This is a genomic window from Frankia torreyi (assembly GCF_000948395.1).
GTDB lineage: Bacteria > Actinomycetota > Actinomycetes > Frankiales > Frankiaceae > Frankia > Frankia torreyi.
Window position 1 is genome coordinate 1 of the sequence record NZ_JYFN01000048.1, and the last position, 53,839, is coordinate 53,839.

General features: G+C 72.7%; 47 protein-coding genes and 3 pseudogenes. 20 read left to right on the top strand and 30 right to left on the bottom strand.

From position 1 onward, the window contains the following. Nucleotides 1-220 (bottom strand): annotated as a pseudogene (locus FF36_RS23210) (SDR family mycofactocin-dependent oxidoreductase); the annotation flags it as partial. A gap of 548 nt (nt 221-768) precedes the next feature. Here FF36_RS23210 and FF36_RS23215 point away from each other — a divergent pair. From FF36_RS23215 to FF36_RS41110, 3 genes are all read left to right on the top strand, one after another. Beyond that, nucleotides 769-2,211 (top strand): TetR/AcrR family transcriptional regulator, encoded by a 1,443-nt coding sequence (locus tag FF36_RS23215; protein ID WP_277912979.1) that lies wholly within the window; start codon nt 769-771, stop codon nt 2,209-2,211. 339 nt (nt 2,212-2,550) lie between these two features. After that, nucleotides 2,551-3,327 (top strand): SDR family NAD(P)-dependent oxidoreductase, encoded by a 777-nt coding sequence (locus tag FF36_RS23220; protein ID WP_044887279.1) that lies wholly within the window; start codon nt 2,551-2,553, stop codon nt 3,325-3,327. A 17-nt stretch (nt 3,328-3,344) separates the two neighbouring features. Then, on the top strand, nt 3,345-3,614 hold the full coding sequence (locus tag FF36_RS41110) for a hypothetical protein (RefSeq protein ID WP_173667305.1): 270 nt from the start codon (nt 3,345-3,347) through the stop codon (nt 3,612-3,614). A gap of 6 nt (nt 3,615-3,620) precedes the next feature. Here the strand turns inward: FF36_RS41110 and FF36_RS23230 are convergent, their stop codons facing one another. Beyond that, the gene (locus tag FF36_RS23230; RefSeq protein ID WP_236706023.1) at nt 3,621-4,526 is read right to left on the bottom strand and encodes an enoyl-CoA hydratase/isomerase family protein; all 906 of its coding nucleotides are present in this window, start codon (nt 4,524-4,526) and stop codon (nt 3,621-3,623) included. A gap of 29 nt (nt 4,527-4,555) precedes the next feature. Between FF36_RS23230 and FF36_RS23235 the strand changes: the two genes are divergently transcribed. Beyond that, entirely contained in the window at nt 4,556-4,915 is a 360-nt protein-coding gene (locus tag FF36_RS23235; RefSeq protein ID WP_011604684.1) for a winged helix-turn-helix transcriptional regulator, read from the top strand. Between the two features lie 33 nt (nt 4,916-4,948). On the opposite strand, the gene FF36_RS23240 is transcribed toward FF36_RS23235, so the two are convergent. From FF36_RS23240 to FF36_RS23260, 5 genes are read right to left on the bottom strand one after another with little or no spacing between them, the layout of a single operon-like run. Further along, nucleotides 4,949-5,992 (bottom strand): SDR family NAD(P)-dependent oxidoreductase, encoded by a 1,044-nt coding sequence (locus FF36_RS23240; RefSeq protein WP_236706022.1) that lies wholly within the window; start codon nt 5,990-5,992, stop codon nt 4,949-4,951. Then, a complete protein-coding gene (locus FF36_RS23245) occupies nt 5,989-6,870 on the bottom strand; it encodes an LLM class F420-dependent oxidoreductase (RefSeq protein WP_044887281.1) in 882 nt (293 codons plus the stop codon). Before FF36_RS23245 ends, FF36_RS23240 begins: the two co-directional genes overlap by 4 nt. A gap of 46 nt (nt 6,871-6,916) precedes the next feature. Beyond that, nucleotides 6,917-7,822, bottom strand: a complete 906-nt coding sequence (locus FF36_RS23250) for an SDR family NAD(P)-dependent oxidoreductase (protein ID WP_242422773.1) — start codon at nt 7,820-7,822, stop codon at nt 6,917-6,919. Further along, complete coding sequence (locus FF36_RS23255; protein ID WP_011604680.1) at nt 7,806-8,558, bottom strand: SDR family NAD(P)-dependent oxidoreductase; 753 nt, start codon at nt 8,556-8,558, stop codon at nt 7,806-7,808. Before FF36_RS23255 ends, FF36_RS23250 begins: the two co-directional genes overlap by 17 nt. Then, nucleotides 8,555-9,184: a nuclear transport factor 2 family protein gene (locus FF36_RS23260; RefSeq protein WP_044887282.1), complete on the bottom strand. Its 630-nt coding sequence runs from the start codon at nt 9,182-9,184 to the stop codon at nt 8,555-8,557. Before FF36_RS23260 ends, FF36_RS23255 begins: the two co-directional genes overlap by 4 nt. A gap of 435 nt (nt 9,185-9,619) precedes the next feature. Between FF36_RS23260 and FF36_RS23265 the strand changes: the two genes are divergently transcribed. From FF36_RS23265 to FF36_RS23275, 3 genes are all read left to right on the top strand, one after another. Continuing rightward, nucleotides 9,620-10,834 (top strand): CaiB/BaiF CoA transferase family protein, encoded by a 1,215-nt coding sequence (locus FF36_RS23265; RefSeq protein WP_044887310.1) that lies wholly within the window; start codon nt 9,620-9,622, stop codon nt 10,832-10,834. A gap of 119 nt (nt 10,835-10,953) precedes the next feature. Continuing rightward, entirely contained in the window at nt 10,954-13,236 is a 2,283-nt protein-coding gene (locus FF36_RS23270; RefSeq protein WP_044887283.1) for an acyl-CoA dehydrogenase family protein, read from the top strand. A 114-nt stretch (nt 13,237-13,350) separates the two neighbouring features. Continuing rightward, a complete protein-coding gene (locus FF36_RS23275; RefSeq protein ID WP_339325620.1) occupies nt 13,351-14,205 on the top strand; it encodes a FadR/GntR family transcriptional regulator in 855 nt (284 codons plus the stop codon). A gap of 60 nt (nt 14,206-14,265) precedes the next feature. On the opposite strand, the gene FF36_RS23280 is transcribed toward FF36_RS23275, so the two are convergent. From FF36_RS23280 to FF36_RS23295, 4 genes are all read right to left on the bottom strand, one after another. Continuing rightward, nucleotides 14,266-15,570, bottom strand: coding sequence for an ABC transporter substrate-binding protein (locus FF36_RS23280; protein ID WP_044887284.1), 1,305 nt, complete (start codon nt 15,568-15,570; stop codon nt 14,266-14,268). Between the two features lie 111 nt (nt 15,571-15,681). Further along, entirely contained in the window at nt 15,682-16,392 is a 711-nt protein-coding gene (locus tag FF36_RS23285; protein ID WP_236706046.1) for an ABC transporter ATP-binding protein, read from the bottom strand. A gap of 389 nt (nt 16,393-16,781) precedes the next feature. Beyond that, nucleotides 16,782-19,574, bottom strand: a complete 2,793-nt coding sequence (locus FF36_RS23290) for a branched-chain amino acid ABC transporter permease/ATP-binding protein (RefSeq protein ID WP_044887285.1) — start codon at nt 19,572-19,574, stop codon at nt 16,782-16,784. 283 nt (nt 19,575-19,857) lie between these two features. Beyond that, nucleotides 19,858-20,655, bottom strand: a complete 798-nt coding sequence (locus FF36_RS23295) for an SDR family oxidoreductase (RefSeq protein WP_044887286.1) — start codon at nt 20,653-20,655, stop codon at nt 19,858-19,860. Nucleotides 20,656-20,967: 312 nt separating this feature from the next. Between FF36_RS23295 and FF36_RS23300 the strand changes: the two genes are divergently transcribed. Then, nucleotides 20,968-22,332 carry an ABC transporter substrate-binding protein gene (locus FF36_RS23300; protein ID WP_044887287.1) on the top strand — a complete coding sequence of 455 codons (1,365 nt, stop codon included), beginning with the start codon at nt 20,968-20,970 and terminating at the stop codon, nt 22,330-22,332. A gap of 80 nt (nt 22,333-22,412) precedes the next feature. Here the strand turns inward: FF36_RS23300 and FF36_RS23305 are convergent. Together FF36_RS23305 and FF36_RS38830 are read right to left on the bottom strand one after the other, a co-directional pair. Further along, nucleotides 22,413-22,874 (bottom strand): transcriptional regulator (locus FF36_RS23305; protein WP_242422774.1); only part of this gene is annotated, 462 nt, incomplete at its 5' end. Nucleotide 22,875: 1 nt separating this feature from the next. After that, nucleotides 22,876-23,024: pseudogene (locus tag FF36_RS38830) on the bottom strand (TetR family transcriptional regulator); the annotation flags it as partial. 375 nt (nt 23,025-23,399) lie between these two features. Between FF36_RS38830 and FF36_RS23310 the strand changes: the two are divergent. Then, nucleotides 23,400-24,569: an amidohydrolase family protein gene (locus tag FF36_RS23310; RefSeq protein ID WP_044887289.1), complete on the top strand. Its 1,170-nt coding sequence runs from the start codon at nt 23,400-23,402 to the stop codon at nt 24,567-24,569. A 43-nt stretch (nt 24,570-24,612) separates the two neighbouring features. Here FF36_RS23310 and FF36_RS23315 read toward each other — a convergent pair whose 3' ends face one another. Beyond that, entirely contained in the window at nt 24,613-25,245 is a 633-nt protein-coding gene (locus tag FF36_RS23315) for a TetR/AcrR family transcriptional regulator (RefSeq protein WP_044887313.1), read from the bottom strand. Between the two features lie 65 nt (nt 25,246-25,310). On the opposite strand from FF36_RS23315, the gene FF36_RS23320 reads away from it, so the two are divergent. Next, complete coding sequence (locus FF36_RS23320; RefSeq protein ID WP_236706020.1) at nt 25,311-25,760, top strand: nuclear transport factor 2 family protein; 450 nt, start codon at nt 25,311-25,313, stop codon at nt 25,758-25,760. On the opposite strand, the gene FF36_RS23325 is transcribed toward FF36_RS23320, so the two are convergent. The 8 genes from FF36_RS23325 to FF36_RS23360 form a co-directional block, all read right to left on the bottom strand. After that, nucleotides 25,761-28,175, bottom strand: coding sequence for a CoA transferase (locus FF36_RS23325; RefSeq protein ID WP_044887290.1), 2,415 nt, complete (start codon nt 28,173-28,175; stop codon nt 25,761-25,763). Nucleotides 28,176-28,566: 391 nt separating this feature from the next. Then, nucleotides 28,567-30,192, bottom strand: a complete 1,626-nt coding sequence (locus FF36_RS23330) for a class I adenylate-forming enzyme family protein (RefSeq protein ID WP_082122162.1) — start codon at nt 30,190-30,192, stop codon at nt 28,567-28,569. Between the two features lie 193 nt (nt 30,193-30,385). Then, nucleotides 30,386-31,225 carry a hotdog family protein gene (locus FF36_RS23335; protein ID WP_044887291.1) on the bottom strand — a complete coding sequence of 280 codons (840 nt, stop codon included), beginning with the start codon at nt 31,223-31,225 and terminating at the stop codon, nt 30,386-30,388. 12 nt (nt 31,226-31,237) lie between these two features. Next, nucleotides 31,238-32,257 carry a DUF2889 domain-containing protein gene (locus FF36_RS23340; RefSeq protein ID WP_044887316.1) on the bottom strand — a complete coding sequence of 340 codons (1,020 nt, stop codon included), beginning with the start codon at nt 32,255-32,257 and terminating at the stop codon, nt 31,238-31,240. Between the two features lie 118 nt (nt 32,258-32,375). Next, complete coding sequence (locus tag FF36_RS23345) at nt 32,376-33,146, bottom strand: SDR family NAD(P)-dependent oxidoreductase (RefSeq protein ID WP_044887292.1); 771 nt, start codon at nt 33,144-33,146, stop codon at nt 32,376-32,378. A gap of 61 nt (nt 33,147-33,207) precedes the next feature. Further along, nucleotides 33,208-34,368 (bottom strand): thiolase C-terminal domain-containing protein, encoded by a 1,161-nt coding sequence (locus FF36_RS23350; RefSeq protein ID WP_044887293.1) that lies wholly within the window; start codon nt 34,366-34,368, stop codon nt 33,208-33,210. Next, a complete protein-coding gene (locus FF36_RS23355) occupies nt 34,365-35,606 on the bottom strand; it encodes a Zn-ribbon domain-containing OB-fold protein (RefSeq protein WP_044887294.1) in 1,242 nt (413 codons plus the stop codon). Before FF36_RS23355 ends, FF36_RS23350 begins: the two co-directional genes overlap by 4 nt. Nucleotides 35,607-35,681: 75 nt before the next feature. Then, nucleotides 35,682-36,608 (bottom strand): SDR family NAD(P)-dependent oxidoreductase, encoded by a 927-nt coding sequence (locus tag FF36_RS23360; RefSeq protein ID WP_173667304.1) that lies wholly within the window; start codon nt 36,606-36,608, stop codon nt 35,682-35,684. A 176-nt stretch (nt 36,609-36,784) separates the two neighbouring features. On the opposite strand from FF36_RS23360, the gene FF36_RS23365 reads away from it, so the two are divergent. From FF36_RS23365 to FF36_RS23375, 3 genes are read left to right on the top strand one after another with little or no spacing between them, the layout of a single operon-like run. Further along, the gene (locus tag FF36_RS23365) at nt 36,785-38,071 is read left to right on the top strand and encodes an acyl-CoA dehydrogenase family protein (protein WP_044887295.1); all 1,287 of its coding nucleotides are present in this window, start codon (nt 36,785-36,787) and stop codon (nt 38,069-38,071) included. Then, complete coding sequence (locus FF36_RS23370) at nt 38,068-39,210, top strand: acyl-CoA dehydrogenase family protein (RefSeq protein ID WP_044887296.1); 1,143 nt, start codon at nt 38,068-38,070, stop codon at nt 39,208-39,210. Before FF36_RS23365 ends, FF36_RS23370 begins: the two co-directional genes overlap by 4 nt. Further along, entirely contained in the window at nt 39,207-40,703 is a 1,497-nt protein-coding gene (locus tag FF36_RS23375) for a class I adenylate-forming enzyme family protein (protein WP_044887297.1), read from the top strand. Before FF36_RS23370 ends, FF36_RS23375 begins: the two co-directional genes overlap by 4 nt. 23 nt (nt 40,704-40,726) lie before the next feature. Here the strand turns inward: FF36_RS23375 and FF36_RS23380 are convergent, their stop codons facing one another. Continuing rightward, complete coding sequence (locus tag FF36_RS23380; protein WP_044887298.1) at nt 40,727-41,446, bottom strand: SDR family oxidoreductase; 720 nt, start codon at nt 41,444-41,446, stop codon at nt 40,727-40,729. Nucleotides 41,447-41,495: 49 nt separating this feature from the next. On the opposite strand from FF36_RS23380, the gene FF36_RS23385 reads away from it, so the two are divergent. Further along, a complete protein-coding gene (locus FF36_RS23385) occupies nt 41,496-42,092 on the top strand; it encodes a TetR/AcrR family transcriptional regulator (protein ID WP_199865478.1) in 597 nt (198 codons plus the stop codon). 110 nt (nt 42,093-42,202) lie between these two features. Here the strand turns inward: FF36_RS23385 and FF36_RS23390 are convergent, their stop codons facing one another. Continuing rightward, nucleotides 42,203-43,252, bottom strand: coding sequence for an LLM class flavin-dependent oxidoreductase (locus tag FF36_RS23390; protein ID WP_044887299.1), 1,050 nt, complete (start codon nt 43,250-43,252; stop codon nt 42,203-42,205). A 60-nt stretch (nt 43,253-43,312) separates the two neighbouring features. On the opposite strand from FF36_RS23390, the gene FF36_RS23395 reads away from it, so the two are divergent. Then, nucleotides 43,313-43,990 carry a TetR/AcrR family transcriptional regulator gene (locus tag FF36_RS23395; RefSeq protein WP_044887300.1) on the top strand — a complete coding sequence of 226 codons (678 nt, stop codon included), beginning with the start codon at nt 43,313-43,315 and terminating at the stop codon, nt 43,988-43,990. A gap of 4 nt (nt 43,991-43,994) precedes the next feature. Here the strand turns inward: FF36_RS23395 and FF36_RS23400 are convergent, their stop codons facing one another. Together FF36_RS23400 and FF36_RS23405 are read right to left on the bottom strand one after the other, a co-directional pair. Continuing rightward, the gene (locus tag FF36_RS23400) at nt 43,995-45,614 is read right to left on the bottom strand and encodes an ABC-F family ATP-binding cassette domain-containing protein (protein ID WP_044887301.1); all 1,620 of its coding nucleotides are present in this window, start codon (nt 45,612-45,614) and stop codon (nt 43,995-43,997) included. A gap of 145 nt (nt 45,615-45,759) precedes the next feature. Further along, nucleotides 45,760-46,026, bottom strand: a complete 267-nt coding sequence (locus FF36_RS23405) for a hypothetical protein (protein WP_044887302.1) — start codon at nt 46,024-46,026, stop codon at nt 45,760-45,762. Nucleotides 46,027-46,110: 84 nt separating this feature from the next. Here FF36_RS23405 and FF36_RS23410 point away from each other — a divergent pair, with 84 nt between their 5' ends. Both FF36_RS23410 and FF36_RS23415 read left to right on the top strand, forming a co-directional pair. Beyond that, nucleotides 46,111-47,499, top strand: coding sequence for a recombinase family protein (locus tag FF36_RS23410; protein ID WP_242422775.1), 1,389 nt, complete (start codon nt 46,111-46,113; stop codon nt 47,497-47,499). A 134-nt stretch (nt 47,500-47,633) separates the two neighbouring features. Next, nucleotides 47,634-47,927, top strand: a complete 294-nt coding sequence (locus FF36_RS23415; protein ID WP_044887320.1) for a hypothetical protein — start codon at nt 47,634-47,636, stop codon at nt 47,925-47,927. A 1,032-nt stretch (nt 47,928-48,959) separates the two neighbouring features. On the opposite strand, the gene FF36_RS23420 is transcribed toward FF36_RS23415, so the two are convergent. Both FF36_RS23420 and FF36_RS23425 read right to left on the bottom strand, forming a co-directional pair. Continuing rightward, nucleotides 48,960-49,619 carry a YdcF family protein gene (locus tag FF36_RS23420; protein WP_044887303.1) on the bottom strand — a complete coding sequence of 220 codons (660 nt, stop codon included), beginning with the start codon at nt 49,617-49,619 and terminating at the stop codon, nt 48,960-48,962. Then, on the bottom strand, nt 49,616-50,407 hold the full coding sequence (locus FF36_RS23425) for a GntR family transcriptional regulator (protein ID WP_044887304.1): 792 nt from the start codon (nt 50,405-50,407) through the stop codon (nt 49,616-49,618). Before FF36_RS23425 ends, FF36_RS23420 begins: the two co-directional genes overlap by 4 nt. 192 nt (nt 50,408-50,599) lie before the next feature. On the opposite strand from FF36_RS23425, the gene FF36_RS23430 reads away from it, so the two are divergent. The 3 genes from FF36_RS23430 (at nt 50,600) to FF36_RS23440 (ending at nt 51,683) form a co-directional block, all read left to right on the top strand. Further along, nucleotides 50,600-50,818 carry a hypothetical protein gene (locus tag FF36_RS23430; RefSeq protein WP_044887305.1) on the top strand — a complete coding sequence of 73 codons (219 nt, stop codon included), beginning with the start codon at nt 50,600-50,602 and terminating at the stop codon, nt 50,816-50,818. Further along, entirely contained in the window at nt 50,815-51,318 is a 504-nt protein-coding gene (locus FF36_RS23435) for a hypothetical protein (RefSeq protein WP_044887306.1), read from the top strand. The genes FF36_RS23430 and FF36_RS23435 overlap by 4 nt, the downstream gene beginning before the upstream one ends. Before the next feature lie 68 nt (nt 51,319-51,386). Further along, complete coding sequence (locus FF36_RS23440; RefSeq protein WP_242422779.1) at nt 51,387-51,683, top strand: hypothetical protein; 297 nt, start codon at nt 51,387-51,389, stop codon at nt 51,681-51,683. 652 nt (nt 51,684-52,335) lie between these two features. Here FF36_RS23440 and FF36_RS38835 read toward each other — a convergent pair. Next, a partial coding sequence (locus tag FF36_RS38835; RefSeq protein WP_242422776.1) for an HNH endonuclease occupies nt 52,336-53,682 on the bottom strand: 1,347 nt, incomplete at its 5' end. Nucleotide 53,683: 1 nt separating this feature from the next. Then, a pseudogene (locus FF36_RS38840) lies at nt 53,684-53,839 on the bottom strand (HNH endonuclease); the annotation flags it as partial.

The following is a 53,839-nucleotide window of genomic DNA, read 5'->3' on the forward strand; positions in this document are numbered from 1 at the left end:
CCTCGGCGGTGAGTATCTGCCCGCCGGCCTTCTCCACCAGCTGGGCCGTCTCGGCCAGGTCCTCGGCGGTGCCCAGTTTGTAGGGCACGGCTTCGAGGTCGCGACAGATGTCGACGCCGACGATGTTCGCCCCCTGCTCGGCGAACGTCACCGCGTGCGAGCGGCCCTGCCCGCGCGCCGCCCCGGTGATGAACACGACCCGGTCGTCCAACAAGCCCATGGATGCTCTTCTCTCGCCTCTGTCGGCCGCGGACCGGTGGCCCGCAGGGGCGGGGTCCGGTCGGACGGCACGGATGGTGCGGCCGGTGGTCCGGCCGGCGGGGCCGCGCGCNCCCCCCGAGCGCNGGCCGCCTGTGAGCCACCACACTAGTAAGACACCTGTCATATTGGAACCCCGGGGTGGGCCCCGATCGCCGCAGGCCGCCACGGACACCTCTTCACCTGGTGCAATGCCCGTCCGCATACACTCGTTGCACACGCAACGCGATGCCGGGATCACCGTCCGGGAACCGCTCGTTGCGACGAGGCCCGAGGGAGGCCGGGTTGCCGACGCCCGATCCGCTTCCCACGCCCGATCCGCTTCCCACGCTCGGCCCGCGCCAGGACGCCACGGACGCCGACTCCCCCACCCCCGACAGGGACNCGCNCCCCGCCGAAAGGGTCACGCTCGCTCCTGGCGGGGACGCGTGGCTGCCGCAGCGCCGGCGTGCCCCGTATCCGGCCAGCCAGGCGATCGGCGCGGAGGGCGCCCGCGCCTGCCAGGAGATCATCGCCGCGGCGCGGCGACTGTTCGTCGAACGCGGCTACCACGGCACGAGCGTCCAGGCGGTGGCCGAGGCCACCGGCCGTTCCGACGCCGCCTTCTACCAGTACTTCCGCGGCAAGCTGGAGGTCTTCCGGATCTTCTTCGAGGAGCTCGGCGTCGACCTGGTCGACCACTTCCAGCGGCTGCCGGTGCTCAGCGCGGGACCAGCGGGGTTCGTGGTGTTCCGGGCCTGGCTGGGCGAGCTCGGCGCCGTGCTGCGCCGCCACTCACCGGTGTTCGCCGAATGGCCGCTGTCCACCGCGGAGGCCGCCCTCGTCGACAACGCGTCCGTCGACAACCCGTCCGAGGAGTACCTGCAGGTGCTCGCCGCGAGCCTGCCGCCGCGGCTGGCCCGCGCCGACACCGGCGGGGTGGACACCCGGGTGCTCTCCGTCGCCGTGATCTGCATCGTCGAGTGGACGCACATCGTCTCCGACGCCCGCGGCAAGATCGCACGGCACCCCGACGAGGACGAGGCGCTGCACGACGCCCTCGCGGGCATGATCCACCGCTCGTTCTTCCCCGCCCCCGAACCGGCCCCCCGCTCCTGCGGGCCAACCCCGCGCTCCCCCGGCCCGTCCCCCGCCGGCCTCGTCCCCCGGCCGGATCTCGCCGCGCTGGCCCGCGCCGCCGGCGTCGTCGGTCCCACCGGCACGGCTCGCACCGCCGGCCCGTCATCCGGCGAGGTCCCCGCGCAGCGGGACGCGCCGCTGCCGCCGGGGCTGCGCAGATCCGTCACCGGTCGGGGGCGCTCCACCGTAGAGACGATCACTGAGGCGGCGGTCGCGGCCTTCGAGCAGCGCGGGCTCGCCGGCACCAGCGTCAACGACATCATCGCCCGCTCCGGCGTCGCGCACGGAACCTTCTACCGCTACTGGGCGGACCGCACGGCCATCTTCACGACGCTGGCGCACCGCGCCGCAGTGCACATCTGCGACCACTTCGACGCGCTGCTCGCCGTGGGCACCGTCGACGAGCTGACCCGCTGGCTCGACGACTGGCTGCGCATCGTCGAACGGCACGGCACCGTGTTCCACATCTGGACCTGCGAGATCCTGGACAACCCGCCGCTGTGGCCGCTGGCCCGCGCGGTGCGCCTTCACCTCGAGGACGTCGCCGCCCGCCTGCCGACCCCCTGGCCCACCGCGACGACGCCGACCGCGGCACCACCGACCACCGCACCACCGACCACAGCGACGCCGGCCACCGCGACGCCCGCCACCATGACGATCGTGTTGTGGACGGTGCTCACCGAGTTCCCCTACAACGCCTGGCTGCGCCATCCGGTGCTCACCCGCGAGCAGGTGCTGCACTGCCTGACCCTGCTGATGGCCCGCGGCGTCCTCGGCCTGCGGGACGCGACGGTTACCAGCGGACGGGCGGAACACCCCAGGACCGGCAGGTGACCCGAGTAATCCATAGCATCGGGTCCTGACCACTGACTGGATCACCCGGCGGCCGGACGTCCCAGCGGTCGGCGAACGCCCTCCTGAAGGGATCATTTCAGCTACGGCTGGTGGCTTCAGCGGCCCAGCGCGGCGGCTGCCTCGTACGGCGAAGGCGTCCGGACGGCGACGGCCGCCCTCGACCACGTTGCAGATCACCCATCCCACGCATCGCCTCATCAGTGAATTGACAAAAATGGCCGATAGCGTGGCGATACTCTGCCTGCTCCCGGGTGAGTGACGCCGCTAGTCTGTAAAGGCTTGTTCGGAATTGCCGCCGCAGAGTGGAAGACCTGTCAGATGACGATCAAGGAAACACGCGTCGCCGTGGTGACTGGTGCAGGCCGCGGAATCGGTCTTGCCATCGTGCAGGCCCTGGTCAGGGAGGGCTATGCCGTCGTCGCGGCGAGCCGCACGATCACCAGCGCACTGAAGGAGTTGGCGCCAGACGCCCTCGAAATGGACCTTGGTGCTCCCGAGGCGCCGGAACAGCTGGTTCGTCACGCTCTGGACCGACACGGCAGAATTGATCTGCTTGTCAACAACGTCGCGGGTACCTCGACGCCTCCGGGCGGCTTCCTGCAACTCGACGACGACGCGTGGCAGCACACGTTCACCATGACGCTCATGCCGACGGTCCGAACCACACGCGCGGCGCTCCCGAGCCTGCTGGAGCACCGCGGCGCGGTGGTGAACATCAGCTCGGTCAACGCCAGACTGCCGCAGCCGCGGCTCGTGGCACAGTCAGCGCTCAAGGCGGCGGTGTCGAACCTGGGCAAGGCGCTGGCGGAGGAGTTCGGCGGCCGCGGGCTGCGGGTGAACACGATCTCTCCCGGTCCGGTGCTGACGGACCTGTGGACAGCGCCGGGCGGCCCGGGCGACATGTTCGCGCGCCGGGCCGGCGTCGCACTGGAGGACTACATCGACCAGATCCCGTCGTCCATCGGTGTATCGACAGGCCAGTTCACCCGCCCGGAGGAGATCGCCGACCTGGTGGTCTTTCTGGCCTCAGGACGGGTCGCCAACATGAGCGGCACGGAACTTGTGATCGACGGTGGCATGCTGAAATCCGTCTGACGCAGAACCGTCCGACCATGGAACCGCGGACGGGGCCCGGCGGCTCCAACCACGACAAGTACCTCCGCCTGATCCTGGACCTCGGCGTCAAACCCCTGATCGCCCGTCCGGCACCGAGAACGGCTCCGGGCTCGGTACCCAACGCCGGGTGGCGGAGCTCGTTCGCCCACCTGCACGGGTTCCGCCGCCTGCACATCCGCTGGGAGATACGCGACGACATCCACGAGACCTTCCTCACCCTCGGATGCGCACTCATCTGCCGGCGACGCCTGAAGGCATCTCGGTAGGAGTTCTCACGTGATGTCGTCGACAAGAGCCTCGAGGCGGCGCTCTCCGTCGCGGGTGTGCGCGCCGGCGGCCAGGGCAGCCCTGGCGAGACGGGTTGCGGCGGGTTCGTCGAACAGTCCCTTGAGGAGCTCGTTGGCCTTCCGCAGGCCGTGCGTGGTCGATTCGACCGCGGTGTCGACCGCTTCGGTCGCGGCGCGGGCGACGCCGGGAGGAAGAGCGGCGATGCGGGCGGCGAGGGTGTCGACGACGTGGTCGAGCTCGGTGTCCGGCACGGCCCGGTTCACCCATCCAATCCGTTCCGCGGTCGCGGCATCGACCAGCTGCCCGCCGAGGATGATCTCCAGGGTGCGTGCGCGCCCCACGAGACCGGGCAGGTAGGCAGTGCCTCCCGCGCCCGGGATGATTCCCAGCCGACACTCCATCTGGGCCATTGCGGCGCGTTCGAGCGAGGCGAACCGCAGGTCCATCGCGGACAGCAGTTCCGCACCGCCGCCGCGGGCCAGTCCGCGCAGCTTGCCGATGGTGATCTGCGGCAGCGACCGGATGCGTTCGTGCAGGCGCATCATCGGGTTGAGGGACTGGTCTTGTTCGGGCGCGAGGGGGAGCGCAACGAACGCCGCGGGGTCGTCGGCGGCCGTCATGTCGCCGTGCGCGACGAAGAAGTCCGGATCCGCGCTGTCGAAAACGATCACCCGGATGTCGTGGGCGCCGGACATGGCGTCCGCAAACCGGTCCAGGTCCGTCATCAGGGCCGCGTCGAGCAGATTGATGGGAGGGTTGTCGATCACGACGTACGCCACGCCGCCGGCGAGAGAGATCTTGAGGGTCGAGTATGCGTCAGTCATGATTCCCGTTTCGCCGTCAGACTGGTAGGTATCTGAGGTATATCTAGTAGTACGGATATACTTCAACGAAATCAGGTATCGCGAGGGAGACCGACGTGCCCGACGTGACGCTCGACGGCGACGGCCGACATCTGCTCGACCAACTCTTCGACAAGTGGTCCCTGCTGGTACTGGCCGCACTGTGCGACCGTCCCCGACGCTTCAACGAACTCCGGCAGGACATGCCCGCCGTCACCCCGAAGTCACTGACCGCCTGCCTGCGACGACTGGAGCGCAACGGCATGGTCGAACGAGCGGTGGTGTCCACGGATCCGGTGGCGATCGAATACCGCATCACCCCCCTGGGCCGGACCCTTCGGTCCCCTGTGCACGCCATCCTGGAATGGGCCGTCGGTCATCTCGACGCAGTCGAGGCCGCCCGCTGTCACTACGACGAGCGACGTGCGGACACGTGACATCCCGGCCTGTCTCGCGCAGGACGGCGCCGTTCACCTCGACGCGGCTGCGGCGGCGCGTTCGGTGAGGCGGCGGGTCAGGGGGCGGTCGGCGGCGCCGAGGGCGGGCACGGTGACGGCGCCTCCGGTCAGCAGCGCCGCGCCGGCGCGGACGTCCTCGGGGGTCAGCGCACCGTCGACGGTGAGAACGTCGCCGGTGGCCACCGCGATGCGGTCGACCGCGTCGATGCCGGCCTCGAAGGCCAGGCCGGTGACGGTCGTCGACTCGTGCGCGAGCCACAGCGCCACCGCGGCCACCGACGCCGGCGGGGCGACCCGCTCGATCGCGGCGTACATCTCGGGCCGCGACCGGGTCCGGTCGGCGGCCAGCCGTGACGCCGCGAACGGCGCGACCGCGTTGACTGTGATGCCACGCCGGGCGCCTTCGAGGGCGAGCGTCTGGGTCAGGCCGTGCAGGGCACCCTTCGCGACCGTGTACGGCAGCGCGGCGGCCAGGCCGAAGTAGCCGGCGGCCGAGGTCGTCGTCACGATCCGCCCGTAGCCCTGCCGCACCAGGTGCGGCCAGGCGGCGGAGCACAGCGCCCAGGTGCCCAGCACGTGCACCCGGAAGAACTCGCTCAGCACGTCGGCGGTGACCTCGCGCAGCCGCACGATCCGGTCGATGCCGGCGTTCGCGACGACGACGTCCACCCGGCCGAACTCGGCGAACGCGCGCTCGACCAGCGCCTCGGCGACCCCCGGCTCGGCGACGTCGCCGAGGTGCGCGATGGCCCTGCCCCCGGCCCGGCGGATCTCGGCGACGACGGCCTCGGCCCCCTCGGCCCCCTCGGCCCCATCAGCACCCTCGCCCTGACCGCCGGCGGGACCCGGCAGGTCGTTGACGACGACGGCGGCCCCGCGGGCGGCGAAGGCGATCGCGTGCGCCCGACCGACACCGCGTCCCGCACCCGTGACGAGCACCGTGCGCCCCGCGAACGACAGCGGCTCCTGGGACGACGCCAGCCCCGGAGAGGACGCGTGCCCCAGAAACGACGCCGGCGCGGTGGACGACGACGCGGGGAGGTCGGCCGCGGTCACAGGTCCGCCGTCGGGGCGACCAGCACGTCGCCGAGGCGGGCGACGTCGTCGCGCATCTCGGCGATCGTGCGCCCGCGCACGGCGACGGTGAGCCGGTGGACGCCGAAGTCGGCGTACACCTTCGCCTCCTCGACGTTGCGCGCCCCGCCCGCGGTGAACTCCATGGCGTCGGGGTCGCGCCCGACCGCCCTGGTCTCCTCGCGGACCCGGGCGAGCAGCTTCGGCAGCTCGACGAGCGGGTCCTGGCCGGGGAACACGAACGGGAAGTAGCCGTCGCCGCGGGTCGCCGCACGGCGGATCGCCGCCTCCGACGCCCCGCCGACGAACAGCGGGATCGCCCGGCGCACCGGCCACGGCCGGCACTCCACCTGGTCGAAGCTGACGTGCTCGCCGGCGAAGGTCGCCGTGTCGTCGCGCCACAGCACGCGCATGGCGTCGATGTACTCGTCCATGCGCCGGCCCCGGTTGCGGAACTCCATGCCGACGGCGGCGTACTCCTCGGGCAGCTCGCCGACGCCGATGCCGAGCATCAGCCGGCCCCCGGACAGATGGTCGAGGGTCGCGGCGGTCTTGGCGAGCACCGTCGGCTGGTGCTCCGGCAGGATCAGCACGCCGGTGCCGAGGCGGATGCGGCTGGTCACCGCGGCGACGTAGGTCAGCCAGATCAGCGGGTCGGGCATGCCGCCGCGCCGCGACAGCCGGTCCATGCTGCCGTTGGTGACGCCGCGGTACGGGGTGGCGTCGGTGCGGCGCGACTGCACGACGTGCTCCGGCGCCCACAGCGACTCGAACCCCGCCTGCTCGGCCGCGACGGCGAGCGCCACGGCGTCCTCGGGGTCGGGGAACCCGGTGCTGGCGAAGACGATGCCCCACTTCATCGCGTGCCCCGATTCATCGCGTGCCCCACTTGGTCACAGGCTCTCCTCAGGAGTTCACGGTCGGGGCGTCCTCGACCGCGGCGTGGCGGCCGAGCAGGTCGGCGAGGTAGGGCTGGGCGGCGCCCATCCCGCCGTCGACGCGCAGCACGACCCCGTTGACGTAACGGGCGGCGTCGGAGGCGAGGAACGCCACGACCCGGGCGACCTCGTCGGGCGTGCCCAGCGGGGACGGGGTGTGGGCGGCGAACACGGCGCGCATCCGGCGCAGCCCGCGGCCGGGGCCGCGGACGGTGTCGGTCAGCACGAGTCCCGGGGCGATGGCGTTGCAGCGCACCCCGACCGGGCCGTAGCGGGTGGCGATGCTGCGGGTCAGCGACTCCAGCGCCGCCTTCGACGCGCCGTAGGCGGGGCGCAGGTGCTCGGCGGCCGCGGCGGCCCCCGACGAGGTGTTGACGATCGACCCGCGGCCGGCGGCGATCATCGCGGGCAGCACGGCGCGCGCCAGCAGCATGGGCCCCCGCACGTTGACGGCCATCGTCGCGTCCCAGAGCTCCGCGGTCATGGTCAGCACCTCGGCGTCGCCGCCACCGCCGGACAGCGCGGTCGCGGCGGCGTTGTTGTGCAGCACGCCGATCGGGCCGAGCTCGGCCACGACCCGCTCGACGCAGTCGCGCACGGCGGCCTCGTCGGCGACGTCGAGGGCGAGCGCGACGGCCCGCCCACCGGCCGCGACGATCTCGTCGCGGACCCGCGCCGCCGACGCCTCGGCAAGGTCGGTGACGGCGACCGCCGCGCCCTCGGCGGCGAGCCGGCGGGCGCTGGCCGCGCCGATCCCCGAACCCGCGCCCGTGACCAGCGCGACCTCGCCGGCCAACGCACCGCCCGCCGACGAACCGCCGGCTAACGGGCCCTGGGCGCCGGCGCGGCCGGTCGGCTCACCGGAGGTAGTCATAGCCGCCGTCGACCATCAGGGTCGTGCCGGTGATGTACTGGGCGTCCGGGCCGACGAGGAAGACCACGGCGCGGCCGACGTCGGCCTCGGCGTCGCCGAGTCGGCCCAGCGGCACCTGGGCGGCGAGGCTCGCCGCGGCATCGGGCAGGTCGGCGGTCCAGCTGTCGAAGCCGGGCGAGCCGGCGAGCGGGCAGACGACGTTGACCCGGATGCCGTAGCGGCCCCACTCGGCGGCGGCGACGCGGCTCATCGTCCGCAGCGCCTCCTTGACCGCGGCGTAGGCGCCCATCGCGGGGCGGGCGGTCAGCCCGCTGCCCGAGCCGAAGTTGACCACGCTGCCCTTGCTGGCCCGCAGGTCGTCGAAGCATGCCTGCATGAACCGCAGCGACCCGACCGGGCCCGACTGCCAGACGGCGTCCAGGTCGTCCTCGGTGAGCCGGCGGATCGAGCCGTACCGGGTGGTCTGCGCGACGTTGACGAGGCTCGTCACCGGGCCGAGACCAGCGCGCACCGCGGCGACGGCGGCGTCCACGTCGGCGCGGACCCCCGCGTCGGCCTGCACCGCGATCGCCCGCCCGCCCCGCTCGACGATCTCGGCCGCCACGGCCTCGCACTTGGCGAGCGTCCGCCCGACGACCGCGACGGCCGCGCCCTCGGCGGCCAGCGCCAGCGCCACGCCGCGCCCGACGCCCTGCCCGGCGCCGGTCACCAGGGCAACCGTCTCGGCCAGCCTCACGCCGTTTCCCGCACTGTCGCCGTTTCCCGCACTGTCGCCGTTTCCCGCACTGCCGCCGTTTCCCCTACTGCCGCCGTTTCCCCTACTGCCGCCGCCTGCAGGGTGGCGTAGAGCGGGTCGGTGCGGTCGCGCCGCGGCAGGTGCTCGCCGAACTTGGTGATCCGGTCGCGGTCGGCGTCCCAGGGCCGGACCCACTCGATGACGGTGATCCGGTCGGCGATGCGCCACCGCCCGTCGCGGCGCTCGAACCGGTCGACGTACCGGAAGCCCGCGGCGTAGTTCCACCGCACGTCGCCGGCGGGTTCGCCCACGTGGTAGGCCACGCCGTAGCTCTCGGCGACGGCGACGTGGGCGTCGGCGACGTCGTGGCCGGCGGGGATGTCGACGAGGACGTTGCCGAGATGGTGCATGGTCATCGTCTGGCGACCCAGCAGCGGACCGACCCAGTCGATGAACTCGTCGCGGGTGCCGGTGAAGGGCCCGTGCCGGTCGGTCGCCTCCGGCCAGTAGCAGCCGCGGACCAGTTCGAGGTCGAGCCGGTCGATGCCGCGGCAGTACTCCAGCAGCACCCGGCGGATGGCGGCCTCGTCCGCGGCCGTGGCCGGCCCGCCCGTCAGCGCGCTCACCGGCAGGCCTGGCGCGCGTCGCGGGCAGCGGGACCGACGATGTTGACGGGAGCGACAGATTCGGCGGGTGCTCGGCCCCCGAGCTGCCCGGTGGCGGACAGTACGCGGGCAGTTCCCTGGCCTCGTAAGTCGGGAATGTCCGTCGTCATCGCTCGCCCACCTCCATGGGAGGCCGCCGCTGGCCTCGCCACCGTCATTGGAGCGACGTTTGACGGTCATGTCAACATGCAGGATGCTCGACCGGTGGGGCCGTCGGGCGCGGCGATTCAGCATGCGTCCGGAACGTCATCCGGACCGGTCACGCCGCCGCCACGGCCGACCGATCCGCCTTCGGAACATCAGCGACACACACTGTAGAGATCAGTCCGTCATAGCTCAGTCCGTATGGACATCGAACTGTTCGAGGAGACCGGAGCCGATGAGGCAGGACATCCGATGAAGCAGGACATCCTGGCCGGCGTGCGGGTCGTCGAGGTGGCGACGTGGACGTTCGTCCCGTCGGCGGGCGCCGTGCTCGCCGACTGGGGCGCCGACGTCGTCAAGATCGAGCACCCGGTCACGGGTGACCCGCAGCGCGGCCTGATCAGCTCTGGCATCGTCGCCGGTGCCGGCAGCATCAACCACTTCATCGAGCAGCCCAACCGCGGCAAGCGCAGCCTCGGCCTGGACATCGGCAGCGAGTCCGGCCGCGAGATCCTGCAGAAGCTGGTCGCGCAGTCGGACGTGTTCGTCACGAACCTGCTGCCCGACTCCCGCGCCCGCGCCGGCATCGACGTCGACGACGTCCGCGCCTGGAACCCGAAGATCATCTACGCCCGTGGGCACGGCTACGGCTCGCGCGGCGAGCAGGCCGGCCGCGGCGGCTACGACATGGCCGCCTACTGGTCGCGCGGCGGCATCGGCGACTCGCTCATCCCGCACGAGGGCGACTGGCCGGCGCCGCAGCGGCCCGCCTTCGGTGACACCTACGGCGGCTTCGCGCTCGCGGGCGGCATCGCCGCGGCGCTGTTCCGCCGCGAGCGCAGCGGCGAGGCGCCCGTCGTCGACGTGTCCCTGCTGGCCGCCGCGATCTGGCAGCTCGCCCCGGACATCGTCGGGGCGGGCGTCACCGGCGCCCCGATCCCGAAGTTCCAGCTCGAGGAGATGCCCAACCCGGTCGCGAACCTCTACCGCACCGGCGACGGACGGTTCCTCGCGGTCGTGCTGCTGCAGGCCGACCGCTTCTGGGCGGACTTCTGCACCCGTCTGGGCCGCACTGACCTCATCGACGACCCCCGGTACAGCGACGCGAAGGTCCGCTTCGTCAACCGGCGCGAGTGCATCGCCGAGCTGCGGGCGACCTTCGAGTCGGCGCCGCTGTCGCACTGGGAGAAGGTCCTGGCCGACTTCGACGGCGTCTGGGACCCGGTGCGCACCGCCCCCGAGCTGCACCAGGACCCGCAGGTCCAGGCCAACGGCTACCTGCCGAAGATCACCGATGGCAACGGCAACACGTTCTCCGTCGCGGCGAGCCCGGTGCAGTTCGACGAGAAGCACCTCGAACTCACCGCCGCCCCCGAGCACGGTCAGCACACCGAGGAGATCCTCCTCGAGCTCGGGTACGACTGGGACAAGATCATCGAGTTCAAGGAAAACGGCGCCACGTCCTGAGCGATCACGGCGGTCCGGGCTGCGGCGACGCACGCCCGGACCACCGCCGCGCGTACTGCTCCGTCATCCCCGCGGGGCGCCCCCGGCGCCTCCCGCCGAGCCCCACGAGGTATCCAGCAGTGATCGACCAGGTCGGGGTCGCCGACACCGAGGATCAGGCCGCGCTCACCGAGGCGGTGGCCGGCCAGCTCGCCCGCCACTGGCCCGCCGACGAGCGGCACAAGCAGATCGCCGACCCGGCGCAGGTCTCGGAGCTGCCGGTGTGGGCGGCGCTGGCCGAGGTGGGGCTGGCGGGCCTGCCGCTGGCCGAGGAGCAGGGCGGCGCCGGCGGCCGCTGGGCCGATCTCGCCGTCGCCCTGGAGGCGGTCGGCGCGGTGCTCGCGCCGGTGCCGAGCATCGGCGCCGCCGCGGCGCTGGGAACCCTGCAGGCGCTGCCCGGCGCGGCGGCGTCGGCGCTGCTCGCCGCCGTCGCCGAGGGAACGGCGGCGACCCTCGCCTGGACCGCGCACGAGGATCTGTGGGGCGCGCCCGGCTCGGTGCGTGCGGCCGCGGCATCCCCTGCGCCCTCGGACGGTGCGCCGGTGGCTCTCACCGGCGAGGTCTCGGCCGTGCTGTCGCCGGAGGCGGCCCACGTGCTGGTGCTCGCCGAGGCATCGGGCGGTCCGCTGCTGGTCGCGGTCGACGCCGGCGCGGCCGGGTTCGACCTGACCCGCGTCGCCGGCGTCGACCCGACCCGGCCGCTCGGCACGCTGACCCTGCACGACACCCCGGGCACCGTGCTGGCGACGGGCGCCGAGGCGCTCGCGGCGGTGCGCCGGGGCCAGGCCACCGCGGCGCTGGCGCTGGCCGCCGAGCTCACCGGTCTCGCCGGGCACTGCCTGACCGGGGCGGTCGCCTACGCGGCCGACCGCCACCAGTTCGGCCGGCCGATCGGCTCCTTCCAGGCCATCAAGCACCGCTGCGCCGAGATGCTCGCCGAGGTCGAGCAGGCCCGCGCGGCCACCCGCCACCTCGCCGCCCGCCTCGACGCCGCCGCCGACCCAGCCGAGCTCGACGACGCCCTGGCGCTGGCCCTGCTCGCCGCCGGCCGCGCCGCCCACGTCGTCTCCAACGAGTACCTGCAGGTCCTCGGCGGGATCGGCTTCACCTGGGAGCACGAGGTCCACCTGTACCTGCGGCGCGCCGCGGCCACCGCGCCGCTACTCGGCGGCGCCGCCGCGCACCGCGCCCGGCTCGACCCGACGCGGCGCGGCGCCGGGGCCCGCCCGGCGCTGAGCGTGCCCGACTCCGGGCCCGCCGCCGAGCTCGCCGGGCACGTCGCCGCCCTGCTGCCCGCCTGGCGCGAGCGCTGGGGCGACGAGGTGTCGTTTCCCGCCCGGATGGCCTGGCAGCAGGCGCTGCACTCGGTCGGCTGGGTCGCCCCCCAGTGGCCGGTGGAGTACGGCGGGCGCGGGCTCGGCATCGTCGACCAGGTCGCCTGCGACCGGGTCATGGCGACCCACCGGGCGCCGCAGCCGCTCGGCGGCGTCCTCGGCCTGAACAACGTCGCCCCGACGCTCATGCGTTACGGCACGCCCGCGCAGAAGGCGCACCTGCCGGCGATTCAGGCCGGCACCGAGATCTGGTGCCAGGGCTTCTCCGAGCCGGGCTCGGGCAGCGACCTGGCCTCGCTGCGCACCCGGGCGGAGCTCGTCGGCGACGGCGACGACGCCGAGTTCGTCATCACCGGGCAGAAGGTGTGGACGTCGGAGGGCATGGAGGCGACCCACTGCCTGCTGCTGGCCCGCACCGATCCGGACGCGGCCCCGCACCGCGGGATCTCCGCGCTGCTCGTGCCCCTCGACCTGCCCGGCATCACCCGCCGCCCGATCACGATGATCACCGGCGAGAGCGGCTTCGCCGAGGTGTTCTACGACTCCGTCCGCGTCCCGCGCAGCGCGCTGCTCGGCCCGCTGCACGCCGGCTGGACGGTCACGATGACGACGCTCGGCTTCGAGCGGGCCGGTGTCATCGAGCTCGCCGCCGGGCTGGAGCAGTCCGTCGACGACCTGGTGACGGCGCTGTCGGGGCACGGCCTGGACGAGCAGACCCGCCTGGAGCTCACCGACCGGCTCGTCGAGGCCCGCCTCGTCGGCCTGCTCGGCAGCCGCGCGCTCGGCCGCATCGCCGAGGGCGGCGCGCCCGGCGCCGAGCATTCGGTCATCAAGCTGCTGTGGTCGCGGGCCACGCAGCACCAGGGCGAGACGCATCTCGCCGCGCTCGGCCTCGCCGGCATCGCCGACTCGACGGGACACCGCGCCCAGCGGGAGTACCTGCTGTCGCGGTCGGCGACGATCGCTGGCGGCACCACCGAGATCATGCGCAACATCCTCGCCGAACGCGTCCTCGGCATGCCCCGCTGACCTGCGACCAGGCGGCGATCACGGGGTGCCGCGGAGCCGGGCCCAGGTCGGCCCTCGGCCTCGGACACGCGTCGGGCCGGTAGCCTGGAGATCGGCCCCACCGAGGAGACGCGCATGCCAGCAGCCGAGCCCGACGTGGGCGGGGGCGTCACCGGCAGCGCGGCCAGGACCGCCGCGGCCAGGACCGCCGCGGGCGGGACCGGCGGGGTCGGCGCGGGCGGGGTCGGCGTCGTGGGGCAGCGGCTGCGGGTGCCGAAGATGGCCGAGCTGGTCTCGGCCGACCTGCGCCAGCGCATCGTGCGCGGCGAGCTGGTCGAGGGGCAGGCGCTGCCGACGGAGGCACTGCTCGTCGAGCAGTACGGGGTGTCCCGGCCGACGCTGCGGGAGGCGCTGCGCATCCTGGAGGCGGAGTCGCTGATCATGGTGCGCCGCGGCGCGGGCGGCGGGGCGCGGGTGCAGACACCGAGCCCCCAGGTCGCGGCCCGCTACGCGGGGCTGGTGCTGGAGCATCGCGGCACGACCGTCGCCGACGTGTGGGAGGCGAGGCTGTACCTGGAGCCGCCGGTCGCGGGGCTGCTGGCCCGCCGGCGCACCCGCGCCGACCTGAGCCTGCTGCGCGCGGCGCTGGAGCGCCACGGTGCCGATCCGGCCGAGACGGTCCGGCTGCACAACGACTTCCACGCCCTCGTCGTCCGGTTGGCGGGTAACGAGACCCTCGAGCTGCTCATCGGCATGCTCAGGGAGATCGTCGACCGGGCCACCTGGTCCGCGGTCGAAAGCGACCTCGGGACACCGGTGCAGGCCGACACCGAGCGGGCGACCATCCGGGCGCATCACGCCCTGGTCGATCTGCTCGAGGAACGGGACGCGGCCGGTGCACAGGCGTTGTGGCGGCGCCATCTGCGGGCCGGCGCCGCCTACCTCGACGGGGGCGGCCGCAACGCCGCCGCCCTCGACCTGCTCGCCTGAGGGCGTGAGCCGCGGTTCACGCAGCCCACGCCCTCGGCGGTCAGCTCAGCAACGAACGGGTCAGTTCGCGCCGAGCTTGTAGATTCCGGTCGCGTCGATGGTGCGGAAGTTCGACAACGTGCCGGTCTTGGACGCGTCGGCGACGAATCCGGTGGTCGAGCAGATGTTCGCCGACACCGGGCTCGCCTTGCCGTTGCACTGGAAGGTCGCCCCGCCACCGATCGGGTAGGGGGTGGCCGGCGCCGTCTTGATCGCCGTGGTGACCCCGGCCGGCGTCACGTCGGTGCCCGGCACGGCGTTGACCGCGCGGATCAGGCCGAGCATGCCCTGGTAGCCGCTGACGGTGTAGGCGTCGACGGTCTTCAGGCCCTTGCCGTAGGCGTCGATCACGGCCGAGTACAGCTTGTACTCTGCGGTGGTCGGGTCCTGGTTGGCCTGACCCATGATCTTGACACCCTCGAAGCCGCCGGGGATCGAGGCGCCCTTGTCGGAGCCGACGCAGCGGTCCAGCGCGGTGATCGTGGCCTTGATGCCGAGAGCCTTGATCGCCTTGATCGCGCTGGCGCAGAAGGTCGGGTCACCCGTGATGTGGTACAGCGCGGGCTTGTCCTTCTGCGCGGTCTGGATCTGCGGGGTCATGTCGGCGGTACCCGGCGGGATCGCGATGACCGTGGCCTTGCTGCCCGCGTTGTTGAAGAAGATCGGCGAGAGCGCCTTGGCCGGGCCGCTGGCCGCGGGCACGTCGATGACGAGCACGACGGCCGGGGACAGCTTGGCTTCACGCGCGTACGCCGCCGCGGTGCCGAACGGCCCGAGCGGGTTGCCGAGCAGGAACACGTTCTTCGTCGACAGCGCGGTCTGCGTCGCGACCAGGTTCAGCACCGTCGGGATCCCGGCGGGAGAGACGATCTTGATCCAGGGGTCGGCCTGCCCCGGGCTGCCGCCGGCCACGGCGGAGACCTTTTCGCGGACGAACGTGTTGCCACACGCCTGCGCGTCCGCGGGGACGGATTTGTCCTCACAGCTGACGATCTCGATCGGGTGCCCGCGCAGTCCACCGAGGTGGGCGTTGGCGTAGTCGGCGGCGGCCTGCGCCGACCTCTCCTCCGCCGAGGCGTCCACGGCCTGGGTGTGGCCGGTACCGATCCAGCCGATTTTCACCGGGGTGCCGGTGGCGGCCTTCGCCGGGCCGAGCAGCGCCGAGTCGGCCTTCGCCGTCCCGCCGCTGCTGCCACCGCCGCTGCTGCCACCGCAGGCGGCGGCCACCAGCGAGGTGGCGAGCAGGACGCCGGTCAGCGCGGTGCGGGTACGCGGCCGCGCGACCAGCCGGCCGGCGGACGTGAAACGAAGCGGTAACAAGCGCACGGTGGTGCTCCTTAGTCATCTCATCAACTACATGGATGCGCGGTCCGTGGACCGAACAGCCCACGGACCGCGCGGATGGTGCGTGCTGCGGGCCAGAAAGGATGTGGGGGGTCAGGCGGAGGCGCCCGCCTCGGCTCCCAGGTAGGCGGCCTCGAGACCGGCCCGGTCGTTGGCGAGGTCGGCGGCCGGGCCGCTGCGGACGACCTCGCCGTGCACGAGCACGATCGCCTGGTCGGCGACCTCCAGCGCGAGCTGGACGTGCTGCTCGACGAGGATGACGACGGCCCCGGTCTCGTCGGCGATCCGGCGGACCACGGGCAGCAGGCCCTCGACGATCACCGGTGCGAGACCCATGCTCATCTCGTCGATGAGCAGCACCCGCGGCTTCTGCACGAGCGCGCGGGCGACGGCGAGCATCTGCTGCTCCCCGCCGGACAACGCCCCCGCCGCGACGCTGAGCCGCTTGCCCAGGCTCGGGAACAGCTCGACGACATCGTCGAGACTGTATCCCCCGGAACGCCGGGCGACGACGAGGTTCTCCCGGACGTCGAGATCGGGGAACAGCGCACGGTCGTCGGGGACGAGCACGATGCCGGCCCGGTTCGCCGCCGCCGGCCGTCCCCCCGGCACGGGCGTGCCGTCCACCAGCACCTCGCCGCCCAGCCGCGGCAGCAGCCCGGCGAGGGTCATCATCATCGTGGTCTTGCCGGAGCCGTTCGGGCCGAGAACGCCCAGCACGGTCCCACTGTCGGCGGTCAGGTCCAACGACCGGACCACCCGCACGGCGCCGTAGCCGGCCTCCAGCCCACGCACGTCCAGCAGCGGCGTGGCGGCGCCCGTCCCGGCCCCGCCAGCCACCACCGCGGCGGTACCCGCGACCGGCTCCTTCACCACGACCGGCTCCTTCGCCGCCGCGGGGATCACCGCCGGCTCGCTCGCCGCGGCCACCTCCTTCGCCGCGGCCACCTCCTTCACCGGGGTCGGCTCGGCGGCCGCCGTCGGCGCGGCGGTCGGCTTCTCCGCCGGGGTCGGCTCGGTCGTGCCCGCCGGCTTGCTCGCCACCGCGTCCTTCGCCACCGTCGACTCGGTGGCGGTCGACTCGGTGGCGGTCGACTCGGTGGCGGTCGACTCGCTCGTCGCAGTCGGCTCGTTCGTCACGCCGGGCTCGCTCGTCGCGGTCGGCTCGTTCGCAGTCGGCTCGTTCGTCGCGGTCATGCCGACACCTCCTCCGCGTGGGTGCTGCCGAGATAGGCCTCGGCGACCGCGGAATGGCTGCGGATCTCCGCCGGGGTGCCGTGCGCGATCACCTTGCCGAAGTTGAGCACGTGGATCTCGTCGCAGAGGCTGAGCACGAGGCTCATGTCGTGTTCGACCATGAGGATCGTGACGCCGCTGGCGCGGATGTCGCGCAGCCGCTGGCCGAGCCAGTGGCTCTCGACCGTGTCGAGACCACCCGCGGGTTCGTCGAGCAGCAGCACCCGGGGGCGCCCGACGAGGGCCCGGGCGATGGAGACGAGCTGGCGCTGGCCCTGGGAGAGCTCGCCGGCAGGACGGTCGGCGACGGCGGTGAGCCGCAGCAGGGTGAGGGTCGCCGCGACCTCCTCGGAACTGGAACTGCCGGCCTGGCGCCGCGAGGCGCCCGCGGTCAGCCCGACGCTGACGTTCTCCCGGACGCTGAGGTCCTCGTAGAGCTCGATCGCCTGGAAGGTCCGGCCGAGCCCGGCGCGGACCCGTTCGTGCGGACGCAGCACCGACACGTCCTGGTCGGCGAGCGCCACGCTGCCGGTGGCCCGGGCGAATCCGCTGATCGCGTCGATCGCCGTCGTCTTGCCGGCGCCGTTCGGGCCGATGAGGCCGACGATCCGCCCCGGCGGGACGGCCAGGGACAGGCCGTCGACGGCGAGCACACCGCCGTAGCGGACGGTGAGGTCGCGCACGGTCAGCAGGGGCTCGCCGGCGTCGTCGAAGGTGACCGCCGGCGTCGCGGTCGCCGCCGCGGCGTCGGCGACGATCTCGTCGGCCTGCGCGACCACGGCGTCCTCGGGCGCGACGAGCGCGTCCGACCGGATGTTCGCGGCCCGCGAGCGGCGGCGTTCGATCAACTGGTGGGCGGGGCCGACGATGCCCTCGGGGTTGAACACGACGGTGAGGATCAGCAGCAGCGCCGCCACCGCCTCGTACCAGACCCCGGTGGAGACGACCTTGTCGACGAGCGCGTAGACCAGCCCGTTGACGACGGTGACCCCGGCGAGCAGCCCACCGGAGACCGAGGTCGTGCCCGCGAGGTAGACGGTGCCGAAGAAGGTCAGCCCGACGATGGCGGTGAACGGGTCGTTGGTGACGTTGCCGTACTTGTAGGCCAGCAGCGCCCCGCCGATGCCCGCGATGAACGCCCCGAGCGCGAACGCGGCGAGCTTGACCCGCACCACGTTGACGCCGGCCGCGGCGGCGGAGCGCTCGTTGGCGCGCACGGCGAGCATCTGCGAGCCCAGCGTGCTGGTGCGCAGCCAGGCCACACCGAGCCCGACGAGCACGAGCACGAGCAGGCAGACCACCCCGAACGTCACCCGGGGGAAGTCCGAGCCACTGCCGACGCCGAGGTCCCACCCGAAGATCTCCGGGTTGGGCACCGACGCGCCGGAGGAGCCGACGAAGTCGAGGTTGCGGAACCACAGCGCTTCCAGCGCGAACGCCAGCGCGAAGGTCACCACCGCGACCGTCAGTCCACGGATGCGCAGCGCGGGCAGGCCGATCACCACGCCGATGACGGTGGCGCCGAGCGCGGCGACGATCGGCGCGAAGGGGAAGGCGATGTGCAGGTGCTCGGAGATCGGCCCGACCAGGAACGCCGCGACCCCGGCGAGCGGGAGCTGCGCGAACGACACCTGCCCGGCGTAGCCGGTGACGACCACGACCGACAGCGCGATGACGGCGTAGACGAACGTGGAGATCAGCCCGTCACGCAGGTCGCCGGTGAACGCGATGAGGCCCACGACACCGAGCACGGTCGGAACCACGGTCGGCAGCACCACGTTGTGCGGTCGAGGGGCACGGCCGAGGTTGCGGGTGATGACCGCTCCGCGGCCGGGCAGTGGCTGGGCGCGCACGACGAGGACGATGAGGATCAGGACGAGTGGGACGAGCTCCGGCAGGCCGGACGACGGCAGCCAGTCGTAGTTGTTCTGCAGGTACTGGGCCTCGGACTGCAGGGCACCGATGACGATGCCGGCGACCGTCGCCCACAGGACGTGCTGGAACCGACCCATGATCGCCGCCGCCAGGGCGGGGACGATGAACAGGGTGTAGGAGACGGGGATCAGCGGGACGATCGGCGCGATGAGGATGCCCACCAGCCCGGCCGCCGCCGAGGAGATCATCCAGTTGCCGGCGGCGACCCGGTCCGGGGAGATGCCGCTGACGTAGGCGCCCTTCTCGCTCGACGCCGTCGCGCGGGTGGCGAGGCCGAAGCGGGTGCGGGCGAACACGAGCGAGATCACGGCGGCGAGCGCGAGCACGGTGATCGCCAGGTAGACCCGGTCGCTCGGAACGTTGATCGAACCGGCCTTCCACAGGTCGGTCGGGAAGATCGGGTCGACCGCGACGGCGGTGGTCCCCATCCGCGCGGCGATCAGGGCGGTGATGGCCAGCGAGACGCCGAGCGAGGCGACCGCCTTGGCGACCGGTGGCGCGTTGCGCAGCGGCCGGAAGATCACCAGATGCAGCCCGAGGCCGAGCAGGGCGGAGAGCGCCACCGCGATCGGCAGCGCGGCACCCATCGGTAAATCGCCACCGATGTCGATGGTCGTCGGCGTGCCGGGGATCAGGTTGATCAGCTCGCCGGAGCGCAGGTAGGCATAGACGTAGGCGGCGAGCAGCGCGATGCTGCCCGTCGCGAAGTTGATGATCCCCGAGCTTCGGTAGGTGATGGTGAGCGCGAGCGCGAGCGCACCGAACACCGCACCGTTGCCGAGGCCGAGGAGCAGGAAAACAATGTGTTGACTCAAAAGTCACTCCGCAGGATCGTCCCAGAGCGGGAGGGGCGCTCAGGCCTGCGCAGGTCGCGGATCACCGCGCCTCGACAGGACCTCGGGGCGCGTGACGGATCTCGCCGGCCCCCCGATTGAGTTAAACTCATTGGATTCTTGTGTCTTACTTCACAGCCTGTCAAGCGATGCCGTGACCTGCGGCGGAACGGGCGGCAAACGGCCGGTTCGCGGCCAGCCGGAGGACCCGCTCCGCACCCGGCGTCACGCTGCGTCCGCGGCGGGCACCCGGCAGGCAGACCGATCAGAAGGCCGAGCGGTGGTGGCCCCCGTCGACGGCGATGTAGTGCCCGGTCAGGTAGCCGGCCTGGCGCGAGCACAGGTAGACGATCGACGAGGCGATCTCCTCGGGCTCACCGAGCCGGGCGGCCGGCACCCCCGCGGTCTCGATCATCCACTCGCGGCGCGCGTCCGGCTCGGTCAGGCCCTCGTGGGTCGACAGGTACCAGTTGGTCGTCTTCGTCGCGATCCAGCCCGGGGCGATCGTGTTGATGGTGATGCCGTGGCGGGCGTACTCGTCGGCGACGCTCTTGAGCAGGCCGACGGTGGACGGCCGGGTGGCGTTGGCCACCGTGTGGGGTGGCTTGTTCTGCGGCTCCTTGGCCGTCGCCGAGCCGATGTGGACGTAGCGCCCGAAGCCGGCCTCCTGCATCCCCGGCAGGACCGCGTGCAGCATGTGCACCTGGCTGAGCGTGTAGGTCCGGTAGGAGTCGACGTAGTCCTCCGCCCGGGTGATCTCGGCGAAGAAGCCGCGCACGTGGAAGTCGGCCTGGGTGACCACGATGAGCGGGGGCCCGAGGCGCTCGGTGACCTCGGCGACGGCCGAGGTGATGCCCTCGGCGGTGCTCATGTCCGCCGACACCCCGACCGCCTCGCCACCAGCCTGCGCGATGGACGCGACGGCCGAGTCGATGTGGCGCTGCGTGCGGGCGACGACGGCGACGCGGCTGCCCTCCGCGGCGAGCATCCTCGACACCTCGAGCCCGATCCCCTTGCTGCCACCGACGACGAGCGCCACCCGGTCACGAATGCCAAGGTCCACTGTTCTGCCTCTCCCACCGGGACGGTTCCAGCCTGCCGCCGTGCCCGCGCACACCGGCCGGGAACGGCGTTCCCATCCTGGCACGTGCGCCAACCGGGCGCCCGCAACGGTGATCACAACAGCTCATTGACAACACAACGTGACCTAAGCCACAATCGCGGCCGGACGTCAGCCGGCTTCGACCGACCGACCTCCGAGCGGCCACGCGTCCGACGGACTCGACGGCCCGTCGCCCGTCGCGGGGCTCGGCTCCCGCACCACCACCCCAGGCCGGCCCCCGGGCACTTCCCGAACACCATGAGGAGTTCCAGCGTGCATATCTCCAGCTCGCGATTACCGCTTCGGCGCACGTGTCCGACCCGCTCCCGCGGGCACCTGTCCCGTTCGGGCGGGCGCGCCCGCGCCGGCCTGTCGGCCGTGGCGCTCGCCGTGGCGGTCGCCACCGGCGTGGCGGCCTGCGGCGGCAGCAGCGGTGGCGGCAGCAGCACAGGCAGCACGGGCAGCACGGGCGGCACGGGCAGCACGACGAAGGCTGACAGCAGCCTGCTCGGCCCCGCCAAGGCCGCCACTGACACCCCGGTCAAGATCGGTTGGGTCAGCACCGGCCGGACGCAGGCCGTCGACACCTCCGGCGAGATCCGGGCCGCCCAGGCCGTGGTCGACTACGCCAACGCCCACCTCGGCGGCCTGCGCGGCCACAAGATCGAGCTCGTCACCTGCGAGGACAAGTCCGTCCCGGCCAACGCGCAGGCCTGCGGCAACCAGTTCCTGCGGGAGAAGGTCGCCGCGGTCGGGGCTGGCAGCCCCGGGCAGACCGACCCCTGGCTGAAGATCGTCGCGCCGGCGGGCATCCCGGTGGGCATGAACCTCGTCGCGACCCAGGCCACCCTGACGACGAAGAACGTGTTCATCTGGGGCAACCCCCTGGCCTCCTTCGGCACCCCGGCCGCCTTCGCCCGGGACAAGAAGCTCACCAGCGCCGCCGTGTTCGTCATCGACGTGCCCGCGGCCAGCGACCCGGCCAAGCAGCTCGTCCCGCCGTTCTTCGCCAACGCCGGGGCCAAGGCCGAGGTGATCGCGATCCCGCCGGGCACCGCCGACATGACCCCGCAGGTCCAGACCGCGCAGAAGAACAAGCCGGCGATGTATCACGTGATCGGCGACCCGACGTTCTGCGCCAGCGCCATCAAGGCGATCAAGGCCCTCGGCATCACCGCGCCGATCACCGCGCTGGACCGCTGCATCGGCGCCGACCACGGCGCGTCGATCCCCGGCGGCTTCGCCGGCGTCGACATCATCGCGCAGGCCAACGTCGACCCGTCCACCCCCGAGTTCAAGCTGTTCAACGCCGTGATCGGCGCCTACGGCAAGAACCTGAAGATCGACTCGATCAGCATGAGCGGCTACCAGGGCATGTTGAGCCTGGTGCGGGGCGTGAACTCGGTGCCCGGCACGGACGTCTCCTCCGCGGCCATCGCCACGGCGCTGCACACCATGCCGCCCACCACGTACGCGCTCGGCGGTGGCGCCGACTTCCAGTGCAACGGCAAGGCCAACTCGATCTCGCCGAACATCTGCTCCACCACCGGGTTCATCGCGGACGCCGACAAGCAGGGCACGCTGACGAACTTCCGCTCCCTCGACACCACGGGGATCTTCAAGCTCGGCGCGAGCTGACGGTCCCCGCCAAAGCGGGCAGCACACGCAGACGGGCGCTCCGGGGCCGCTGGCCCCGGAGCGCCTCTGCGTGCGCCCGGCTACCGCGAGGCGGCGGGCCGGGGCAGGCCGACGAGGTCCAGGACCAGCTCCGCGTAGGCGGCGACCTCGTCGGTGTCGGGCTGATGGTCGAGAGCGATCCAGGCCGCCTGGCGGCTCATGACCAGTTCGAACGCGGCGTCGGCGAGCAGTTCCGCCCGCGGCAGCTCGGCGCTGCGCAACGTCCGGGTCAGGGGCTGGCGCAGCGGGAAAGTCAGCGTGGCCTCGGCCTGCGGGAAGCGGTGCAGCAGGCGATAACGGTCCAGGGCGAGGGCGCGGATCGCCCGCGCCGCCTCGCCCCGAGCCAGCGACAGCAGCGCCACCGCCCAGGTGCGTACCGCCTCGACGGGCGGTCCGGCGGCGGCGACGCGGCGCTCCACCACCATGGCCGTGCGCCGCGTCGCCTCCTCGACCACGGCCAGGGTCAGCCCGTCCTTCGACCCGAACACCCGGTAGAAGGCGGCNTTGTGCCGCCCGGCGCGCGCCACGATCCGGCTCACCTGCAGGTCGACCGTGTCGGTCGCGGCGAGCAGGTCCAGCGCCGCGGCGATGAACGCCTGCCGCTCGCGCGCCAGGGCGGCGGGATCGTCGAGGTAGCGCAGCGGACTCGCCATCGGCGCTCCCTTCGTCGGCGCACAGCGGCATCTGTGGGCGCACGCCAGCAGCCGGACACGGCCCGTGGAACATCATTCTACGGCGTGTGGACGGCGGCCCGGCGACGTGCCCGCGAGGCGGACGTGAGGGATCCCCACGGTAGTTGACGCCACCGCCAACGGAAGGCCCCTGCGGACCGCCGGACCGCCCGGCCGGACGAGAGACTCTGCCGCCTCCCCGCTTGCACGGGGCATACGTCCTGTGTGCACGGCACGTCGACGCTCAGATTCCCTGCGCAGTCACCTGACCGGCGGACAGCAATCAGGTGACGGGTGCGTCAACATTGGGTACGCTGCCTCGCGCCCAACCGCAACACCGACGAGGGAGCGCGTCTCATGCCGCTGCAGGATCATCATCAGATCGTCTCGGTGGACGACCACCTCATCGAACATCCCCGCGTCTGGCAGGATCGGCTGCCGGCGGCGCTGCGCGAGCAGGGCCCGCGCATCGTCGAGCAGAACGGCAAGCACGTCTGGCACTACGACGGTTCGGTCTTCCCGACCGTCGGGCTCAACGCGGTCGCCGGCCGCCCGCCGCAGGAGTGGGGCATCGACCCGGTCCGCTACGAGGAGATGATCCCCGGCTGTTACGACCCGGTCGCCCGGGTCAAGGACATGGACCTCGACGGCATCCAGGCCGCCCTGTGCTTCCCGTCCTTCCCCGGCTTCGGCGGCGGCGTGTTCCAGCGGGCGCCCGACAAGGACCTCGCGCTGCTGTGCGTGCAGGCGTGGAACGACTTCCACATCGACGAGTGGTGCGCGGCCGCGCCGGACCGCTTCATCCCCCTCGCCCTGATCCCCACCTGGGACCCGCAGCTCGCCGCGGCGGAGATCCGCCGCACCGCCGCCAAGGGCGCCCGGACCATCTCCTTCCCCGACAGCCCCGTGCCGCTGGGGCTGCCGTCGTTCCACAACGCCGCCTGGGAGCCCGTGTGGGACGCCTGCGAGGAGACCGGCATGGTCATCTCGCTGCACTTCGGCTCGGGCAGCTACGTCCCCGGCTTCTCCTTCGCCGCCACCCGCGCCATTCCCGGTGAGGTCGTCCTGCCCGACGCGCCGTTCGCCGTCGCCATCACCATCTTCTCGACCAACCTCATGTGGTCGACCACCGACCTGCTGTTCTCCGGGATCCTCCAGAAGCACCCGAAGCTGCAGTTCTCCCTGGCCGAGGGCGGCATCGGCTGGATCCCCTACCTGCTCGAGCGCGCCGACTTCGTCTGGGAGCGCCACCGCTACTACCAGCCGATCGACTTCGACGCCCGCCCCTCCGACCTGTTCCGCGAGCACTTCTGGGGCTGCTTCATCGACGACGAGTTCGGCCTGGAGAACCGGCACAAGGTCGGCATCGACCGGATCATGCTGGAGATCGACTACCCGCACTCCGACTCGAACTGGCCGAACAGCCGCAAGCGTGCCGCCGAGGTCCTCGCGAACGTCCCCGACGACGAGGTCGTGAAGATCACCGAGACCAACGCCCGCACGATGCTCAACTTCCCGCGCACCTGAACTGACCGGGCACCTGAACTGACCGGGCACCTGAACTGAACCGTCAGGACGTGCCGGTGGTCGCGGCGCCGGGGTAGAGCGCGGAGGTCAGCAGCTCGGACTCGGCGTCGCGCCACCGCGTCCAGGACCGCTCGTCGTCGAAGTCGAGGCCCAGGGCGTGTTCCAGCATCGGGCCGAGCAGGACCGGAGCGAAGCCGAGGATGAACAGCATCGCCGCCTCGGCGCGCAGGTCCGTCGACGGTCGGGCCTTGCCCAGGCGTTCGCGGTGGGCGAGTTCCTCGGCGGACAGGTCCACCGCCCGGCGGAACCAGTCCAGGCCGTCGGGCTGGCCGTCGAGCAGCATCCGGCGGACGTAGGCGCCGAGCAGCGGCACCTCCGCGACCATCCGCTCGAAGCGGACGAGCCGGCGTTGCAGCGCCTGCGCCGGGTCGCCGCCGCGATCGGGTTCGCGGGTGTTGCGGTGCAGGTACTCGACGATCCACGTCGAGATCGCGTCGATGACCCCCTGCTTCGAACCGAAGTGGTGGATCACCAGGGCCGGTGAGACGCCGGCGCGCTGGGCGATCGCGCGGACGGTCGTCGAGTGCACGCCCCGCTCGGCGACCAGGGCGAAGGCCGCCGCCCGGATGCGCGCCTTCGCGGTGAGATCCTCCGGCCCGGTCAGGTGCGTCGACATCGCCATCCCCCTCCATGGTGAACAGATGTTCAGCATAGGGTCGCGCAGACGAGAGGAGTCCCGAGGTGGCCGACACCGGTGCAGCGACGCCGACGACGGTGGCACGGAACAAGGCGGCGGTGCGGGCGTTCTTCGACCGGATGAACGCCGGCGACGTGGCCGGCGCCTTCGACCTGCTCACCGACGACGCCGCCTGGTTCAGCCTGTCGACGCGGCGGTTCTCCGACCGCGACCAGATGCGCGCGTCGATCGACTGGGTCAACACCGAGCTGCTGCGGGCGCCGATCCAGCAGACCGTCACGACGCTCACCGCCGAGGACGACCGGGTCGCCGCCCTCACCGAGGGCCACGCGGTCACCGTCGCCGGCAAGCACTACGACCAGGCATACCACTTCCTGTTCGAGTTCTCGGGCGAGCGCATCAGCCGGCTGTGGGAGTTCAACGACACCTACCACTCCCGGACGGTCTTCGCGCTGAGCGAGGCCGGCGACCTGCCGCGGACCGACCCCGCCTGATCACGGCGCCGGGTGCTCCCGGACCGCCCCCGCGGCGAGGAGCTCGGCGATGCGACTGTCGGAGTAGCCCAGGCCCGCGAGGATCCGGCGGGTGCCCGCCCCCGGGGGCGGAGCCGCCGCGGTGATCTCGACCGGGTTGCCGGACCAGTCGGCGTAGCGGCGCACGACCGTGCACGGGCCGACGTCCGGTTCGTCGATGCGGGTGAGGATGCCCGCCGCGGCGAACCAGGGATCGGTCAGGAAGCCGCCGCGGTCGAGGACGGGGGCGGCCGGCACGCCCGCGGCGGCGAGCAGGTCGGCGGCCTCGGCGCTGGTCAGGCCGGCGAGCGCCGCGGTGATCCGGTCGGCCGCCGGGCCCGCGGCCGGCGCCCGCAGCAGCGCCACGGCACCGGCCTCCCCTCCCACGCCGGCCTCGCGCCCCACGTCTGCGAGGTCGAGTGCGGCCACGAGGGCGGCGGCGTGCTCGGGCGTCGTGGCGGCGACGGCGACCCAGCCCTCCTTGCACGGGTGCAGCCGGTGCACCGCGGTGTCGCCGACGTACTCGTGGCCGCCCACCGCCGGCGCGGGCCGCCCGGCGTGGCGGACGAACTCCCCGGCCTGCATCATCACCGAGGAGTTCACCATCGTGGTGACGACCTCCTGCCCGAGCCCGTCGCGCCGCCGGGCGTACAGCGCGGCGAGGATGCCGAAGGCGACCAGCGACCCGGTGCCGATGTCGTGCACGAGCATGGCGCTCTGGCAGGGCGCGCCGGCGCCGCCCTGGGCGGTGATGAGCCCGGAGCGGGCTTGCAGCAGCGGATCGAACGCAGGGGTGGCGCTCAGCGGGTTGCCGGTGCCCCAGGCGGTGACCGTGCCGCGCACGAGCCGCGGGTTGATCGCGGCGAGGGTGGCGTGGTCGGTACCGATGCGCTCGCGTACCCCCGGGCGCACGTTGTCGAGCAGGACGTCGGCGCTGCGCACCAGGTCGTGGAACGTCTCCCGGCCCTCGGGGGTCTTCAGGTCGACCACGATGTCGTCCTGACCTTTGTGGAAGGCGAGGAAGGAGACGGTGTAGATCCGGTAGGGGTCGCCGCCGGGCCCCTCGACCTTGATGACCTCGGCGCCGTAGTCGGCCAGCAGCGTCGAGCCGAACGGCCCGGCGACGAAGCTGCCCAGGTCGAGCACGCGCAGCCCGGCCAGCGGCGCCGCCGGCTCCCCCGCCACCGCGGCCGCCGGCTCCTCTCCCCCCGCGGCAGGGCGCGGATCGGTCCAGACCGCCGCGGCGTCGACGAACGCCTGCGCGCCCGGCAGGTGCGAGAACGTCCCCGGGGTGCGGCTCAACCGGATCGGATCGCCGGGGATCTCCACCGGGCCGAGCTCGGGATGGACGTGCACCCGGCGCATCCCGTTCGACGCGACGACCTCGCCCGCCCACCACTCGTCGCGGGTCTGCGCCGGGGCGTTGGGCACCCCGGCGTCGGTCAGCAGCCGCTCCCAGTGGGCCAGCGGCCGCTCGGCGAACCTCGCCGCAAAGCGTTCGACGACCGGGGCGCCGACACCGGGGCGCAGCATGTTCAGCATCGAGCCGTCCACGCCCGGCATGGTCAGCACCTCGAACAGGTCGAGCACGTCGAGCGCGGTGAGGAAAAGCGGCTCGGTGAGCGCGCCGAGGTAGAGCCAGCGGTCGTCGGAACAGCGGTAGAGCCGGTAGTTCGGCGACGAGCCACCGCCCCCCGGCTGGCTCGCGCGGATGATCCCCTCGGCGTCGGTGAGGCTCGCGGCCTGCATCGCCGCCGTCGCGTGCAGCCCGCTGACCAGCACCGCCCGCCCGCGGCCGGCACCCCCGCGGGCGGCATCCCCGCGGGCGGCATCCCCGCGGCCGGCACCGTCGCGGCCGGCACCGTCGCGGCCCAGCAGGGCGGCCGCGGCGGCGGTCGCGCCGAGGATGGCCTGGCCATAGGCGGCGATCGGGGTGACCAGCGCGAGTGGGTGACCGTCGTAGGAGCCGTGCTCACCGGAGGCGCTGGACACGGCGTCGGCGAGCAGCGGATCGGCCGGCAGTCGGCCCCACGGCGCCGCCGGGGCGAGCAGCGGCAGCCACAGGTGGATCAGGTCCGGATGCGCCGCGCGCACACCGTCCGGGTCGAGGCCGTCGCGGTCGAGGTCGTCGGGAGTGCCGTCGACGACGAGCACGTCGGCGGCGGCGAGCAGGCGGCGAAGCTGCGCCGCCCCGGCGGGGGTTGTCCGGTCGAGGGCGCACAGCCACTTGTTCCGGTCCCAGCACAGCGCACCCGGGCCGCCGTCGAGCGGGCCGCGCCCCGGCGAGAGTAATCGCACGACGTCGGCGCCCTGGTCGGCGAGGTACATCGCGGCCATCGCGCCCGCGATCCCCCCGCTCGCGTCGAGGACCCGCACGCCGTCATACGCGCCACTCATCCCGCACCCCTCCCGCCGAGGTCGCGCTGCCGTCCACACCTCCCGGTCCCCGGCTGCATCTCGGACCCGACGACAGCGGTGGGCGCCGGATCGACCAGGACGGCGAGCATCCACGTCCACCCTAATCCGTGTATTCCTGCAGCTCAGCCAGTTCTAGACACATCGTGTACGCAGCATCCGCGCTGCCACGGCGTGGGCCAGGACTTCGTCCCCCGGTGCGGGACTCGGCTGTATTGCTGCGGCTGCGGCGATCTTGGTGTTCCGCGGAACCGCGTCGCGGTCATCGCGCCTGCGGCGCAGGGCGGGCGCATGAGCCTTCCCTGCATCCGTCGCGGACCACCTGACAGCCGCCGCCACGGCCCGCGTGCTGAGGCCAGGAAAACGGTCCGCGTCAGAAGGCGAGCTGGAGCTGGCGCTTGAGGACCTTGCCCATGGAGTTGCGGGGGAGCTCGGCGACCAGTTCGAGCTGCTCAGGGATCTTGTAGGGGGCGAGGCCCTCGGCGCGGCAGAACGCCACGAGCGCCGCGAGCGTCGGCGCCGGCTGGTCGGGGTCGGGCACGACGACGGCGACGGCGCGCTCCCCCGTGCGGGCGTCGGGCAGCCCGACGACGGCGACCTCGGCGACCGCCGGATGGCGCAGCACGACCGCCTCGACCTCCAGCGCCGAGATGTTCTCGGCATTGCGGATGATGATGTCCTTCAGCCGCCCGGTCAGGTGCAGCCAGCCGTCGACGTCGACATAGCCGAGGTCGCCGCTGCGCAGGTAGCCGGCCTCGTCGAAGGCCCCCGCGTCGAGGGCGGGATCGGTGTAGCCGGCGAAGAGCTGCGGGCCGCGCAGGCGCAGCTCGCCCTCCTCCCCGGGTGCGGCGGGCGTGTCGTCGGCGCGCACGACCCGCACGCTGACCCCCGGCGCCGGGCGGCCGGCGGTGCGTTCCATCCGCTCGTCCGGGGACCCGGGCGCGGCGTAACCGACGACGGGATGCTCGGTGAGGCCCCAGCCGTTGCAGATCCCGGCCCCGCCGAGCTCGGCGCGGATCCGCGTGTGCAGGCCCGGCTCGTTCGGCGCCCCGCCCGAGACGCACAGCCGCAGCCGGGGGAACAGCGGCTCGTCGCCGTGGCGGCGCTGCGCGTCGAGGTAGGCGTGGAAGAACGGCGCGGCGCTGCCGAGCATCGTCACGCCGTGGCGGGCGAGCATCTCCGGGGTGGCCTCCCGGTCGAAGGTCTCCACGAGCACGCCGGAGCACCCGACCCGCGCCATGAGACCCAGCATCCCCGGGCCGCCGATGTGCGCCAGCGGGAACGGGATGGACGCGACGTCGGCCTCGGTGAATCCGAGCTGGTAGACCATCCCGTTGGAGCTGGCGAGCACCGAACGGTCGGTGTGCCGCACGCCCTTGGGCACGCCCGTGGTGCCCGAGGTGTAGAACACCCAGCGCACCGCGTCACCGTCGGCGTCCACGGCCACGGCCACGGCCCCGGCCAGGGGCGGGAGCACGGCCGGGTCGCCCAGCGGCAACCCGATCGGGATCCCCGCCTCCCCGGCCTCCTCTTCCCCGGCCTCCCCTCCCCCGACCGACGTGGCGGGATCGCAGACGAGGACGCGGGCGTCGTGGCGGGCGGCGACCTTCTCCGCCATCGTCCGATGGTCGAATCGGCGGAAGACCTCGGGGACGACGATCCAGCGCGCCCTGAGCTGGCCGACGATGAAGTCGACCTCGGCCTCGCGCAGGACCGGGATGAGCGGGTTCTGTACCGCGCCGAGGCGGGCCAGCGCCGACATGAGCACGGCGGCCTCGATCGTCGTCGGGAGCTGCCAGCTCACCGTCTCCCCCGGGCGCACCCCCAGCTCCCACAGCCCGGCGGCGACCCGCTCGGCGACGTCGCGGAACTGCCGGAAGGTCAGCCGCCGCCCGCCGGCGTCGACGAGCATCGCCAGATCCGGGGTCGCCCGCGCCCGGCGCTCGATCAGCTCCCACCAGGTGACGGCGTCATTGATGACCGAAACCGGAACCGGCACGCGAAGCACCCCTCGGACTCGATGCGGCGCGGCCGGCGGAACCGACGCAGACGAGATCCCCGAATGACCGAGGAATCCCGGCGCAGGATACGGAGGACACTTCTTCGCCGCGCGTAGAACGATATTCTATGAAGCCGTCGCAACCATCGTCAATGACGGGACGCCGCGAAGCGGCCCGCTCACTCGACGTGCGTCAGACCCGGCGGAAGACGGCGCGGGCGACGCTGACGACGCGGTCCCCTCGCCCCTCATCGCGCAGCGTCAGCTGCGTCGCGATCCGCTCGGAGCGCCCGCTGACCACCTCGGCCTCGGCCCGGAACGGCCCGGCGACGCCGGGGCGGATGAACATGACGATCCAGCTGTCGACCTGCAGTGCGTCGGTGCCGGCGTGCGCGGCGGCGGCGTCCGTCGCCGCGGCCTCGAGGACGATGTTGATCGGCCCGAGGTGCAGCGCGGCGTGCGGCGAGGACAGCTCCGGGGTGACCTCGGGCAGCCGCCAGACCCCGTCGTCCCCGCGGCGCGCCCCGAAGACCTGGTGCAGCGGCGGCAGCGACGGGGAGTCCACCACTGGGACCGGGGGGTTGGAGACCTTCTGGTAGTCCTCGGGGACGTCGCCGAGGCTCACCCCGGTCCCGCACGACACGGCGATCACCCGGCTCGGGTCGTCGGCGTCGACCGTCAGTGACCGGCTGAAACCCATGGAGCGGCCGAGGTGGATGACGTCGCGGTGCACGACGACACCGCGGACGTCGCGGGCGCTGTCGAGGATGTCGTAGGACATCACCACCGGCGCCGGCACGCACTGGCTGTCCAACCAGTAGGGCTCGGGCGAGGCGATGCACAGCGGCGCCGCCATGATGCCGCCGGTCGAGTTGCGCATGTCGTGGCGCAGCGGCATCGTCTCCCGCTCGACTTCGCTGTCGAGATCGGGGCTCAGCTTTCCCAGATAACGGTAGCTGAGCAGGGCCGTCCAGGCCTCCTCGAACTGCTTCCAGTGTTCTTCCGGGGTGACTTCACGAATATCCCTGACCATTCCTGGACGGTACTACAGGGATACCGGGCGAACCGCCCCGGAATTCTTTCCGAGCGCGGCGGCCAGCGCCTCGACGTCGCCGAGCGAGCGCAGCAGGTCGTTGAGATGGGTGCAGGTGGAGATGCCGCGGAACGCGCCGCCGACCAGCCCGCGCACGGCGCGGACGTCGGTACCGACGAGGCGGTCCGCGCTCGCGCCGGCCAGCGGGCACTCGACCCAGGGCAGGACCCGCGGCTGCGCGGCGACCGTCACGACGGTGAACGTCGCGGCGTCGATCCCGGCGCTCAGGCCGTACTCGTGGACGACGGTCTCGTCGCCGTCGGAGTCGACGTAGGTGTCGCGGAACATCGCGTCGACGTCGAGCAGCCCGTCGTGGACGGTGAGGTCGAGCCGCCGGCGGCGGCGCACCCCGTGCACGCCCAGCGGCGCCAGCTCGTGCCAGGCGGCCGGGTCGTCGGGGTCGGCGAGGTCGGGGGCGACGGGGCCGGCCATCGGCGGCAGGCCGCCGGCGCGGCGCAGGGAGACCATCATCGTGCCGTCGGAACGCCAGCCGGAGCAGATGTCGGCCTGGGCCATCCCGCCCGGATGCGGCCCGTTCTCGCCGGGCTCCACCGCCCAGGCGTACCCGGAGATGATGACCGCGCCGGGCACGTCGTCGAGCAGCAGGTGCCCCAGGGACGACCCCTCGGCGGGCAGGGCGGCGGCGATGGCCTTGCGGAACCCGCCGGGCACGCTCGCGCCGACGAGCGCCTCGGCGCCGGGCAGGGGCGGGTCGGCGGTGACGCGGGCGACGGCGGGGCGCGCCGTGCGGTCGATCTCGACCTCGACGGCCGCGTGGGCCAGCTCGAACCCGGTCCCGGCGGGGTCGGTGAGCAGGTCGCGGCCCCGCCCGCGCAGCACCAGCGGGCCGCTCAGCTCGCGGCCGCCGACGATGTCGACGGTGCTGGTGCGCCGGATCGAACCCGGTCGGCGCCGGGGGGTCGCCGCCGCCGGAATGCGCGGACCATGGCCGGGATGACCTGCTCGGATCATCGCCACTCCCCCGTGTCAGATCGGGCCCGGGTCGGGCCGGGTGGAACGTGGTGCGGCCACGAGGTCGCCACCGCCGGGCCAGGCCGGCTGCGGCGGGCGGCCCCGCGGCCGCCGAGCCCTACCGGGGCTGGAAGCGCTGCGCGCCGTCCAGGCGGATCGTCTCGCCGTTGAGGTAGGGGTTGGTCAGGATGTGGGTGACCAGCGCGCCGTACTCCGACGGGTGGCCAAGCCGCTTCGGGAACGGCACCGCCGCGCCGAACTTCGCCAGCGCCTCCGGCCCGACCGACTCCATGATCGGCGTGCGGATGGTACCCGGGGCGATGCAGACCACCCGGATGCCGAGCGAGCCGAGGTCGCGGGCCGCGGCGAGGGTGAGGCCGACGACGCCGCCCTTGGCCGCCGCGTACGACGACTGGCCGATCTGGCCCTCGAAGGCGGCGATGCTGGCCGTGGTCACGACCGCGCCGCGCTCGCCGTCCTCGCCGGGCTCGGCGCGCGCGATCGCCGCGGCGGTCAGGCGCAGCACGTTGTACGTGCCGGTGAGGTACAGGTCGACGGTCTTGCGGAAGCCGTCCAGCGACGCCGGCGAGCCGTCACGCTGCACGACCTTCTCGGCGACACCGAAGCCGCCGTGCGCCGCCACCGCGTAGCGCAGCGTGCCGAGCTGTCCGGCCGCCTCGATCGTCGCGAGGACCGAGTCGTCATCGAGCACGTTGGTACGCGAATACTTCACCGCGTCGCCGAGCTCGGCGGCGAGCTTCTCGCCGCGCTCGTCGTTGAGGTCGGCGATGATCGCCGACCCGCCCGCGGCGACGATCGCCCGCACCGTGGCCTCACCGAGGCCGCCCGCGCCGCCGGTCACGAGGGCGACGTTGCCTGCCAGTTCCATCCGGTCCCTTTCCCGTCTGTGTCGTTCAGCCAATGGGTCGTCCGGCCAGGCACTGCGCCGGTCAGCCCCGCTGGGACGACAGAATTGTCACCGCGGACACCGCAGTGGGGCCACCGATGTTGTGCGCGAGCGCCGTGCGCGCGCCGTCGACCTGGTTGGCCGCCTCGCCGCGGAGCTGCTCGAACAGCTCCACGCACTGCGCGACGCCGGTGGCGCCCGGCGGGTGCCCCTTCGCCTTCAGACCGCCGCTGGGGTTGACCGGCTTCGCGCCGCCGATGGAGGTCACGCCGTTCTCGATCAGCTTGTACGCGCCGAACTTCTCGGCGAACCCGAGGTCCTCGTAGCTGATCAGCTCGACGCCGGTGAAGCAGTCGTGCACCTCGGCGACGTCGATGTCCTCGGGGCCGATCCCGGCCATCGCGTAGGCGGCCTTCGACGCCTTCACCGTCGGCGGGAACGTCGTCATGTCCTTCTTGTGCTGGTGCATGACCCGGTCGAGGCCGAGCCCGACGCCGCGCACCCAGACGGGACGGTCGGTGTAACGCTCGACGACGTCCTCGGAGACGAGCAGCAGCGCCGCGGCGCCGTCGCTCTGCGGCGTGCAGTCGTACAGGTTGAACGGGGCGACCACGACGGGGGCGTTCAGCGCCTGCTCGACGGTGATCTCATAGCGCAGCTGCGCCTTCGGGTTCGGCAGGGCGTGCTTGTGGTTCTTCACCGCCACCATCGCGAGGTGTTCCTTCGTCGCGGGCGACTCGTGCAGGTAGCGGGCGACGTGCAGGGCGAAGTTCGCCGGAGCGACCAGGCCGAGCGGGTAGTCCCAGGCCATGTCGCGGGTCAGGCCCGCCCACTCCCAGAACGTGCTGCGCGCCGAGGACTCGCGCACCTTGTCCGCGCCGACCACGAGCACGACGTCGAACGCCCCGGACGCCACCGCGTAGGTGGCGTTGCGGACCGCGTCGTTGCCCGTCGCGCAGGCGTTCTCCACCCGGGTGACGGGAATGTCGAGCAGCCCGCAGGTGTCCGCCAGAATGCCCGTCGGGAAACCGTCCGAGGTCGTCAGCTCACCGAACCAGGCCGCCTGGATGTCGTCACGGTTGAGGCCCTTGTCGACGTGCGCGGCCATCTCGGACACCGCCATCGGCAGCAGTTCCTTGATGCCCAGGCCAAAATGCTCGCCGAACGCCGTCATCCCGGCGCCGACCACCGCCACTCGCCTCATCGCACCGCTCCCTCGCCTGCATCCGCGGCTGTGGCCGCATCCGGGTACAGCGCATAGCCGTAGTCCGGAATTCCTGAGCGCACCGCGACCCGGCGCAGCACCAGCCGCCCCCGGTCGCCGATCTGCACCGTTCCGGCCGGGGCGCCGGTCACCTTCACCAGCGCGCGCACGTCCACCCCGTCGAGCTGGACGATCGCCAGGGAGTACGGCGTCGGCAATCCCGGCACGGGAACATGCACGGTGACGACCGTGTACACCTCGCCGGTGCGCGGCAGCGGGGTCAGCGACCAGCCGTCCTCCGAGCCGCAGTTGAGGCACCGCCGCCGCGGCGGCAGCGCCAGCGTGCCGCAGGCGTCGCACGCGCCCGCGTCCCAGCGCAGCTTCGCGTCGAAGGCCCGCTCGTAGGCGGCCAGCGAGATCGCGATGTCCGGCCCGGGGGTCCGGGTCAGCTTCTCCGGCGCCAGCAGCGCCGGCTCATCGCGGCGCACCGCGGGCACCCCGTCGACGCGCAGCGCCGTCGCCGATCCCTGCTCGACGGCGAGGACCAGCCCGCCGCCGCCGACCTCGGCGAGCGCCGCCACCGCGAACAGCGCCGCGCTCGCGCCCGTCGTCGGCAGCGTCGGCGGCACCCCGGCGCACAGCGCGCGGGCCTGCTTGGCGGGCAGCCCCGCCACGACCACCGGCTTGTCGGTCAGGTCGAGCCGCTCGATGGCGACCCCGACGCCGCGCTCGCGCTCCAGCCGGGCGTCGGAGTAGTCGCGGGCGCCGCCGCCGTTCGCGCGGCTGAGCACCGGCAGGCTGCGCACGACCCGGCCGACCAGCTCCACGCCGACCCCGGCCCCGTCGCCGGCGGCCACCAGCGCCGCGGCCGCGCCGACCGGGCCGGACTCGGCCGCGTCGACACCGATGACCAGCGTGCCGGCCTCGGCGCCGCCGAGGGTGTCGAACACCGCCGGCCCGCCGCCGACCTGCTCGACCACGGGCACGTCATCGGGCAGGCCGATGCCGGCGAGCAGCGCCGCGGCGTTGCCGCCGACGAGCAGCGGCAGCTCCCGGGTCACGAAGACCACCCGGCGCACGTCCGGCGCCGTCGCCGAGCCGGCCGTGGTGGCCTGCTCCAGCGCCGCGCGGGCGGCGGCGACGGCCAGGGTCACCGCGTCCTCGTCGGGTCCCAGGACCCGCCCCCGCGCGCTGCCCCAGGGGGGCAGATACGTACCGACAGCGGTCACCGTCGTCATCGCGTTGTCTCCTCTCGCCGCCAGCAGATCAGTGACACACCGATCACAGACACCCCGATCACAGACACCCCGCGATCACGAAATGATGTTCAGGCCGGCCAGGCCCGCCGGGGCGGTGCCCAGCACCACCCGCAGCCCGGCGTCGAGCTCGGCGGCGTCGAGGCGCCCGCCGCGGGCGGCGCTGTAGCCGCGGCGCACGCTCCACGGGTCCACCGGATGCACGGTGTTGCCGTCGATGCGCAGCACCCGCCCGGTCAGCCAGCCGGACCGCTCCGAAGCCAGCCAGGCGACGACCGGGGAGGAGTTCGCCGGATCGAACCGGTCGAACCCGTCGGCGGCGCCGGGCTGGGCGATGCCCGTGCCAGCGGTCATCCGGGTCGCGGCGACGGGCGAGATGCAGTTGGCGGTCACGCCGTAGCGGCTGCCCTCGAGTGCCGTGGTGAGCGTCAGGTTCGCGATGCCGGCCTTGGCGGCGCCGTAGGCGGCCTGCCCGACGTTGCCGGCCAGGCCCGTGCCCGACGTCGTGTTGATGATCCGCCCGGCGACCGGGCGACCCGCCTTGGACTCGGCCCGCCAGTAGTCGCAGGCGTGCTTGGTCAGGGCGAAGGTGCCCTTGAGGTGGACGCCGATGACGGCGTCCCAGTCCTGCTCGGTGAGCGAGGTGATCGTCGCGTCCCGGAGAATGCCGGCATTGTTGACGATGGCGTCGAGCCGACCGAACCGCTCGACCGTGTTGGCCACGAGGGAGCGCACCGCCGCCCAGTCGGTGACGTTGCCGGTGTCGCGCACCGCGACCCCGCCCTTGGCCTCGATCTCGGCGACGACGGCGTCGGCCGGCTCCTCCTGCGAGGACTCCCCGCGCACCCCGACGCCCAGGTCGTTGACCACGACAGTTGCCCCGTGCGCGGCCAGTTCGAGGCTGTGGCTGCGGCCGATTCCCCGACCTCCGCCGGTCACGATGACGACGCGTCCCTCCAGGAGACGCTCACCCTGTTGCGACACCCGTCAGCTCCTCTGCCCGGTCAGTCCGCACGGCGACGCTGGCGACTCTAGGGTCTACTTGACATATTCGTCAAACCTTAGTGTCATGAGGCCATATTCCTTGCTCATGCCGTCCCGGTGTGCCCCTGCAGGCCGGGATTTCCCGCCATACTTGACACCCCAGTCGGAGATCGCCCATGCCGAGCGAGATGGACCAGTTCGTCGCCGAGGTCACCGCGTTCCTCGACGCCCACGCCACCCGCCGTGCCCGGGCGGCCGAGGACGTCGCCTGGGGTGAGGGCGAGGACCGGATCACCTACTTCAGCACCGACCCGCCCGACGTCGAGAACGCCAAGGTCGCCGCGGCCAAGGCGTGGCAGCGCACCCGCTACGACAACGGCTTCGGCTGGATCACCGGGCCGACCGAGTTCGGCGGGCGCGGCCTGACCACCCTGCACGACCTCGTCTACGACGGCCTGGAGGCCGGCTACGACGTGCCCGAGACCGGGGTGCTCTCCCTCATCGGCCTCGGCATGATCGGCCCGACGATCCTCGCCCACGGCACCGACGAGCTCAAGCAGCGCTACCTGCCCAGGCTCTACAGCGGCGAGATCATCGCCTGCCAGCTGTTCAGCGAGCCGGCCGCGGGCAGCGACCTGGCGAGCCTGGAGACGAAGGCCGTGCGCGACGGCGACGGCTGGATCCTCAACGGTCAGAAGGTCTGGACGTCGGTGGCGCACCACGCCGCAATCGGGCTGGCGCTGTGCCGCTCCAACCCCGACAACCCCAAGCACAAGGGCATCACGGCGTTCGTCGTCGACATGACCGCCCCCGGGGTGGACGTGCGCCCGCTGCGCCAGATGAGCGGCGGCAGCGAGTTCAACGAGGTCTTCCTCACCGACGTCCACGTCGGCGACGACCACCGCCTCGGCCCCGTCGACGGCGGCTGGGGCGTCGCCCTGACCACCCTGATGAACGAGCGGGCCAGCGTCGGCGGCGAGGGCGCGGGCCCGGTCGGCCGCGCGGTCGCCCTGCCCTTCCTCACCGAGCTGCTGCGCGCCAACGGCCGCCTCGACGACGGCGCCGCCCGCCGGCGCCTCGCCGAGCTGCACGCCGACACGCTCGCCACCGAGTACCTCAACCACCAGATGGTCCGCAAGTTCCGCGCGGGCGAGCAGCCCGGCCCCGAGGCGTCGGTGTCCAAGCTGATGTACGCCCAGAACCTCACCCGGGGCGCCCACTTCGCCGCCGAGATCATCGGTCCCCGCCTGATCGCGGACACCGGCGCGTGGGGCACCTACTCGTGGACGGAGCTGCTGCTGTCCACCCCGGCGCTGCGGATCCTCGGCGGCACCGAGGAGATCATGAAGAACATCCTGGCGGAGCGGGTGCTCGGCCTGCCCAAGGAGCCCGGCATCGACACCAGGTCCCCCTTCCGGGAGCTCCGCCGTTCGGCCGGCGCCACGGAATCGAGGTCCGCATGAGCACCGAGAACACCACCAGCACCGAGCTGGACGAGCTGCGCTCGGCGGTACGCGACTTCATGACCGCCAAAGCCGACGAGCGCGCCGTGCGCGCCGCGATCGACTCCGAGCGCGGCTACGACGACAAGGTCTGGGCGCAGATGGCCGAGCAGCTCGGCCTGCAGTCGCTCGCCCTGCCCACCGAGCACGGCGGCGACGGCTACGGCCTGGTCGAGCTCACCGTGGTGCTGGAGGAGATGGGCCGGGCGCTGCTGCCCTCGCCGTTCCTGTCCTCGGTGGTGCTCGCCGGCACCGCGCTGGTCGCCGCGGGCGGCGACGAGGCCGCGCGGATCCTGCCCGGCATCGCCGCCGGCACCACCACCGCCACCCTCGCCCCGCCGAACGTCGACGGCGGCTGGTCACTCGGCGGCCGCGGCACCGGCGACGCCCTGGCCGTCACCGCGAGCGCCGGCACGGATGACGTCACCCTCGAGGGCACCGCGCCGCTCGTTCTCGACGGCGCCGGCGCCGACGTGCTCCTCGTCGTCGCGGGCGGACCGGCCGGCCCCGGCCTGTACGCCGTCGACGCCGACGCGGCCGGGCTCACCCGCACCCCGCTGCCCGTGCTCGACCTGACCCGCCGCATCGCCACGGTGACCTTCGCGGCCACCCCCGCCCGCCTGGTCGGCGCGGCCGGCGGCGCGGCGGCGATCCTCGACCGGGTCCTCGACGTGGCGACGACGGCGCTGGCCGCCGAGCAGGTCGGCGCCGCCCGCGCCTGCCTGGAGGCGTCCACCACCTACGCCAAGGACCGCGTCCAGTTCGGTCGGCAGATCGGCAGCTTCCAGGCCGTCAAGCACAAGGCCGCGGACATGCTCACCCGCGTCCAGGTCGCCGACGCCGCGGCCCGCGAGGCCGCCCGCGCCGTCGACGGGCTCGCCGACGCGCCCGAGGCCGGCGTCGCCGCCGCCGTCGCGCACGCGGTGTGCTCCGAGGCGTTCCTCGCGGTGGCCACCGAGAACATCCAGGTCCACGGCGGCATCGGCTTCACCTGGGAGCACGCCGCCCACCTGTACTACCGGCGGGCGAAGGCCTCCCAGCTGCTGTTCGGCGGCCCGGCGGTCTACTACGAGCGACTGCTGGCCAAGGCCGGGGTGTGAGCGCCGGCCCGGACACCGCGGGCACCGTGCGCACCGCGGCGGGGCTGCGCTTCACCGGCCTCGCCGCCACCGTCGGCGACGGGGCGCGCGCCACCGTCGAGCGGGTGCCCGACGCCGAGGCCCTCGTCGACCTCGCCACCGGCCGGCGGCTGACCTACCGCGAGCTGTGGGACGCCGCCAGCCGGGTCGCCGGCGGCCTCGTCGTCGCCGGCGTCGCCCCGGGCGACCGGGTGGCCGTGCGGCTGCCCAACGGCGCCGCGTGGTGCGCGGCGGTGCTCGGCGCGATCCTCGCCGGCGCCGTGCCCGTCCCGGTCAACACCCGGCTGACCCCAGCCGAGGTCGAGCACATCGTCACCGACTCCGCCGCCACGCTCGTCGTCGACGACCCGACCGCGCTGCCCGACGGCCCGGCCACCGTCCGCCTCGCCGACGACCCGGAGGCGCTGGCCGCGCTGTTCTACACCTCCGGCACCACCGGCGTGCCCAAGGGCGCGATGCTGTCGCACCGGGCGCTGCTGTCCGCGGCCGAGCAGTGCCGTCGCGCCCTGCACCTCGGCCCGACCGAGGCGACGCGGACGCTGATCGCCGCGCCGCTGTTCCACGTCCTCGCCTTCGGCATGCAGTGGCTGCCCGCCCTGCTCGCCGGCGGCACGGTCGTCATCGCCACCCACTTCGAGACCGGCGCCTGGCTGCGGGCGATCCGCGACGAACGCATCGACGTGCTCAACGGCGTGCCGGCGATGTACTGGCAGGCGCTGCGCCACCCCGACTTCCCTCGCACCGACGTCTCCCACGTCCGGCTGGTCAGCTACGGCGCCGCGCCGACACCGCCGAGCCAGGTCGCGGAGCTGCTCGCCGCCTTCCCCGCGGCCCGGTTCGGCCCCGGCTACGGGCTGACCGAGGCCGCCTGCGTCAGCGGCCTGGACCACGACGACGTCCTCGCCCACGCCGACACGGTCGGCAGCGCGGTCGCCGCCACCGAGCTGCGTCTCGACGGCCCCGAGGCCGCCGCCGGCGTCGGCCAGCTCCTCGTGCGCGGCCCGCAGCTCATGAGCGGCTACTGGCGCCGCCCCGAGGCCACCGCCGAGGCTCTCGTCGACGGCTGGCTGCGCACCGGCGACCTCGCCCGCATCGACGACGCTGGGCGCATCCACCTGCTCGACCGCATCAAGGACATGATCAACCGCGGCGGGGAGAACGTCTACAGCATCGAGGTCGAACGGGTCCTGGCGGCGTTCCCCGGCGTCGGCGAGGTCGCCGTCGTCGGCGTGCCCGACCCACGCCTCGGCCAGCGGGTCGCCGCGGCGATCGTCCCCCGCCCCGGCCCCACCGTCGACGTCGACGCCCTGCTCACCCACGCCGCCGGCCGCCTCGCCGACTTCAAGATCCCCCAGTACGTGGCGATCCTGACCGAGCCCCTGCCCCGCAACGCCGCCGGCAAGGTCGACAAGGCCCGCCTGCGCACCGACACCCCCTGGGGCCCCCGCCGCTGAGCTGCGGACGAACCACCTCCTGGTCAGCCCATCGACACGAGCCGGGCCCCGCCGTCGGTCTCGATGACCGTGCCGGTGAGGTTCGGATTGGTGGCGGCGACGACGGTGACCTCGGCGATGTCGTCCGCGGTCGCGATCCGCTGCGCGGGTAGCGCCCGAGCGGCCTGCGCGAAGTAGGACCGCCGCACGTCGTCGGGCAGGCCACTCCACCACGGGGTGTCGACCAGGCCAGGGGAAACGCCGTTGACCCGGATCGGAGCGAGTTCGACGGCGAGCGGCCTGATCAGGGCTTCGACAGCACCGTTGAGGGCCGCGATGCCGGCGGTTCCCGGCATCCCAGCATGTGCGCTGATCGCGCCGAGCAGGGTGATGGAGCCGGTCGGCGCCAGGTGCGGCAGGGCCGCCTGGATGGTGGTGAGGTGGGCCCAGAACTTCGCGTCGAAGGCCCGGCGAAGCAGGTCGAGGTCCAGGTCGGCGATGGGTCCCAGGCCATCGCTGCCACCGAGAGTGATGATCAGCCAGTCGATGCGGCCGACGGCGGCGAGAACGGCGGCGATCTCGTCGCGGTGGCCGCCGTCCGCCCGGTGACCGATCAGCCCAGGGTCGGTGGCCGCGACGCCGTCGAGTCGCCGCTTGTCGCGGCCGACGACGTGGACCGTCGCACCGAGGGCACGCAGCCGCCGGGCGGTAGCCAGCCCGATGCCGGACGTTCCGCCGACGACCAGTGCAGTGTGCTCACTCATGCACTCTCCTAATTCGAACCGTGACGTCTCGTCTCGCAATCACGCTAGCATGGCGACCGTGACCGACCAACCCACGCCGGCCCGGCCCGGACGCAGGCGCAGCCAGGAGAGCCGGCTCGCCATCCTCACGGCGGCGATCGAGCTCGCGGGTGAGGTGGGATACGCCGGTCTGACGATCGAGGGCATTGCCGCCCGCTCCGGCGCGGGCAAACAGACGATCTACCGCTGGTGGCCGTCCAAGGCTGACGTGCTGCTCGACGCCCTGGCCACCAAGGCCGACCTGCACGTGCCCATCCCCGACGAGGGCAGTTATGCCGCCGACCTGCGTGCCTTCCTCGCAGCTACCTTCCGGTTGGGCCGCGACCGGCGGGTGGTCGACGCGCTGCGCGCCCTGATGGCCCATGCCCAGCTCGACGAGGAGTTCCAGCAGCGGTTCCGCTCCGCGTTCCTGCAGCGCCGCCGCGACGCGCTCGGCATCATTCTCGACCGCGCCCGGACCCGCGGCGATCTCCCACCAATCCCGTCCCCCGGCACCGCCGCCGACCTCGTCTTCGGCGTCATCTGGTACCGGATGCTCGCCACCAGCCAACCCGTCGACGAGAACCTGATCGACGAGCTCGTGTTCACCCTCGCCGAGCCGCGCTGAGCACAGGCACCGCCGACCACTCCGGCGATCATGGTGTTCTGCGGAACCGGACTCCGGTGCCCGACCGGCCTGGTCTGCGGTACTACCGAGCCGCCCAGCGGCGGCGACGGTCAGTGGACGGCATTGGGCTGGCTGTCGGTGTGGGCGCGCACGACCGGGGCGACGGCCTCGGCGAAGCGGTGGATCGAGTCGGCGACCTGCTCGCGGGGCAGGCCGCCCCAGTCGATCTGGCCGTAGAAGCGGTCCAGGCCGAGGGTCTGGTGAGCGTCGAGGATCTTCTCGATGAGCTGGGCCGGTGTACCGATCATGATGGCGTTGCCGCGGCGCATCCCGTCGGCGAACGCCTCCGCGGAGACGACGAAGCCGCGCCCGCCGGGGGTCTTGGGGCGCAGGTACTCGTAGTAGTACGGGTGGACGTCGCGGGCGTCCTGCTCGGAGGCCGCCGCGTAGAAGTGCGTGGAGATGCCGACCTTCAGCCGCTCGGGATGGCCCGCCTGCTCGCCGGCCGCGCGGTAGATGTCCACGGCGCGCCGGGCGTGGCTGAGCGGGCCGCCGATGTAGCCGAGCACCATCGGCAGGCCGAGCCGGCCGGCCCGCTCGGCGCTCGTGGGTGATCCGCCGACCCCGACCCACACCGGCAGCGAGCCGGGCTCGGCCCGGGGCGTGATCGGCGCGTCGGCCAGCGGGGGGCGGAAGCGGCCGCGCCACGTCACCCGTTCCTGCTCGCGCAGGGTCAGCAGCAGGCGGAGCTTCTCGTCGAACAGCGCGTCGGCGTCGGCGAGGTGCTCGCCGAACATCTCGAACGGCTCGGCGTACGCGCTGCGCCCGGCGATGATCTCGGCCCGACCGTGGCTGAGCAGGTCGAGGGTGGCGAAGTCCTGGTAGAGCCGCACCGGGTCGAGGATCGGCAGCACCGTCACCGCGCTGGTGAGCCGGATTCGGCTGGTCCGGGCGGCGACGGCGGCGAGCACGACCGCCGGCGAGGAGACGGCGAAGTCGAGGGTGTGGTGCTCCCCCAGGGCGAACAGGTCGAGCCCGACCCGCTCGGCGAGCGTCGCGTGACCCACGATCTCGTCCAGCCGCTCGCCGTGACCGACCCGCTGCCCGGTACCGAGCCGGATCTGCGTGTCACTGAGCGAAAGCACCCCGAGTTCGAGCATGTGCGCAGCCTACGGGATAACCGGATAAGGCGCTCCAGATGGTGCGGTACGGTCGGAGCCGTGACGGATGACGGCCAGCGGATCCGCATCGATGCGCGGCGCAACCGCGACCGGATCGTCGAGGCCGCTCGGGAGTTGTTCACCCGCCACGGGCTGTCGGTGTCGACCAACGAGGTCGCCCGGCACGCCGGCGTCGGCATCGCCACCGTGCTGCGCCGCTTCCCCACCCGCGACGACCTCGTCGGCGCCGTGTTCCTGCCCAAGATGGCCGGCTACCGCCACGCCATGTCCGCCGCCCTGGCCGAGCCCGACCCCTGGCACGGGTTCAGCCAGTTCCTCGAGACCGTCTGCGGCATGCAGGTCGCCGACCTCGGCTTCACCGAGGTCCTGATCCGGACCTTCCCCACCGCGCGGGCGCTGGAGTCGCAGCGCGACGAGGTCGCCGCCGACTTCGGCCGGCTCATCGCCAGGGCCCAGTCCGCCGGCCGGCTGCGACCCGACTTCGCCCACCAGGACCTCGTCGTGATCCTCATGGCCAACGCCGGCGTCGTCGCCGCCAGCGGCCCCGCCGCCGAGGCCGCCTCCCGACGCCTGGTCGGCCACCTGCTGCGCTCCTTCGCCGTCGCCTCCCATGGCCACAGCCTCCCCGCACTGCCCTCACCGCCGAGCCGCACCGCCATGTACCTCGCGATGCTGCGCCTGCGGCCGGCGCCACCGAAGCCGGCCACCCGCCGCTGACCGGTCAGGCCGGCGCGGGCAGGCGCAGTTCGCGGCCGGGCCAGCGGGAGCGCAACCAGCGGTCGTGGGAGGCGACGACGATCGCGCCGGGGCCGGGGCCCAGGGCGTCCTGCAGCTCGTCGGCGAGGCGCGGCGAGAGGTGGTTGGTGGGCTCGTCGAGCAGCAGCAGGTCGGGCGGGTCCGCGACGAGCAGCGCCAGGGCGAGGCGGCGGCGCTGGCCGACGGACAGCTCCCCCACCGGCCGGCCCAGTTCCCGCGGGGCGAGCAGGCCGAGCTCGGCCAGCGGTACGGTCTCGGCCCGGCGCTGCCCCACCACGCGCGCGTAGGTGTCGGCAGCGGTGCGCTCCGGTCGGTCGAACACGCTGTCCTGGGCCAGCAGGCCGACCCGCAGGTTGCCGCGGCGGCGCACCTCGCCGCCGGCCGCGAGGTGCCCGGCCAGTACGGCGAGCAGCGTCGACTTGCCCGCACCGTTCGGACCGGTGACGAGCAGCCGGTCGGCCGCGGTCAGGTCGAGCCGGTCCAGCGCGAGGCGGCCGGGCACGCGGACGTCGCGCAGCGCCAGCAGCGTCCCGTCCGGCGAGGCGCTCGCCAACGCCGGCGCGGCGAAGCGCAGCGGCGGCGGGGGCCGGCGGACCTGGGCGCGTTCGAGCTCGCCGAGGCGGCGCGCGGCGTTGCGTACCCGCCGGGAGATCTGCTGCTCCACCCGGTTCGTCAGCAGGCCGAAGCTCATCTTGTTGTTGTCGCGTGGCCCGCGGTTCGCCGCGATGGTGCGCGAGGTGGTCGCGACCGCGTGGCGCAGCGCGGCGAGTTCGGACTGCTCGTCGGCGAAGCGCCGCTCCCAGCGGTCCCGCTCGGCCTGCTTCGCCGCCTGGTAGGCGGTGTAGCCGCCGCCGTAGCGGGTCGGGCCGTCGACGGCCGGGTCGAGGTCGATCAGGTCGGTGCAGACGGCGTCGAGGAACGCCCGGTCGTGGCTGGCCGCGACGACGACGCCGGGCAGGGCGCGTACCTGGTCCTCCAGGAAGGCCGCGGCGTCGTCGTCGAGATGGTTCGTCGGCTCGTCGAGCAGCAGTGCGGCGGGCCGGCGCACCAGCAGCGCGGCGAGAGCGAGGCGGGCCCGCTGTCCGCCGGACAGCGTCGCCAGCGCCCGACTCTGATCGATCCCGCCAAGCCCGAGACCGGCCAGGGTGATCTCGGCGCGCCGGTCGGCGTCCCAGGCCGCATGGTCCTGCGCCCGGTCGAGCCGCAGTCCGTACGCGGCGAGCAGCGCCGGATGGTCGGGGCCCTCCGGCGGGGTCGCGGCGAGCGCGGTCGTGAGCCGGTCAAGCTCGGCGAGGTCCTCGCGGGCCTCGCGCAGCGCCTCGTCGAGCACGTCGGCGATCGTCGCGGCCGGATCGAACGGCATCTCCTGATGGAGGAAGCCGACGTCCGCCGGCCGCGTGACGGCGCCGCCGTCGGGTTCGTCGACGCCGGCGAGCAGCCGCAGCAGGGTGCTCTTGCCGACCCCGTTCTCACCGATCAGCCCGACGCGATGCCCCGGCGCCGCCGTGAGCGACACCCCGTCGAGAACACGGCGCCCACCCAGCGAGCGGACGAGGTCGGATGCGGAAAGTGCGGGCTGAGCCACGCGAACACCACCGAGAGGATCGCATCTCTCGCCCGCCGGGACGCTGCCTCGGCCGCGGGCGCGGGTGGTGTCAGAGCTCCATGATGCGTCCATGCTAACCCTGGCCCGGTTCCGCGCAACCGGCTGCGTCGGGTTCTGTCCCGACTCAGGGGTTGAGGAGGGCGTGGATCGAGTCGATGAGGCCGAGTCGGCCGCCGTCGGGGGTGTGGATGGCGGTGGGGGTGATGTGGCGGGTGGCGTGGGCGAGTTTGCTGGCGGGTTCGGGGCCGGGCAGGATCGGTGGGGCGGCGGTGAGGACCCGGCCGTCGGGAGTGCGGGCGGTGACGGTGCCGTCGGCGGCACGGTCGAGGCGGATGTCGTCGTCGTGGACGGCCCGATGATGGGCCGAGCAGATCAGCAGCAGCCGGCTCACGCTCTAATTAAGGCACTGCCGTTTTAGAATAGTTCTATGACGGTAACTGATCCTTTCGTCACGGTGGTGGGTGTTCCGGGGCCGGTGCGTCCGGTGGGCTATGTGCGTATCTCGTTGGATCGGGAGGGCGCGGGTCTGGGGGTTGCCCGTCAGACTGCGGACTTGAACGATTTGGCGGATCGGCTGGGGATGCCGCGTCCGGAGGTGGTGACGGACAACGATGTGTCGGCGTATTCGAAGAAGCGGCGTCCGGGGTATGAGGAGGTGCTGGCCGGGATCGAGTCGGGCCGGTGGAACGTGTTGCTGGTCTGGCATGTGGACCGGTTGACGCGTAGCCCGAAGGAACTCGAAGAGATCGTGGATTTGGCGAACGGGACCGGGTTGCGTATCGAGACGGTCAAGGGCGGCCGTGTTGACCTGTCGACGGGTGAGGGCCGGTTGCATGCTCGGATCCTGGGCGGGTTGGCGCGGTATGAGTCGGAGCACCGGTCGGACCGGGTCCGGCGGAAGATGTTGCAGAACGCCGAGGCGGGTTTGCCGCATGGGGGCATGCGGCGTCCGTTCGGTTATGAGGCTGACGGGATGACGGTCCGCCCGGCGGAAGCGGAGGTGATCCGCTGGGCGGCCGGTGGGGTGATCGCGGGCCGTCCGCTGCGCGCGCTGGTGGCTGAGTTGAACGATGCGGGCGTGGCGACGTCGCAGGGAGCGCGCTGGTCGTCGTCGACACTGCGGGGCATCCTGGTCCATGGGCGGGTTGCCGGGTTCCGGGTGCATCAGGGTCGGATCCTGGGTCCGGCGGCGTGGCCGGCGATCGTGGACGTGGCGCGGTGGGAGTTGTGCCGGGCGGTGCTGACGGACCCGGCGCGGCGGAGTTCTCCGGGGAACAAGCCGAACCGGTTGCTGTCGGGGATCGCGGTCTGCGGCCGGTGTGCGGGGGCGATGCGGTCCGGGGGGAACCGTGCCGGGGCGCGGATGTACCGGTGCGCATCGCAGAATCATCTCCGGCGCCGCGGGGATCTCGTCGACGATGTGGTAACCCGGTTCGTGGTCGGCTGGCTGGCCCGGGACGGGGTGACGTTCGACGTTCCTGACGTCGCGGTTCCCACCCATGATCTGCGGGCGCGCGCCGATGAGGTCCGGCTGCGTATCAGTCAGGTCGAAGACGCCCTGGTCGGCGATCCCACCGATGATCTGAAAGATGTTTCCGTGGAGGGATTGAAGCGGAACCTGACCCGGCTGCGCGGGAAGCTCGAAGACCTGGAACGGGACGAGAAGTTGACGGTTCTGCCGTCGGCGTTGCACGGGGTGACGGCGAAGAACTTTCCCGGGCTGCCGTTGGATCGGCGGCGCAGCATCGTCGACTACCTGTGCAAGGTCACGGTCCTGCCCACCAGCAAGGGCGGGCACGCGGGCGAAGAGTCCATCGACGTGATTCCGCATCCGGACCGTTTCCCGGCTGCGGCGGCGGCATAGCGTCGCCCATGACATCCCCGCGGGCAATGGACCGTGCGGGATTGGCAAGGAATAGGCGGCCCGGGACGGTGTTACGAGCACCGGTCCCGGGCCTTGATCCCCATCCTGAGCGAACAGGAGAGGAACCCGTGAGCATGATGCCAGAGGTGCGGATCGGTGGGGGTGGCCGGTCAACGGTGGGTGTGGATCTTCAGGCGCATCCCGGGGAACGGGCGGATGTGTATCTTCCTGCGGGGGGTCCGAGGTTCTCGGTGCTGCGGCCGACGTTGATCCTTCCGGCGGGGGTGCGGGTGAGTGTGGCGTCGGACATGCCGTATGACGTGGCGGCGCGGTGGTGGGACTCGGTGACGGTGTCGGCGACGATGGCAAGCCAGTGGTATGCCTCGCACGTCAACGGCTGGCCGGGTGGGAAGCAGCAGAACAGGTAGACGCCAACGGCGCTTCGGGCGGCCGGTAACCCTGTAGGGGTTACCGGCCGTCGTCGTGTCCGGGCCCGGTGGCGGCGTCGTGGGTGCTCCGACAGGGGCGGGCTCGTCGTCTGGCCGTGCCGGGTCGTCGGGGGCGGCGATCCTCGTCGGAAGCGGTGCGCCCGTGGGGCTCGGGCGGCCGGAAGCGTCTGGGGGCACCGGAAACCCGCTGCCCGTCCACCCTGAATCGTCACTTACGTTTCACTACACGCGATACGCAACGATGTGACGAAACGTTAAGGAATGGGTGTTCCGGTGAGGTCACGCGGCCGGCGCTCGGATCGATGCCGTCTGACCAGGAAGAATAGCCGTCCGCGGGGACGTCGGGGGGCGCGGGGTGTCCGGTGCCTCGGCGGGGTTCGCGGTGCCGGTCGGGTCGGGGGGCGCGGGGTGTCCGGTGCCTCGGCGGGGTTCGCGGTGCCGGTCGGGTCGGGGGGCGGCCAGCGCAGACGAAGAACAGCGGGTGTTGTCGGCCCCTCCGTTTTTTCGTCCTTTCCTGACAGCGCCTTGCCTTAGCGGAGTGGTGGGCGGGTCAAGGGTCATCCGAAGGATGATCGCTTGCGACGCGTAGCGCCCTTGACGTGTCCGCCAGTCCGTTAAACGATCCGGCGCCGGCGGGAAAGGGGGAAACCGACTGCCGGTGACCGGCGTTCCCGGTGGGGCTGGTGCCGTTGTCCGCCAGGCTGAAAGGTCTGGTCCTGGGCGTGGCTTGCGGGGCTGGTGCTGCGGTTGTCGTGGGGTGGGCTGTGACGCTCCGACGCGTCGACACTCCGACACTCCCGTGGGGCCGACGCTCCGGCGGGGTGCCGACCGGAGGGAGGCGGGGCCCCGTCGGAGTGCGGCGAGTCCCGCGGGCGTGGCGGGTGTGGCGGCGTGGCGTGTGCGGCGCGGCCCACCCGGCGGCCCGAAGGGCCGCCCTTGAAACCATAAAGAAAGTTCGCGATAGCTACTTTCGGCGATCCTTCGATTGCGGATCGTCTATCTTTGTGGGCGTCAGGTGATCAGGCGGCTGGTGTATCCGGCGGCGACGAGGTCGCGGTAGGCGTCCCGGACCTCGTCGGGGACTGGTTGGGGGATGGCGTAGCCGCGTTCGGCGTAGAGCCAGATGCGTTGGGTGTCGCCGACGAGCATGGACACGACCCGGTCGGTATCGCCGATGCTGGCGAGGTAGTCGTCGAGGCTCAGGGGTTGGGATGCGCACTGCACGTCGACGTCGGGCCACAGTTTGCGGCAGGTGGCGTAGGCGCGGCGCTGCTGGTAGGGCCGTGAGATCAGGGTGACGGACCTGGGTGTGAGGCCGTGGGCGGTGAGCAGTTCGCGGGTGCGGGTGATGTTCTCGCCGGTGTTGCGGGCGGTCGGTTCGACGAGGATGGCGGCGTCGGGGACGTCGAGGGTGAGTGCGTGTTCGCGGTAGTGCACGGCTTCGCCGCGGGGGAACGTGGCGATGGTCGTGGGTGCGTTCGCGCCGGTGAACACGATCCGGGGGAACATGCCGCGGTGGTAGAGGGCGGCGGTGCAGGTGGCGACGCTGAGATCATGGCTGCCCAGACCTATTCCGACGTCGGTGGGGCGTGGGTCGTGGTGCAGGTCGTGGTAGTTCCAGAGCACGTCGACTGGGATGCGTAGCGCGGACGGTAGTCGGGCGGCGGTCACGGGCGGTCTGCGGAGTTGGGGATCTGGAACCGGTAGGACCAGGCGAACCGTGATGCCGGGTGCACGCCGATGGCGTATTCGACGGGCGTGTCCTCGGCGGTGAAGGTCGTCCGATGCAGCTCGACGACAGGTTCGCCGGGTGGGAGCTGCAAGGTTGCCACTTCCTCGGGGGTCGGCATCCGTGCCTGTAGCTCTTCGTTGATCCAGGCGGGTTCGAGGCCCTGGTCGGTCAGGACTCGGAATCCGCCGCCGGGGCCGGCGGGGCCGGCGCTGTCGTCGGTCAGGCGGGTGCCTTCGACGTGTTCGGGTCGGTAGTAGCTGGTCAGTGTGTGCGTGGGCTGGTCGTGTTCGCGGATCAGGCGGGCGCGTTCGTAGACGTCGGTGCCCTGGTCCACGGCGAGTGCGGTGGCGACGTCGGGTGCGGCGGGAATCCGGCGGACCGTCTGCGTCTGGTCGCCGGGTTCCCAGGTCCGGCCGGAGGCGACCCGGTCGGCGGCGAACGCGACCAGGTCGGCGCCGCGCCATTTCGCCTTGTCGTAGCGGTCGATCCCGAGCCGGCGCAAGGGTGGCCGGGATCGGACGTAGACCCCGGCTCCTGCGCGGCCGCTGACCAGACCTTCTTCCTTGAGGCGGGTGACGGCGAGCCGTGCGGTCTCCGACGCAACGCCGTAGTGCCTGGCGAGTTCGGCGGTCGAGGGAAGCGCGGTTCCCGGGGCGAGGCGTCCGGAGGCGATCTGCTCGCGGAGATCGGCCCAGATCAGGTCAGAAGCCCCACGCTTACTGCTCATCGGTTGAGTGTAGATGCTTCCTAGGAAGGTCTTGACCTACCTAGGAAGGTGGGGGACGCTTGGTGCCTACCTAGGAAGGTTGGTTCCCCTGGTGCTGCCGCCGCTGGGCGGAAGGTGGCCGACTCCTGTCGTCGTCTCCTCGGAAGGGGGCTGGTTGTGGCCGGGTGCGGAACAAGGGCCGGGGGTGAAGCGGTGGCCGGGTTCGGGGGGTCGGGTGACGGCGTGCCGGTGGGGTCGGTTGTGCGGTGGGGGTTGGCGACGTTCGGTGCGGGGCGGCGGTTGGAGGGGCTGATCGGTCCGTTTGATTCGCCGGCGGCGGCGCAGCGTCATGCGCGGGAGCGGTGTTACGGGGACTGGCTGGTGGCGCCGATGTTGTGCGTGACCGACGTGGAGGGGGTGCCGGCGCTGTGAGCCTGCTCGAGGGCGACGGCCCGGACGATGTCCGCTACCGGTGGTTGCCGGAGGTGGTGTTACCCGACGTCGATGGGCTGCTGGTCTGCGCGGAACCGGCGTGGGACGGGCAGGCCCGGCGGCCAAGGATAGAAGCGGATTTCTGGACGGTGGCGGCGGGGGTGCTGGTGGAGGCCGCGTTCGGTGCGGCCGGGCGGCCGGGGGTGATGGCGGTGGTCGTGCACCGTGGCAGTCGGGATCTGGTCGCGTCGCGGTTGGCGATGGTGGTGGGCCTGCGCCTCGCGGTGCGCTCGGCCCGGCGGGGGCTGGTGCTGTGCGGCGGGTCGTTGGACGGGTTGGATGCGACGTTTCAGGGGCGGCGGCTGGTGGCGCATGAGGTGCTGGTGTGGGACTCGGGGGATGTGTGGGTGTCCCGGCGGGTGTGGGAGGTCATGGCGGCGGACCGCTACGAGCAGTGGAAGAGCCGCCGGCAGGTCCTCGGTCTGGAGCGGCGGTCGTGACCGCGTCCGGCGGCCAGCCCGGTGGCGGGCCGGTGGGTGTGCCGTCGTTGGTGAGGCGGTTGGGGCTGGTGCTGTCGGCGCGGATCGCCGGGGAGCTACCCGACGCCGACCGGGACATGGTGGAGGCGGTGGTCGGTCGGGTGTTGGAGCTGCTGGCCCGGTCGGCGGCGGTGAACCGGTCGCATCCGCTCGCGGACGCGACGTTGTATCTGATGGCGCATGCGTTGGAAAACCAGGATCTGCACCGGTTGTTGGCCGATATCCGGCTGCAGCTTCCGGGGCTGACCGTCGATACCGCGACGTTCCGCAGTGAAGTGGAGTTCCTCCGTCGGATGGGTGAACGCGGGAGACCTTCGCAGGAGTGATCGCGGCAGTGTGAGCCGGTGACGGGTGAGGGGTCACGCCTCCCTGTCACCAGGGAGAGGGCCCCGTGCGTCTCGTCCACGCGGCGGGGCCCTCTCCCCCCTCGTGACCGGCACGCCGGCCGGTCACGGAAGTCGGCCCCGGACCGGTAGGCGCCCCCTCGCCACCGGTCCGGGGCCGCACTCGTGCCCAGACGAACGCCTGTTTCTCGAGCACGGTGGGGTGACGGCGGGACGGGCGGGGTGCGCCCGGGGGTTCTCCGGGTCGGCTCCGGGTCTGCTCCGCGGGCACTCCGGGCCGTCCACTCCGGGTCGGCTCCGGGCTGACGCGGCGTGGACTCCGCGTCTACGCCGGAGAAATTCCGTGGAATAACCGAATCTGCACCGTTCCACACCGGTATGCGCGGCGGCAGGGTAGGTGGAGCGGGAACCATTCCGGTTTCCGCTTTTCCCCTTCCTGACCCCCGGGGGTATTCCTGTGCGCTGCCGCATTCTTCGCCGATCATGTGAACGGGCCCGGGGGGTGCCGGCCGTCGATCCCACCCCACCCGATGGGAACATGCGTTCGATCTCGGTCGTTGGGAGAGGTGCGGATGGGGCGTTGATCGTCCTGCCGCGGTTCGTGTGTGCTGTGACGCCAGGTGGACGGGCTACCTCATGGGGCCGCGGTGACGGTCCGGGTCGGGCTCGGGGCGCGTCGGTGACTGCCGTCCTGTTCCCGTCGACCCCTGCGCCCGTCGGTCTCGTGCCGTCGGTCGGTGGGGTCCGCCTGGAAGCGGTGTTCCCCTGATGCAAGCGCGACGTGACGGCATGACCGGCCCTGGCGGTGAGCCGAGGCTCGGCGGGGAGAGGTTCCTGCCGTTCGACGATGAACCGGACGGCGGCCCGGCCGACCCGGATGGCGCCGTGCCGGATGCGGCGCCGACGAGGGTGCAGCCGGAAGGATCGCCGGTGCCCGCGGACGGGCGGGCGGGCGGGCAGCCTCCCGCGGAAAGATCATCGATTGCGGATCATGTGGCGCGACTGCTGGCGCGTGCGCCGCGTCTGACGGATCAACAGAAGATGGATCTTCGGCGGTTGCTGGGGCCTCCACCCCGATGGGGAACATGATCGAATGGTGGTGCCTCAACCGAAGTGTGAGGCGGTCGATGTCGGTATCACCGCCCCAACCCCACTCGGTGAGGTGGTGGATCTGCAGGAAGCGGGTGTGCCCGCAGCCGGGGTACTGGCAGCGGCCGTGGTCGCGGGCGTAGACGGCGTCACGCAGCCTCTGGCCGGGGTGACGCTGCCGCCGGCCCAGGTACAGCGGATTGCCGTCGGGGTCGGTGACCAGGCCGCGCAGGAACCCGTCACAGCCCAGGCGTGCCACGACCTGCCGGGACAGCCCGATCCCCCCGTCGATCTGCGCCCACGCCCCGATCCCGATCCGCGCCCTGCCCACCGGCCCTGTGGTGCTGTCCTCGCCGCCGCTGGCCGTGTCTCTGCTGTCGGTCGTGTCGGGGCTGTCGGTCGTGTCGGGGCTGTCGGTCGTGTCGGTCGTGTCGGGCAGGGTCGTGGTCAGGTGGACGGTCAGGGTGTGTTCGGGGGCCATCAGCCCGGGGGCCTGCCGGTCGAGGAACCCGTCGGCCAACGCGACCAGCGCCTCGGCGTCCCGCTGACGATCCCGCGCCCGGACCACGCTCTCCCCGTCTCCGGGCACCGCACCGGCGCCGGCATCACCGGCCTGGGCAGCACCGGCGGTGTCGAGGGGGCTGGTGGTGTCCAGGCTCGCCCGGGCCGCGTCCAACGCCGCGAGCAGCCGAGCACCGTCGTCCGGAGAAAGAACCGCGCTCACCCGGAGCATGCCGTCGTCGTCGTACTGCCACGCCAGCCGCGGCGCCGACCGGCGGGTCCGCTCCTGCCCGCGGGCCTGCCGGGCACACCGGACCAGCCGCTCGATCTGCCCGGCGGTGCAGTACCGGGCATGGGTCAACCACACCCGCTCGGATTCCTCCTCCGCGATNCGCGTCACCGCCCGGACCTTCGCATACGACAGGGTGCCCGCGGCGAACGCGGCGCGGATCGCGGGCAGACGCTCCAACGCATGCCCGGTCGCCACATGCTCCCGCGCGGTCCGCAGGCCGATCCCGCACCGCCACGACAGCCAGTGCGCGCACGAG

Bases quoted from the DNA above. Each gene is read 5' to 3' on its own strand.
- FF36_RS23275 (WP_339325620.1), top strand. From the start codon at position 13,351: ATGCCAGCAGCCGAGCCCGACGTGGGCGGGGGCGTCACCGGCAGCGCG.
- FF36_RS23335 (WP_044887291.1), bottom strand. From the start codon at position 31,225: ATGGTCAGGGATATTCGTGAAGTCACCCCGGAAGAACACTGGAAGCAG.
- FF36_RS23265 (WP_044887310.1), top strand. From the start codon at position 9,620: ATGAAGCAGGACATCCTGGCCGGCGTGCGGGTCGTCGAGGTGGCGACG.
- FF36_RS23355 (WP_044887294.1), bottom strand. From the start codon at position 35,606: ATGACGACGGTGACCGCTGTCGGTACGTATCTGCCCCCCTGGGGCAGC.
- FF36_RS23390 (WP_044887299.1), bottom strand. From the start codon at position 43,252: ATGCTCGAACTCGGGGTGCTTTCGCTCAGTGACACGCAGATCCGGCTC.
- FF36_RS23340 (WP_044887316.1), bottom strand. From the start codon at position 32,257: ATGATCCGAGCAGGTCATCCCGGCCATGGTCCGCGCATTCCGGCGGCG.
- FF36_RS23315 (WP_044887313.1), bottom strand. From the start codon at position 25,245: ATGTCGACGCACCTGACCGGGCCGGAGGATCTCACCGCGAAGGCGCGC.
- FF36_RS23350 (WP_044887293.1), bottom strand. From the start codon at position 34,368: ATGAGGCGAGTGGCGGTGGTCGGCGCCGGGATGACGGCGTTCGGCGAG.
- FF36_RS23250 (WP_242422773.1), bottom strand. From the start codon at position 7,822: ATGACTACCTCCGGTGAGCCGACCGGCCGCGCCGGCGCCCAGGGCCCG.
- FF36_RS23365 (WP_044887295.1), top strand. From the start codon at position 36,785: ATGCCGAGCGAGATGGACCAGTTCGTCGCCGAGGTCACCGCGTTCCTC.
- FF36_RS23245 (WP_044887281.1), bottom strand. From the start codon at position 6,870: ATGAAGTGGGGCATCGTCTTCGCCAGCACCGGGTTCCCCGACCCCGAG.
- FF36_RS41110 (WP_173667305.1), top strand. From the start codon at position 3,345: ATGGAACCGCGGACGGGGCCCGGCGGCTCCAACCACGACAAGTACCTC.
- FF36_RS23380 (WP_044887298.1), bottom strand. From the start codon at position 41,446: ATGAGTGAGCACACTGCACTGGTCGTCGGCGGAACGTCCGGCATCGGG.
- FF36_RS23220 (WP_044887279.1), top strand. From the start codon at position 2,551: ATGACGATCAAGGAAACACGCGTCGCCGTGGTGACTGGTGCAGGCCGC.
- FF36_RS23345 (WP_044887292.1), bottom strand. From the start codon at position 33,146: ATGGAACTGGCAGGCAACGTCGCCCTCGTGACCGGCGGCGCGGGCGGC.
- FF36_RS23370 (WP_044887296.1), top strand. From the start codon at position 38,068: ATGAGCACCGAGAACACCACCAGCACCGAGCTGGACGAGCTGCGCTCG.
- FF36_RS23415 (WP_044887320.1), top strand. From the start codon at position 47,634: ATGATGCCAGAGGTGCGGATCGGTGGGGGTGGCCGGTCAACGGTGGGT.
- FF36_RS23325 (WP_044887290.1), bottom strand. From the start codon at position 28,175: ATGAGTGGCGCGTATGACGGCGTGCGGGTCCTCGACGCGAGCGGGGGG.
- FF36_RS23425 (WP_044887304.1), bottom strand. From the start codon at position 50,407: ATGAGCAGTAAGCGTGGGGCTTCTGACCTGATCTGGGCCGATCTCCGC.
- FF36_RS23385 (WP_199865478.1), top strand. From the start codon at position 41,496: ATGGCGACCGTGACCGACCAACCCACGCCGGCCCGGCCCGGACGCAGG.
- FF36_RS23310 (WP_044887289.1), top strand. From the start codon at position 23,400: ATGCCGCTGCAGGATCATCATCAGATCGTCTCGGTGGACGACCACCTC.